This window comes from Chitinophaga sp. Ak27 (genome assembly GCF_012726295.1).
Lineage (GTDB): Bacteria > Bacteroidota > Bacteroidia > Chitinophagales > Chitinophagaceae > Chitinophaga.
The window spans coordinates 692,057-749,727 of sequence record NZ_JABAOB010000003.1; the positions used below are offsets into that span (position 1 = coordinate 692,057).

At 48.3% G+C, this 57,671-nt stretch carries 42 protein-coding genes (2 of these 42 running past the window's edge); 20 read left to right on the forward strand and 22 right to left on the reverse strand.

All coding sequences use genetic code 11. The annotated features are described in order from the left end of the window. The 3 genes from HGH90_RS14180 to HGH90_RS14190 all read left to right on the forward strand — a co-directional run. Window positions 1-1,304 carry the 3' portion of a RagB/SusD family nutrient uptake outer membrane protein gene (locus HGH90_RS14180; RefSeq protein ID WP_168762057.1) on the forward strand. 292 nt of this gene lie to the left of the window's left edge, so only the last 1,304 of its 1,596 coding nucleotides appear in the window; its start codon lies beyond the left edge, outside the window; it ends in the stop codon at window positions 1,302-1,304. A gap of 114 nt (window positions 1,305-1,418) precedes the next feature. Continuing rightward, the gene (locus tag HGH90_RS14185) at window positions 1,419-2,855 is read left to right on the forward strand and encodes a hypothetical protein (RefSeq protein ID WP_168762058.1); all 1,437 of its coding nucleotides are present in this window, start codon (window positions 1,419-1,421) and stop codon (window positions 2,853-2,855) included. Window positions 2,856-2,892: 37 nt separating this feature from the next. After that, window positions 2,893-3,672, forward strand: a complete 780-nt coding sequence (locus HGH90_RS14190) for a patatin-like phospholipase family protein (RefSeq protein ID WP_168762059.1) — start codon at window positions 2,893-2,895, stop codon at window positions 3,670-3,672. 80 nt (window positions 3,673-3,752) lie between these two features. Here HGH90_RS14190 and HGH90_RS14195 read toward each other — a convergent pair whose 3' ends face one another. After that, window positions 3,753-4,298 carry a hypothetical protein gene (locus HGH90_RS14195; protein ID WP_169191362.1) on the reverse strand — a complete coding sequence of 182 codons (546 nt, stop codon included), beginning with the start codon at window positions 4,296-4,298 and terminating at the stop codon, window positions 3,753-3,755. Between the two features lie 21 nt (window positions 4,299-4,319). On the opposite strand from HGH90_RS14195, the gene HGH90_RS14200 reads away from it, so the two are divergent. Beyond that, on the forward strand, window positions 4,320-4,472 hold the full coding sequence (locus tag HGH90_RS14200) for a hypothetical protein (protein WP_168762061.1): 153 nt from the start codon (window positions 4,320-4,322) through the stop codon (window positions 4,470-4,472). A gap of 20 nt (window positions 4,473-4,492) precedes the next feature. Here the strand turns inward: HGH90_RS14200 and HGH90_RS14205 are convergent, their stop codons facing one another. The 3 genes from HGH90_RS14205 to gap form a co-directional block, all read right to left on the reverse strand. Further along, window positions 4,493-5,449, reverse strand: coding sequence for a hypothetical protein (locus HGH90_RS14205; protein WP_169191363.1), 957 nt, complete (start codon window positions 5,447-5,449; stop codon window positions 4,493-4,495). A gap of 63 nt (window positions 5,450-5,512) precedes the next feature. Beyond that, on the reverse strand, window positions 5,513-6,523 hold the full coding sequence (locus HGH90_RS14210) for a GlxA family transcriptional regulator (RefSeq protein ID WP_168762063.1): 1,011 nt from the start codon (window positions 6,521-6,523) through the stop codon (window positions 5,513-5,515). A gap of 31 nt (window positions 6,524-6,554) precedes the next feature. Beyond that, a complete protein-coding gene (gene gap, locus HGH90_RS14215) occupies window positions 6,555-7,532 on the reverse strand; it encodes a type I glyceraldehyde-3-phosphate dehydrogenase (RefSeq protein ID WP_169191364.1) in 978 nt (325 codons plus the stop codon). Between the two features lie 161 nt (window positions 7,533-7,693). Here gap and HGH90_RS14220 point away from each other — a divergent pair, with 161 nt between their 5' ends. From HGH90_RS14220 to bglX, 10 genes are all read left to right on the forward strand, one after another. After that, window positions 7,694-8,818, forward strand: a complete 1,125-nt coding sequence (locus HGH90_RS14220) for a glycoside hydrolase family 130 protein (RefSeq protein WP_168762065.1) — start codon at window positions 7,694-7,696, stop codon at window positions 8,816-8,818. A gap of 29 nt (window positions 8,819-8,847) precedes the next feature. Next, window positions 8,848-9,417 carry an RNA polymerase sigma-70 factor gene (locus HGH90_RS14225; RefSeq protein ID WP_145675166.1) on the forward strand — a complete coding sequence of 190 codons (570 nt, stop codon included), beginning with the start codon at window positions 8,848-8,850 and terminating at the stop codon, window positions 9,415-9,417. Window positions 9,418-9,512: 95 nt separating this feature from the next. Further along, window positions 9,513-10,595 carry a FecR family protein gene (locus tag HGH90_RS14230; protein ID WP_169191365.1) on the forward strand — a complete coding sequence of 361 codons (1,083 nt, stop codon included), beginning with the start codon at window positions 9,513-9,515 and terminating at the stop codon, window positions 10,593-10,595. 158 nt (window positions 10,596-10,753) lie between these two features. Continuing rightward, window positions 10,754-14,077, forward strand: coding sequence for a TonB-dependent receptor (locus tag HGH90_RS14235; RefSeq protein ID WP_211092843.1), 3,324 nt, complete (start codon window positions 10,754-10,756; stop codon window positions 14,075-14,077). Window positions 14,078-14,094: 17 nt separating this feature from the next. Beyond that, a complete protein-coding gene (locus HGH90_RS14240) occupies window positions 14,095-15,579 on the forward strand; it encodes a RagB/SusD family nutrient uptake outer membrane protein (RefSeq protein WP_169191366.1) in 1,485 nt (494 codons plus the stop codon). 17 nt (window positions 15,580-15,596) lie between these two features. Then, window positions 15,597-16,424, forward strand: a complete 828-nt coding sequence (locus HGH90_RS14245; protein WP_168762068.1) for a LamG domain-containing protein — start codon at window positions 15,597-15,599, stop codon at window positions 16,422-16,424. A gap of 11 nt (window positions 16,425-16,435) precedes the next feature. Continuing rightward, window positions 16,436-18,103 (forward strand): glucoamylase family protein, encoded by a 1,668-nt coding sequence (locus tag HGH90_RS14250; protein WP_169191367.1) that lies wholly within the window; start codon window positions 16,436-16,438, stop codon window positions 18,101-18,103. Window positions 18,104-18,114: 11 nt separating this feature from the next. Continuing rightward, on the forward strand, window positions 18,115-19,425 hold the full coding sequence (locus HGH90_RS14255) for a glucoamylase family protein (RefSeq protein ID WP_168762070.1): 1,311 nt from the start codon (window positions 18,115-18,117) through the stop codon (window positions 19,423-19,425). A 5-nt stretch (window positions 19,426-19,430) separates the two neighbouring features. Beyond that, on the forward strand, window positions 19,431-21,197 hold the full coding sequence (locus HGH90_RS14260; protein ID WP_169191368.1) for a family 43 glycosylhydrolase: 1,767 nt from the start codon (window positions 19,431-19,433) through the stop codon (window positions 21,195-21,197). Window positions 21,198-21,214: 17 nt separating this feature from the next. Further along, window positions 21,215-23,512, forward strand: a complete 2,298-nt coding sequence (bglX, locus tag HGH90_RS14265; protein WP_168762072.1) for a beta-glucosidase BglX — start codon at window positions 21,215-21,217, stop codon at window positions 23,510-23,512. A gap of 53 nt (window positions 23,513-23,565) precedes the next feature. Here bglX and HGH90_RS14270 read toward each other — a convergent pair whose 3' ends face one another. Next, window positions 23,566-24,030 (reverse strand): nucleoside triphosphate pyrophosphohydrolase family protein, encoded by a 465-nt coding sequence (locus HGH90_RS14270; protein WP_168762073.1) that lies wholly within the window; start codon window positions 24,028-24,030, stop codon window positions 23,566-23,568. A gap of 116 nt (window positions 24,031-24,146) precedes the next feature. Here HGH90_RS14270 and HGH90_RS14275 point away from each other — a divergent pair, with 116 nt between their 5' ends. Genes HGH90_RS14275 through HGH90_RS14285 form a run of 3 tightly spaced genes read left to right on the forward strand, consistent with a single transcriptional unit; the run spans window position 24,147 to window position 26,437 of the window. Then, the gene (locus tag HGH90_RS14275) at window positions 24,147-24,746 is read left to right on the forward strand and encodes a Crp/Fnr family transcriptional regulator (RefSeq protein ID WP_317166146.1); all 600 of its coding nucleotides are present in this window, start codon (window positions 24,147-24,149) and stop codon (window positions 24,744-24,746) included. Window positions 24,747-24,799: 53 nt separating this feature from the next. Then, window positions 24,800-25,543 carry a GNAT family N-acetyltransferase gene (locus HGH90_RS14280; RefSeq protein WP_169191370.1) on the forward strand — a complete coding sequence of 248 codons (744 nt, stop codon included), beginning with the start codon at window positions 24,800-24,802 and terminating at the stop codon, window positions 25,541-25,543. A gap of 6 nt (window positions 25,544-25,549) precedes the next feature. Further along, window positions 25,550-26,437 carry a dienelactone hydrolase family protein gene (locus tag HGH90_RS14285; protein WP_168762076.1) on the forward strand — a complete coding sequence of 296 codons (888 nt, stop codon included), beginning with the start codon at window positions 25,550-25,552 and terminating at the stop codon, window positions 26,435-26,437. 46 nt (window positions 26,438-26,483) lie between these two features. On the opposite strand, the gene HGH90_RS14290 is transcribed toward HGH90_RS14285, so the two are convergent. From HGH90_RS14290 to HGH90_RS14365, 16 genes are all read right to left on the reverse strand, one after another. Beyond that, window positions 26,484-27,896: a hypothetical protein gene (locus tag HGH90_RS14290; protein WP_168762077.1), complete on the reverse strand. Its 1,413-nt coding sequence runs from the start codon at window positions 27,894-27,896 to the stop codon at window positions 26,484-26,486. An 88-nt stretch (window positions 27,897-27,984) separates the two neighbouring features. Next, a complete protein-coding gene (locus HGH90_RS14295) occupies window positions 27,985-29,322 on the reverse strand; it encodes an ATP-binding protein (RefSeq protein WP_168762078.1) in 1,338 nt (445 codons plus the stop codon). Further along, window positions 29,307-33,005, reverse strand: a complete 3,699-nt coding sequence (locus HGH90_RS14300; RefSeq protein ID WP_169191371.1) for a contractile injection system tape measure protein — start codon at window positions 33,003-33,005, stop codon at window positions 29,307-29,309. Before HGH90_RS14300 ends, HGH90_RS14295 begins: the two co-directional genes overlap by 16 nt. Then, window positions 33,005-35,860: a hypothetical protein gene (locus tag HGH90_RS14305; protein WP_169191372.1), complete on the reverse strand. Its 2,856-nt coding sequence runs from the start codon at window positions 35,858-35,860 to the stop codon at window positions 33,005-33,007. The genes HGH90_RS14300 and HGH90_RS14305 overlap by 1 nt, the downstream gene beginning before the upstream one ends. An 11-nt stretch (window positions 35,861-35,871) precedes the next feature. Further along, complete coding sequence (locus tag HGH90_RS14310) at window positions 35,872-36,651, reverse strand: hypothetical protein (RefSeq protein ID WP_168762081.1); 780 nt, start codon at window positions 36,649-36,651, stop codon at window positions 35,872-35,874. 23 nt (window positions 36,652-36,674) lie between these two features. After that, entirely contained in the window at window positions 36,675-40,472 is a 3,798-nt protein-coding gene (locus HGH90_RS14315) for a hypothetical protein (protein WP_169191373.1), read from the reverse strand. After that, a complete protein-coding gene (locus tag HGH90_RS14320; protein ID WP_168762083.1) occupies window positions 40,469-40,879 on the reverse strand; it encodes a GPW/gp25 family protein in 411 nt (136 codons plus the stop codon). Before HGH90_RS14320 ends, HGH90_RS14315 begins: the two co-directional genes overlap by 4 nt. Window positions 40,880-40,897: 18 nt before the next feature. After that, the gene (locus HGH90_RS14325; RefSeq protein WP_145675208.1) at window positions 40,898-41,200 is read right to left on the reverse strand and encodes a PAAR domain-containing protein; all 303 of its coding nucleotides are present in this window, start codon (window positions 41,198-41,200) and stop codon (window positions 40,898-40,900) included. Window positions 41,201-41,218: 18 nt separating this feature from the next. Next, window positions 41,219-43,027 (reverse strand): type VI secretion system tip protein VgrG, encoded by a 1,809-nt coding sequence (vgrG, locus tag HGH90_RS14330; RefSeq protein ID WP_168762084.1) that lies wholly within the window; start codon window positions 43,025-43,027, stop codon window positions 41,219-41,221. Window positions 43,028-43,030: 3 nt separating this feature from the next. Next, complete coding sequence (locus HGH90_RS14335) at window positions 43,031-43,702, reverse strand: CIS tube protein (RefSeq protein ID WP_168762085.1); 672 nt, start codon at window positions 43,700-43,702, stop codon at window positions 43,031-43,033. Then, entirely contained in the window at window positions 43,699-43,866 is a 168-nt protein-coding gene (locus tag HGH90_RS14340) for a DUF5908 family protein (RefSeq protein ID WP_168762086.1), read from the reverse strand. The genes HGH90_RS14335 and HGH90_RS14340 overlap by 4 nt, the downstream gene beginning before the upstream one ends. Before the next feature lie 3 nt (window positions 43,867-43,869). After that, window positions 43,870-44,343, reverse strand: coding sequence for a phage tail protein (locus HGH90_RS14345; protein WP_168762087.1), 474 nt, complete (start codon window positions 44,341-44,343; stop codon window positions 43,870-43,872). Window positions 44,344-44,409: 66 nt separating this feature from the next. Next, window positions 44,410-44,865 (reverse strand): phage tail protein, encoded by a 456-nt coding sequence (locus tag HGH90_RS14350; RefSeq protein WP_079467630.1) that lies wholly within the window; start codon window positions 44,863-44,865, stop codon window positions 44,410-44,412. Window positions 44,866-44,909: 44 nt separating this feature from the next. Further along, window positions 44,910-46,412 carry a phage tail sheath family protein gene (locus HGH90_RS14355; protein WP_168762088.1) on the reverse strand — a complete coding sequence of 501 codons (1,503 nt, stop codon included), beginning with the start codon at window positions 46,410-46,412 and terminating at the stop codon, window positions 44,910-44,912. Window positions 46,413-46,428: 16 nt separating this feature from the next. Further along, window positions 46,429-47,244, reverse strand: coding sequence for a hypothetical protein (locus HGH90_RS14360; RefSeq protein ID WP_168762089.1), 816 nt, complete (start codon window positions 47,242-47,244; stop codon window positions 46,429-46,431). A gap of 30 nt (window positions 47,245-47,274) precedes the next feature. Then, window positions 47,275-47,847: a DUF4255 domain-containing protein gene (locus HGH90_RS14365; RefSeq protein WP_168762090.1), complete on the reverse strand. Its 573-nt coding sequence runs from the start codon at window positions 47,845-47,847 to the stop codon at window positions 47,275-47,277. A gap of 555 nt (window positions 47,848-48,402) precedes the next feature. Between HGH90_RS14365 and HGH90_RS14370 the strand changes: the two genes are divergently transcribed. Genes HGH90_RS14370 through HGH90_RS14380 form a run of 3 tightly spaced genes read left to right on the forward strand, consistent with a single transcriptional unit; the run spans window position 48,403 to window position 54,693 of the window. After that, window positions 48,403-50,187, forward strand: a complete 1,785-nt coding sequence (locus tag HGH90_RS14370) for a glycosyl hydrolase family 18 protein (protein WP_168762091.1) — start codon at window positions 48,403-48,405, stop codon at window positions 50,185-50,187. 15 nt (window positions 50,188-50,202) lie between these two features. Beyond that, on the forward strand, window positions 50,203-52,044 hold the full coding sequence (locus tag HGH90_RS14375) for a DUF4157 domain-containing protein (RefSeq protein ID WP_168762092.1): 1,842 nt from the start codon (window positions 50,203-50,205) through the stop codon (window positions 52,042-52,044). Window positions 52,045-52,071: 27 nt separating this feature from the next. Next, complete coding sequence (locus HGH90_RS14380) at window positions 52,072-54,693, forward strand: hypothetical protein (RefSeq protein WP_168762093.1); 2,622 nt, start codon at window positions 52,072-52,074, stop codon at window positions 54,691-54,693. Between the two features lie 124 nt (window positions 54,694-54,817). Here HGH90_RS14380 and HGH90_RS14385 read toward each other — a convergent pair whose 3' ends face one another. Next, window positions 54,818-57,671: the 3' portion of a discoidin domain-containing protein gene (locus HGH90_RS14385; RefSeq protein WP_168762094.1), read on the reverse strand. Its footprint extends 1,421 nt past the window's final position; only the last 2,854 of its 4,275 coding nucleotides appear in the window; its start codon lies off the right edge, out of view; the stop codon is at window positions 54,818-54,820.

Consider the following 57,671-nt stretch of genomic DNA (forward strand, 5'->3'; position numbering starts at 1 on the left):
GTTATCTGACCGGTGGCTGGAATGACCTGTACACCATGATCAACCGTGCTAACCAGGTAATTCAGAACGTGCCTACTTCTAAAAATACCACAGAAGCCGCCCGTAACCAGGCACTCGGTGAAGCTTACTTTATCCGCGGATTCGCACACTTCTGGGTAGCCTACGTATGGGGGCATAAAGACCAAGGCGTACCTTTTGATGGCCCTGAAAATGCCCAATTCGGGAAACGCATACCTCCACAGTTACCTTCTGTGAAAGATAACTATGCACAGGTGGTAAGCGACATGCAAAAAGCAGCCGACCTGTTACCTTTATTCGAAACCTATGGTGCAGATGACCAGGGTAGAGCACATAAAGCAGCTGCCTGGGGATATATGGTAAAAGCTTATGCTTACTGGGCACAGTTCGATCAAAGCAAATGGGCGCTGATCCCGGCACTTTGCGATAAGATCAAAACAGAAGGACACCGCGCACTTATTACCAACCAGCCTACTGGTTTACAGAACTATAAGGCAGTATTTACGATTGCCAACAACTGGAGCTCTGAGTATATGTGGTCTGTTACGTCTGGCGTACAGGGCGGTTCCGAATTCCCCGGCGTAGTACTGGAAAATACCGGATGGACCTTATTCAATGGTTGGGGATATTTCCAGCCTACCGAAGAACTATATGATGCGTACGAAGCCAACGATCCCCGTCGTGAAGCTACCATCCTGAAGTTCGGCGATAAATTCACTTACTTCGGATTGCCTTTCACTTATTATTCTACCAACAGCTTGTCCGGTTTCCAGATCAACAAGTATATGGAACCCTATTCCTACGGTAAAGATGGCGTGAGCAGCACCAATCCATATATTAATCAAAGCCCGGATTATCCAACTACTATGCTCAATCTCCCGCTGATGCGCTATGCGGAGATACTGCTCTTCAAAGCGGAAGCACTTATTCAGCAGGGTAAAAGCGGTGAAGCGGCAGGTCCGCTGAACGAAATCCGTGCCCGTGTAGGACTGGCGCCTATCGCCAATCCTACTATGGCTGATCTGAAGCACGAGCGCCGGGTAGAACTGGCTTGTGAGTGGACAGACCGCTTCCAGGACCTGAAAAGATGGGGAGATTATAATACGATCAATGCACCGCTGCATGGTCGCATTCACGCTAACAAGAAAGATCCTGCTTCTCCCTATACCATCCAGGAAGTATGGCCAAAACGCAACTTCGATCCTAACAAGCATATGGCATGGCCTATCAACCCGGATGAAGTAACCAATAGTAACGGTACATACAAGCAAACACCAGGCTGGTAAGATACAGTGAACGATATATAAAACGCGGATGCGGCAGGAACCCCTGCCGCATTCCTTTTTTTAGGGCATGGTATTCCCCGGAATTTTAAGTATTTTATGGTAGAATAAATTCCTATGCGAAAGAAATACATATTCCCCATAATCATGATCGGTATGATGAGCGTGGGCGTCAGCTGTTCTCATTCCGTCAGTAAAAAGATACCTGTATTTGCTGATACCACTATCATCGCTAATAAACCCCTGTTTAAAGACTTCATGGGCCTTAACGGGCATGTTACCTTTAAACCCGATTTATACGGAAAGGTATGCCGCCTGGTGCGCATGTATCATAACATCGACTGGGATGCCAAAGCCCCGGGCGATGCACTTAATATACCACATACGCTTAACCATATCAACTGGAAAGACGATGTATACGGCCCCTGGAAGCAGCATGGGTTTGAAACGGATATCTGTTTGCAGTTTCTCAGCCTTGGCGTAGGTAACCCGCAGTACAAAACGATTTGGGCCGGTAAGGAACAGTGGGGTTATGATTATGCCAAAGCCATGGCGGCCTACTTTGGCCCGTCCGGAAAAGAAAAATTATGTACTTCTTTCGAAATCGATAATGAACCAGGCAACCGGTTCGACCGTACCCTTTTTAGTACGCTTTTTAAGAAAATGGCGCAGGGCATCCGGGATGCCGATCCCCAAGCTAAGATAGTAACGCCGGCAGTAGTGGCAGGTAAGGGAGATGATTACTCACAGGGTTTGGATGACCGGTACCAGGATACGTCTGTGCTGCCCCTGTATGACGTTATCAATTTGCATACGTATCCCACGATGGAAAAGTCGGCTACCAATGAAAACAGCTGGAACAGGAGTTACCCGGAAGATAAGTCTTTACAATACCTCAAAGTAATTGACGATGGCATTGCCTGGCGCAATCAGCACGCACCGGAGAAAGAAGTATGGATTACCGAATTTGGCTATGATGCCTGTACACCGGAAGCCATGAAGCTGCGAAAAGACTGGGCATTGAAATTAAACTGGCAGGGCACTACCGATTTGCAGCAGGCCCAATACCTGGTGCGTTCTTTTATGGCATTTGCCGCCCGCGATGTGCAACGGGCATACCTGTACTATTATAACGATGACGATGAAGCCTCTTTTCATGCGGCTTCCGGGCTTACTCGCCACTTCGTTCCCAAAATGTCGTTTTGGGCGGTGAAACAACTATACGCCACGCTGGGAGCCTACCGCTTTCGACGCATTGTAAAACAGGAGGAAGCCCGGTTATACGTTTACGAGTTTGAGCAGGGCGATGATCCCAGCGCACGCATCTGGGTAGCCTGGTCGCCCACCGGCACGCCTACCAATAAAAAAGAGGGTTATCAGCCCAAATCAATCGCTGTAAAGCTGGATAACTTACCCGGATTGCCGGTCAGCGTTACGGGGATGGCCACCGCCGATGGCGTTGCGCCGGCTGTAAGCTTTACGGCTGCCGGCCCTGCGGCCATCACACTTACCATAGGCGAGAGTCCGGTATATATCAGTATGCCAGGAAAATAAAGTCAACAGATGTCCACCGGTTTTTTATATTCGTTACATGAATGAATTGAAGCATCCCTTGCCGGTACGCCGACCCTTTGTGCTATCAGGAGGCGGCGCCCGTGGTTACGCCCACCTGGGCGTTTTGAAAGCCTTTGCAGAACAAAATATTTTTCCCGAAGCCATTGCCGCCACAAGTGCCGGATCTATTGCGGCCGCGTTTATTTGTGATGGTTATACCACCGATGAAGTGAGAGAAATATTCCAACGGCATAAGCTGGGGCTGTCTATGCAATGGCGGAACTGGCGGGCCGGTTTCTTATCTCTCAAAAAAGTAGGAGAGGTACTGGAGAAAACACTGCGGCACAAAACATTTGATGGACTGGATATACCACTATATGTTACCGCCACCAACTTTGTAACCGGCGACCAGACCATCTTCCAGGAAGGCGCCATTATTCCAGCTGTATTGGCTGCATCTTCGGTACCATTACTGTTTCAGCCGGTACAAATTAATAACACGTACTACGTAGATGGCGGTTTGTCTGGTAACCTGCCCATAGAACCACTTTTGGCCGATTTCAGGCAGATTATCGGGGTACATGTTAACCCATTGACACCCTACAATCCAGCTGGCGGATTTTTAGCCAATGTGGAAAGAACCCTGCACCTCGCCATCCGCGAACCGGTGCTGAAAAACAGACAGCTCTGCAGCCAGTTCATAGAACCTGCCGCGCTGGGGCAGTTTGGCATGTTTGAATTTAATAAGCTGGAGAATATATATACTACCGGTTATGAATATACGAAAAAATTATTACTGGAACAGCCGGTACCATAAATAAATTCCAGTAAAACACAAAGCCGTATCCATGCAAAGATGTATACGGCTTTGTAATTTGTTGACAACAATGTTATATATTAGTCCTTGTCATGTCCACGTCCCCGGCCCCGGCCATTTCCACGCTCATCGCCCCGGTCATTTCCCCGGCCGTTTTTCCATCCATTATGATTACCATTGTCGCCTTTCCATTTGTAGTGCATCGGGTGGTCTTTGATTTCGTAATATCTTTCGTCCCGGCTATCCCTGATGATGGTTTGCTTTCCATACCATCCTTTATACCGGCCGTATCGTTCGCGATATATATCAGGATGAAGGTAAGGCCGCGGATCGTTCACTACCACCTTATAACCCCTGTATAAATCGTAGTGGTACCGGCCGGGCAATGCTGCACCGAACACCCATCTGCCACCATCTAAATAAATGAATTGTCGCTGTGGTATATTGTAGTAGGCGTCTATATCCGGGAAGTAATAGTATTGTGCATCGTCGTATCCTACCGGGCCCCATATCGGTTGACTGCCAATATTGATATTGATATTTGCCCTAACCTGGGCGCTTGCCTTATGTGTAGAAAGTACACCGGCAACCATCCACAAACAGGCAATAAATGCTATCTTTTTCATAATACAATGATTTAGATATAGGTGCTAAGCCAAATAAAATGCCAGTTTGCCAACAGCCAGGTACAGTACCATAGCGATCCTTCCCGGATCAGGCTGCACGGCGCTTTCAGGGGATTGTTAATTACTGTTATCGTGGTAGTACGCCGGAAAGATGATTTATATATGAATGAATAGTAATGAGATTTTGCACAAAGTTACTGAAATGACAACAGCCAGTTAACTACTTCAGCAGGATCGGCAATACTCCAGGAATGAGGATGTTTATTATGATTGGGGAGCCGGTAGCCCTTACCCTGTGTGGCAATAAACCGTGCATTGTTGTTGCCCAGTAAATGTAATTCATTGATCATGGCAGCGCCATCTACGGCATTGAGTGTACTGTAATCGAATGCCCGGTTTTGCATCCACCATTCAATATCAGGCTCGCTGTAAATAGTCACGGGGATGTTGCGTAATAATTTTACTGCTGCTTGCGTGGTGTCTGAAAAACTATACGGCGAAACCTCATGAAAGAAGGCCGTACCGGTTTTGGCGGTGGCTTGCATATACTGTTCCAGCCAACCTGCAATCATTTTTTGTTCAGGGTTTACCCGGCCGCCGGGTGCGAGTCGCAGGTTACGCTGCGCGGACTGATACATCCGTTCAAAATCCAGTGGGGCATCAATCGTGAAAACAGCTTTGGGTTGAACAGGAGCATTGTTTTTTACCTGCCATTCTGCAAACTTCATCACGCAAGCGCCTCCTGCGGAGAATCCGCCCAAGTAGAGGCTTTTACCCAATAATTGGTATTGCTGTATACAATAGTCCAGCATCTTTTTGAGCGATCGTTGTGTAGCGTCATCAATGGCCAAACCTGCATTCCCATTTTCCAGCACGGGGATAATGACGAGGATGCCTTTTTGTGCGGCAACCGCAGGAATGCCGGATTGTGCCAGCACATCCTGCGGTTGCTCAAAAGCACCCGGTACCAGGAGCAGGTAGCCGGTTGTTTTTACAGCAGTGGGTGGCAGTACTGCAATAAACTTGTTTTTAGTAGTATCGGATTGGGAGAGATAGATGGTTTGGGTGGTTTGTGCCATTCCATTAGTCAGGCAGCCCAGTAAAGAGAGCAGGGTTGTTATGCAGTACTTCCTCCAAAAGATACGCATCATAAGATCAAGTTTTCTGGTAATTATCTCTCCAACATAAAACATTCGCTAAGAAATACCAAATGTTCAGGATGCCATTTCAGTGGCCAGGGTGGTGCGGAATGCGTGCCGGTAAAAGCTGGGAGATATTTGCAGGTGCCGGATAAACACGCGTCGCATGGAAACTAAGTTACCGAGTCCGCATTTTTCGGCAATTTGTTCTGCGCTGAGATTGGTGTCTTCCAGGTATTGGCGGGCTACTTCTACCCGTAGTTTTTCCACAAATTTTGCCGGGGTAAGCTGGGTTTCTTTTAGAAAAACCCGGGCAAAGTTACGGGGGCTCATATTTACATGATCGGCCATATACTCCACCCGGATTTCGCGATCCAGGTTTTTTAGCAGCCATTCGCGGATACTTCTGATCAGCGGACTTTTGAGCTCAAAAGAAGGCAATAGGTTGCTGAACTGTGATTGATTGCCGGCACGCCGCAGGTGCAGCACCAGCTGGCGGGATACCTGCAAGGCTATTTCCCTGCCAAAATCTTCTTCTACCAATGCCAAGGAGAGATCCATGCCGGAGGTAACACCACCGGAGGTATAGATATTTCCGTCGCGCACAAAAAAGGGCGTACTGTCTACCGTTACCGAAGGATACGCCGCTTGCAGCCGGGTACAATGTTCCCAATGCGTGGTAGCGCGTTTGTTATGTAATAGCCCCGCTTTGGCCAGCACAAAAGCGCCTACGCAAACTGAACCCATTCTTCGGATGCCCGGGTAGTGTGCCGTGAGCCAGGTGAAAAACGAGGCAGGAATTTTATCCAGGCTGCCCAGGGAAACACCGGCAATCAACAGGGTGTCTATAGGAAAATTGATATCCGTTACACATATATCGCAGGCGATACGGATGCCGGATTTAGTGGCAATATGTTTGTTTTTCGTGACCGATGCCAGTATAATTTCATACCCCTTTTCCTCGCTGGCGATCTCTTTGGATGCAATAGAAAATACATCAGCAGGACCTGCAATATCCAATAGTAAGATACCAGGCGTGGCAACGATGACCACCGTTTTTTTAGCAGAAGAGCGGGATCTGGACATAGGTAACAAAAATAACAAAAACAATCACGTTTTACAGCAGGGATACCAGCTCCGAAATACGGTTGGAGATACCTGTTTCATTATCATACCAGGCCACCACTTTAACCGTTTTTCCGAGGCTCTTGGTCAGGGTGCCATCAATGATGGAAGAATGTGTATTGCCAATGATATCGGCAGATACAAATTGTTCTTCTGTATAGGCGAGGATGCCTTTCAGCGAACCGGTGGCATATTGTTTAAACAGTGTATTCAGCTCGTCAACAGATGCTTCCCGGCTCAGATTAACAGTAATATCCACAATAGATCCGTCTATAACAGGCACACGGTAAGAGTATCCATCCATTTTACCTTTCAGGTTGGGCAATACTTCGCCGATGGCTTTGGCGGCGCCGGTAGTAGTGGGAATGATGGAATGTGTGGCAGCCCTGGCCCTGCGCAGATCCCGGTGAGGCGCATCCTGCAGTTGCTGATCGGCCGTAAAAGCATGTACGGTGCTCATAAAGCCGGAAGTAATACCAAATTCTTTATCGAGAATCAGCAGTACCGGCGCAATGCTTCCGGTAGTGCAGGAGGCGGTGGAGTAAATATTATCGTTGCCAATTAATTCGTTGTTAACACCATGCACGATCGTTTTTACACCTCCACTGGCAGGTGCGGTGATCAGTACTTTTTGTGCACCGGCATCAATATGCGCCTGCGCTTTAGCCCTATCGGTAAAACGCCCGGTAGATTCAATCACGACGTCGATACCCAATTTTTTCCAGGGCAGTTGTGCCGGATCTTTTTCATTGAGGAGCGTAATGATTTTACCGTTTACCGTAATCGAACCATTGCCTGCTTCCACGGTGCCAGGGAAATGGCCATGCGCGCTGTCGTATTTAAACAGGTGAGCCAGCGTGGCAGCATCTGTCAGATCGTTGATCGCCACTACTTCTACGGCGGTTTTATGCTGTAAGGCCCGTAAAGTCATCCGGCCAATTCTTCCAAATCCATTGATAGCAACTTTCATGTGTTTCTGTTTTTATTTAGTACAAAAGTAGATAACAACGCTGGTGGCAGCAATGACAAAAAATATACAGTTTCTGCCATTTGAATAATTTCCGCCATATCCCTATTGTGTTTAAAGGAAAAAGATTTCATCTTTAAAGCGTACTAAATGCCTCCACCAATATGAAGCCTATTTTTTTCACGCTGGTAGCCACTTGTTTATTGACCTTTAATGCCGCGTTTGCCCAAACAACGACGGCGCCTGTTAAGACACAGTGGGCGTTCCCACCGTTTGTGAGAGCAGATGCCGTAAACCCCATTATCTCTCCCGATACCAGTACCCGCTTCCTGGACCCCATGAGTAATAAGCCGGTGAGCTGGGAGGGGAATTATACTTTTAATCCCGCTGCAGCGGTGCTAAAGGACAAAGTAGTGGTATTATACCGGGCAGAGGACTTAACCGGCGACCGTATTGGTACCAGGACATCCAGGATAGGTTATGCCGAAAGCGAAGATGGGATCCATTTCCGGCGTGAGCAGCAACCGGTATTATACCCGGGTAACGATGCGCAGCGGTCTTATGAGTGGCCGGGCGGATGTGAAGATCCCCGCGTAGCCGTAACGGAAGATGGCACCTATGTAATGTTGTATACCCAATGGAACCGGCAGGTGCCGCGCCTTGGCGCCGCTACTTCCCGCGATCTGAAAAACTGGCAGAAAACAGGACCTATTTTCGCTAAAGCGCTTGCAGGAAAATTTTTAAACATCCCGAGTAAGTCTGCTTCCATTTTAACAACGTTGAAAAACGGACGGCAGGTCATCAAAAAAATAAACGGCGTATACTGGATGTATTGGGGCGAATACCATGTATATGCGGCCACCTCTGTAAATCTCACTGACTGGACGCCGCTCGTGGACGAAAAAGGGAACCTGCGCGAGCTGGCATCTCCCCGGAAAGGTTATTTTGATAGCGGCCTGACAGAATGCGGGCCACCAGCTATTTATACCGATAAAGGCATAGTGCTGCTGTATAATGGTAAGAATGCAGTCGGTGATAAAGGCGACCGCCGTTATGCTGCCGGCGCCTATTGTGCCGGACAGTTTTTATTTGATAAGCAGGATCCGGCGAGAATGATTACGCGGTTGGATACGCCTTTTTTGTATCCACAACGACCATATGAAAAAAGTGGACAGTATAAAGATGGTACTGTATTTATAGAAGGCATGATATACTTTAAGCACCAATGGTTTTTATATTATGGTTGTGCTGATTCGAGGGTGTCGGTAGCTGTATATGATCCCAAATAGTTTTTTTTCCTTTACTTTGAGCCATTAATATGGCCCACGGTAATGAAATAAAGGAATGGCAACGTCGTATAAGTTTATATGATGATGAGTTGGCCTACAAGGAATTATTTCTTCATTGCTATCCGCCGCTGCTGAAGTTTGCCGTATCTTTCGTGAAAGTAGCAGAGGTAGCTGAAGAAGTAGTATCCGATGTGTTCATTAGTTTGTGGGAGCGCCGGCGCCAGCTGGAAGAAGTAAATAACCTGCAGGTGTACCTGTATGTAAGCGTGAAGAATACTGCCTTAAAGTATCTTTTCAAGCAAAAGAAGCAGGTATCCATTACCATCGATGATTTGTCTGTAGAACTGGCCAGTCCGCATCAGAACCCCGAGCAGCAGCTGCTCACTACAGAGATGATGGAACGTATTACTGCTGCCATTGAAGGGCTGCCGCCCCGGTGTAAGGTTATTTTTAAGCTGATCAGGGAAGATGGATTGAAATATAAAGAGATAGCGGAGATTTTGAATATTTCCGTGAAAACAATAGATAATCAGCTGGCCGTAGCATTAGCCAAGATAGCCAGGGCATTGAATGTACAGCTAAAGAAACCTGTTCGTTAACACCGGTGTCACCCGTACCGGAAATTTTTTTTATTTCCCTTTAGTAGATTTTAAGAAAAACAGGTACCTGTAGAAGAAGTAGCTATCAAAACGTTATGAATCACAAGCGTATCTGGGAACTGATGGGGCGTAAACTGGCCGGGGAAGCATCTGCAGAGGAACTGCAGGAGCTCGACAGCCTGTTGCGTGCCCATCCCGATTTGCATTTTCCGGTGGAAGCCATTGCGGATATCTGGAAAACAGACTCCGGGGCAAATGACCGGGCTGCGGGAGAAGATGCGCACAGGCGGCTGATCAGCCGTATGCAAGAAAAGGGTATTGACATAGGATTATCCTTCGAAGAACAACAAACTGGTATTTTCCAGCTGGAGGCACAGGAAAGGAAGTCGTGGTGGCGATATGCAGCAGCGGCCGTAGTGGCCGGTGGACTGATAACAGCTGCCTGGTGGTGGCGCCCGGTGGGCAAACCAGCCTCGCCACTGGCGCTCAGTGAAGTGGTGACAAAGAATGGTTCGCGTACGGCAGTACATTTGCCTGATGGCTCCCAGGTATGGCTGAATGCCGGCAGTAAACTCACTTATAATAAAGATTTTGGTAACGGCAACCGGGATATCACGCTGACCGGGGAGGCTTTTTTCGAAGTGGCAAAAAATGCAGAGTATCCTTTTGTTATCCATACTACCCGGATGGATGTAAAGGTATTAGGCACCCGTTTTAATGTACGCGCTTACCCGGGCGAAAAAGTGACCGAAGCCGCGCTGATACAGGGAAGTATAGAAGCGTCGCTGCATAACCGGCCCGGTGAGCGGATCATTCTCCGGCCTGCGGAGAAAATAGTCGTTACCGAAGAGAAAATCCAAGAAGAAAACACCAAAAACAATGAACCGGTGATGGAGGTTCGCCACCTCACCTACTACGAGGAAAATACAGATGCCATCGTAGAAACCTCCTGGCTGGAAAATAAGCTCGTTTTCAGAGATGAGTCCTTTATTTCACTGGCCGCCCGTATGGAGCGCTGGTACGGCGTTACTATCCGCTTTAGCGACCCGCAACTCGAACAACTAAGATTTACCGGCGTATTTGCCCAGGAAACGATACAACAAGCCTTAAAAGCTTTACAAATGACCGCTGTATTTAACTACAGCATCCACGGTACTGATATCATTATAAACCAGTAATATTTCCGTTATGAAAAAAAGGAGCAGGTATAACACGTCATGAGCTACTGGTAATAAAAAAGGGAAATGCGTCAACATTTCCCTCTGAAGCATAACAGGAAGCTTCGCCGATCCAAATAGTAGCTGGCTTCCATTTTATTACCTCTGAATCTAAATGTATGAAAAAATCGCTAACAACTGCGAAGCGACCCTCCCATGCCTTCAAAAAAGCACTATTAATTATGAACTGGACCGCCGTACTGCTATTGGCAGGTGTGCTCCAGGTATCTGCCAACGCGAGAGGGCAGGGAACTATTACGCTCCGGCTGAAAGAAGCGGAGATCGCCAAAGTACTTCACAACATTGAGAAACAGGGCGAGTATCGTTTTCTGTACAACAACGCGTTAAAAGATATCCGGAAGAAAGTAGATGTGGATGTGACCAACACCCGCCTGGCCGACCTTATGAGCAATATTCTCGCTAACACCAGCCTGAAGTATAAGGTCATTGAGAATAACCTGGTGGTCATTATGTCGAATTCTCCTGAACTACAGGATATAAAGATCACCGGTAAGGTCACTGATAAGAAAACCAAAACTGCGTTGCCCGGTGTCACCATCAGTATTAAGGGAACTTCCAGGGGTACGGTAACCGGCGCCGATGGTTCCTATAGCCTCACCGTGCCGGAAAATGCCACGCTGATGGTATCTTTCATTGGCTACTCCAACCAGGAAATACCGGTGAACAGTCAATCTGTAGTGAACATAGAAATGGAAGAAGCCATCAGCCAGGTAGAACAGGTGGTAGTAGTAGGTTACGGGGTACAGCGTAAAGTGGATGTTACCGGCGCTATTGGCCAGCTGAAATCAGAAGAAATTAATAAACAACCCATCGCTAACCCCGTGAGTGCGTTACAGGGTAAAGTGCCTGGCGTACAGATCACCAATATCGGGAAACCCGGCGCTGCGCCGGAAATAAAGATCCGCGGCATGGGTACCGTATACGGCAGCAACAGCCCGCTCTATGTAGTAGATGGCGTATGGTACGATGATATCAGCTTCCTGAACCCGGCAGATATCGAAAATATGAGTATCCTGAAAGATGCTTCCAGCGAAGCTATTTACGGGATACGTGCCGCCAATGGCGTAGTACTGATTACTACTAAAAAAGGAAAGTCAGGCAAACCTGCAGTGAACTATAATGGCTACGTAGGCTATCAGAAAGTAACCAACGAAGTAAAGATGGCAAACGCCAATCAATACGCTACCCTGGTGAATGAGTTACAGGACCGGAACAGCAAGCCGCCATTGCTGGACCCTGCACAATTCGGAAAAGGAACCGACTGGTATCACCTGGGATTGCGCAATGCCATGATCACCAACCACCAGGTATCTGTAAGCGGAGGTTCTGAAAAATCAACCTATAATTTCTCCGTAGGATATCTCCGTCAGCAGGGACTGGTGGAAACCAACGACTATACCCGTTTTACGGCCCGCCTGCAAAATGATATCCAGGTATTTGAGCCACTGAAAATCGGTTATAGCGTCACCGCTGCTGCCAGCAAATCTAACGATGTGCCGGACTTTATCTGGCGTCAGCTGTACGCAGCTGCTCCCGTAGTACCGGTACGTTATGCAGACGGAAGTTATGGCGATCCTAACGATTTTAACCTGGGAGAAGGCGCTAACTTCAACCCCCAGGCTACACTCGACTTTTTCAACCAGTTCACTAAAAAGCAAACCGTTACCGGTAACGTATATGCCGACCTGCGGTTTGCCAAACATTTTGTATTCCATTCCAGCCTGGGTGGAGAGTATGGCGAAAACCTGATGCGTAACTATGTACCAGTATTTGCGGCTACTCTTGCACAACGCGCTACCAACAGTAAACTCACCCGTGAAAATACGGATACCCGTAACTGGATTGTGGAGAACACGTTGACCTATGAAAATAAATTTAATGAACATAGCGTACGTGTGATGGTAGGTCAAGGCGCTCAAAGCAACCAAACCTATAAATTGACCGCACTGGCGCCTGATGTGCCCAACAACAGTGAAGGCGACATGTACCTGAAACTTGGTAGCACCAATGGTCGTGAAGTAAGAGATGAAGGTACGTTATACACGGTGGCTTCGTATTTCGGAAGGATCAACTACTCGTTTAAAAACAGGTACCTGTTGAATGCTTCCCTTCGTTCCGATGGATCTTCCAAGTTCTTTGGCGATCATCGATGGGGATATTTCCCTTCTGTGGGAATAGGCTGGATAGTAACAGAAGAAAGCTTCATGAAACACCAACACTTTTTCGATAACCTCAAAATCCGCGGTAGCTGGGGTAAAGTGGGTAATGCTACCATCCCTTCCGATGTATCGGTATTGCGGGTAGCACAGGATCCTTATTTAACAGCGATCTTCGGCGGTATTGTTAACACCGGCGCCAGCGTGAATTCCGTGGTACCGCCCACTACTTACTGGGAAAGAGGTGTTGGTACGGATGTAGGCCTGGAGGCCAGTATGCTGGACAACCGCTTGTATATAGAAGCGGGCTATTATAACCGGAGAACAGAAGCCGCCATTTTCGAGATCCGGATTCCCGGCTCTGTGGGAACCAATTCCGGCGGTATCATCGCCAACCAGGCCGACTTGCTGAACCGTGGCGTAGAAATAGCCGCAAGCTGGAAAAGCAAGATAGGTAAAGACTTTACCTGGTCCGTTGGCGGAAATGTAGGGTATAATCAGAACAAAGTAGAGAATGTAATTTCCGGTAACAATCCTATTTATGGCGGCGGCGGTGGCCTCACCAGTGGCGCGCTTAGCACCCGTACTATGAATGGCCGTCCTATTGGTGAATTTATAGGGTACCTGGTAGATGGTATTTTCCAGACAGATGCGGAAGCGGCAGCCTCCGCACAGCCCAAAGCCCGTGCAGGCGATTTCAAATACCGGGATGTGAGCGGACCGAAAGGTATTCCTGATGGCGTAATTGATGCCAACGACCGGGTACCGCTGGGTAATCCCAATCCCCGTTACACATACGGTATCAATACCTTCTTTTCCTGGAAGCAATTTGATCTGACGCTCGACTTCCAGGGCGTGGCCGGAATGGAAGTATACAATGCCAATCTCGGCGCCCGTTACGGTAATGAAAACTTTACCAAGGATTTCTATGATCACCGCTGGCATGGAGAAGGTACTTCCAATACCTATCCTTCTGCTTTCATCGGTGGCCGCGATAACTATTTACCCAATTCTTTCTTCGTAGAAAATGGCAGCTACTTCAGGATACGGAATATACAACTGGGATATAATTTCCCGGCAGCGATGGCAAACAGGTGGGGAATGAAAAACCTGCGTGTATATGCCAATGCACAAAATGCCTTCAACTTCTTCCGCTATAGGGGCTTTACCCCTGAAATTGGCGGTAAGCCCAAGGAAGCAGGTGTGGATAACAATGTATACCCGCTGTATGCCACCTACAATTTTGGTGTAAATGTTACTTTCTGATCTAAAGCAGCTTTTTTATGAAACGATTAATTCAATTTTATATACAGCGTATGTCTGTTAGCGTTATATTGACTGCACCCTTCCTCCTGGCAGGTTGCAGCAAGTCATTCCTGGATGTACCGCCACAAGGCCAACAGCCTAACGAACAGTTCTGGAAAAATGAAGCCGATGCTACCAAAGCGGTGAATGCCATTTATGCCAACCTCCGGGAATGGAAGCAGGTAGCCTTTGCCGCCATTGCCATTGAGAGCCTGGGCTCCGATGATACAGAGAAGGGAAGTAATACGGCAGATGCCAGCTTCCTGAATAAGTACGACGACTTTTCGGTTACCGCTACCGAAGGACAAATACTGGATTTCTGGAAAGGACAATACCAGGAAATCAACTTCTGTAACCAGGTGCTCGATCATGTGCCAGCCATTACGATGGATGAAGCCTTGAAAGCACGTTACCTGGCGGAGGCAAAATTTGTACGCGCTTACGCCTATTTCCGGCTGGTACGCGCTTACGGCGATGTGCCTCTGCGCCTCAAAGTGCCCACAGAAGCCAGTGAATACAACATGGCCAGAACGCCCAAAGCACAGGTATGGGCCGCTATTGAAAAAGACCTGACAGAAGCTGCCGCTGTATTGCCACCTAACTATCCGGCTGCCGACAAAGGCCGCGCTACCAAAGGCGCTGCCTTAGCGTTGCATGCCAAGGTGGCTATGTACCAACAGAAATGGGCGGATGTGCTCAACTACACCAACCAGGTAATGGCACTGGGATATACGCTCTTTCCTAACTACGAGCAAATGTTCCGTATTCCCAATGAAAATTCCTCAGAGTCTGTATTTGAAATCCAATGCCAGCTTATCCTGGATAGCAAAGATGCTTCTAACTCCCAATACTCCCAGGTACAGGGCGTAAAAGGAGTAGTAGGTGGCGGATGGGGCTTTAACGTACCTACCGCCGACCTGGTAAGCGAGTACGAACCCGGTGATCCCCGTAAAGATGGCACTATCATTTTCAGGGGAGAAACAACTCCCGAAGGAGATGTGATCCCGGTAGGTGGCGACAATCCGATGTTTAACCAGAAATCGTATGTGCCTTTCCGTTTGTTTGTAACCGGCTACAACGAAGGCGCCGACCAGAACGTTAGGGTAATGCGCTATGCAGAAGTATTGCTGATGAATGCAGAAGCAGCCAATGAAACCGGCAACAACGCGCAGGCGCTTCAATCACTGAATGCGGTGAGAGCACGCGCCCGCCAGGGCAACCCGGCTATTCTCCCGGATGTTACGGCTACTGATAAAGAAACCGTACGCAAAGCTATCTGGCATGAAAGAAGGGTGGAACTGGCCATGGAAAATGACCGTTATTTCGACGTGATCCGCCAGGGCAGAGCTGCCGCTGTATTTGGTCCTAAAGGATTTAAAACAGGCAAAAACGAAGTATGGCCGGTACCGCAGGATGAAATAGACATCAGCGCCGGCACCCTCGTACAAAACCCTGGATACTAATTTCAAATACTACGATCATGCAATTCAGATATTCATCATATGCAATACTGGCAGCAGCCGTACTCTTATTGTCGGCCTGCTATAAAAAATTTGATGCCGGCAGTTATGCGCCTGCATTATCTATCGACGGATACTCCAGCACCAGCGAAATTGCCCCCGGCAGCCTGGTGGCCTACTGGGGATTTAATGGCAACCTAGTAGACAGTATCTCTAAAACCGCCTGCGACAACAGCGGTACCGGCTTCGCACAAGGCATCAAAGGCGGCGCCCTCAAAGGGGCCGACAAATCATATGCACTGTTTTCTCCCGGTAGCAGCATTACCGGCCTTAAAGCATTTACCCTCACCATGTGGGTAAATGCCCCGCAGAATACCGATGGGATGGTGGGACTGGTGAGCTTGAGTAATACCAAGTCTTTCTGGGGTAACATAGATATCTTCTTTGAAAATGGCAGCACCGATTCCAAGGCCATTTTGAAAGCGCATGTCACCGGTCAGCATGGCGATGGCTGGCTGGGCAACTATGAGGTGATGAACATCTGGAAAATATGGACCAATATCGCTGTGTCATATAACGGCGTAGACACCTTCCGGGTATATGTAAACGGCCAGAAGATTGATACCAAGGTGAACAGCGGATTTGGCCAGCTGGCATTTGCCAACACCGGTAAAATGGTGTTTGGTACCTCACAGTTCCAAACGGTACCCAGTCTTACTTCAGCCGCTGATGCGCAGTCCTGGGCCAGTTACCTTACCGGTGCTTTAGATGAGGTAAGGATCTATAATAAAGCATTGAGTGATAAGGAAGTGGGCGCCCTGGTAAAACTGGAAGGCCGGGGGAAATAATACCGCTATTTATGACAGGATTGTCTCGTATCATATATAGTGCTTTACTGCTATTGGCAGTGGGTTGTGGTAAAAGCGGGGGCGACAAACCGTCGCCTCCGCCCGTAACCCCCGTCCCATTAAACTTTGCCTCCTTGAGTGTGGACGGCAAGGCCGATGGATTTTCGTATATGGGTACCGGTACGCGCCCTGTTATCCGGATTTCCTTCAGCGATGCGGTGCAGCGTAGTGCGGCCGCTGCGGCTTGTTCCTTCAGCGGAAATGGAGCTAACATACCTTTTAATATTTCGTGGGAGCATGGAGATAGTACGCTGGTGCTACAGCCTGCTGCTGCATTGGCTAATCTTACCGCATATACGATTACGGCCAGCACTTCCCTGCAATCGGTCCGGCAGTCGAAGTTATTATCGGCGGTCACCCTATCAGTTTTTACCGGGATAGATACCACCGATAAATTTCCTCGTATTACCGACGAGGCCCTGCTAACTCTAGTACAGCGGCAAACCTTTAAATATTTCTGGGATTTTGGACACCCGGTGAGTGGAATGGCCCGGGAAAGGAATACCAGTGGAGAGACGGTAACTTCCGGTGGTTCCGGCTTCGGCATCATGGCCATGGTAGTAGCTGTAGAGCGGGGCTTTGTTGCACGTACAGATGCCGTGCATCGCCTGCAACAAATGACCACCTTCCTGCTCACGAAAGCGGCCCGCTTCCACGGCGCTTACCCGCATTGGCTCAATGGCAGCACCGGCGCCGTAGTGCCCTTCAGTACCAAAGATGATGGCGCCGACCTGGTTGAAACAGCTTACCTGGTACAGGGCCTGCTTGCTGCAAGGCAGTATTTTAATAAAGCTGATATAACAGAAACGCAGCTACGAAACGATATCAATACCATTTGTAATGGGGTAGAGTGGAACTGGTTCCGCAAAGGCGGCGAACAAACCTTGTATTGGCACTGGAGCAGCAACTACCAATGGGATATGAACATGCCTGTCAAAGGCTGGAACGAATGCCTGATCACCTATGTGCTGGCCGCATCTTCGCCCGACCCCATTCCCCGGAGTGTATATGACAATGGCTGGGCCGGGAATGGTACGATGCGTAATAATCAATCTTACGAAGGTATTCCTTTGCCATTGGGCCCGGCTTATGGCGGTCCCCTGTTTTTTTCGCACTACTCTTTCCTGGGCATTAATCCGCGCGGACTGAAAGATGCGTATGCCGATTACGAGCAACAGGTAACTAATCATACCCGCATCAACTATGCATATTGTGTGGCTAACCGCGACCGGCACTACGGCTATGGAGCAGATTGCTGGGGGCTTACCGCCAGCGATGTGCCCAACGGGTATAATGCCAGCTCACCTACAAATGACATGGGGATAATTGCACCCACGGCAGCGTTGTCGTCCTTTCCTTATACGCCTGAAGCATCTATGCAGGCGTTGAAATTCTTTTATTATAAGCTGGGAGATAAACTTTGGAAGGCGTATGGATTTACTGATGCTTTCTCGCTGCAACATAATTGGTTTGCGGACTCTTTCCTGGCTATCGACCAGGGACCCATTATTGTGATGATAGAGAATTATCGCACGGGATTATTGTGGAACCTTTTTATGAGCTGCCCGGAAGTAAAAACGGGTATGCAACGCTTGGGTTTCACCAGTCCACATCTTTAAAAAAATAAATAATGAAATATATTATCCTGATGGGCTTTTGCCTGCTCTTGTCGTCTATGCCTGCCAATGCGCAGCAGAAAGTGAAACTTTCCGATGAGCAGCTATTAGACCTGGTGCAGCAACAAACCTTCCGTTACTTCTGGGATTTTGCACACCCGGTGTCAGGCCTAGCACGTGAACGCAGTAATCAGGCTGATTATGGCGATGAGGTAGTTACTACCGGAGGCACCGGATTTGGTGTGATGGCCATTATTGTGGCCACGGAGCATAAATGGATTACCCGGACGGCTGCAGCAGAGCGGTTGCTGAAAATGATCAACTTCTTACGGAAAGCCGACAGCTATCATGGTGTTTTTCCACATTGGATGAACGGCAATACCGGTAAAACAATTCCCTTCAGCCGCAAAGATGATGGGGCTGACTTGGTAGAAACGTCTTTCCTGCTTCAGGGCCTGCTATGTGCCCGGCAGTATTTTGATGCCGGCAACCCTGTGGAAACGGAGCTGCGTGATAAAATCAACGCCACCTGGCAGGAAACAGAATGGAATTGGTTTACACAGGGTGGGCAGAATGTACTGTACTGGCATTGGAGCCCCAATAATGGCTGGAGCATGAACCATGAAATCAAGGGTTGGAACGAATGCCTGATCACTTATGTGCTGGCGGCTTCCGCTCCCCGTTATGCCATTAGCCCAGACGTATATCACCACGGTTGGGTGAATAATATTTACTTCCGGAACGATCGCGAATTTTATGGCATCAAGTTGCCGCTGGGGCTTGATTACGGCGGTCCCCTCTTTTTCTCGCAATATTCTTTCCTCGGGCTCGATCCGCGTGGACTGAAAGACCGCTATGCCAATTACTGGGAACAAAACCTGCGTCATACCCTGATTAACCGGGAGCACTGTATTCGCAATCCTAAGGGATTTAAGGGATACGGCGCCGACTGTTGGGGACTGACCGCCAGCGATACTTATGACGGGTATAATGCGCATTCGCCGGAAAATGACTGGGGTACTATTTCCCCTACCGCTGCTTTGTCGGCATTCCCTTATACGCCGGAATATTCTATGCAGGCGCTGAAACATTTTTATTATACCCTGGGAGATAAGATCTGGAGCCAGTACGGTTTTACAGACGCATTCAATGAAACGAAGCAATGGTATGCTACCTCCCACCTGGCGATTGACCAGGGGCCTATTATTGTAATGATAGAAAACTACCGCAGCGGCCTGCTCTGGAAGTTGTTTATGGGTTGCCCGGAAATTAAACAGGGGCTGAGTAAATTAGGTTTTGAAACGGCGGCGGCCATCAAAAAGTGACGACTATGAAAGGATGTTTGTATATCGTTTTGGTGTGGATGAGCATAGGATTAGGTGTTGCTAACGTAAACGCACAAACGACTTATTGTAACCCGGTAAATATTGATTATGGTTATTGTCCTATTCCCAACTTCACCACCTGGGGAAAGCACCGGGCTACTGCCGATCCGGTGATCGTGAATTATAAAGGCGACTACTATCTTTTTTCCACTAACCAATGGGGATATTGGTGGAGCGCCGATTTGCTGGACTGGCATTTTGTATCCCGGAAATTTTTGAAGTCGTACCACCATGTGTATGACGAGTTGTGTGCGCCGGCAGTATGGGTAATGGGTGATACCTTGCTGGTATTCGGGTCTACCTATACCAGCGATTTCCCTATCTGGATGAGCACCAATCCCAAAGGCAATGAATGGAAGGAAGCTATTGATTCGCTACAGATAGGCGGCTGGGACCCCGACTTTTTTGCCGACGACGACGGGCGGTTGTACATGTACAACGGCAGCAGCAACCGTTATCCATTGTATGGGGTGGAGATGGACCGGACTACCTTCCAACCGAAGGGCACGCGGAAGGAAATGTACCTGCTGGAGCCCGACAAGTATGGCTGGCAGCGGTTTGGTGAGTACCAGGATAATACCTTCCTCGATCCTTTTATTGAAGGAGCGTGGATGACCAAACATCATGATAAATATTACCTGCAATATGGTGCTCCGGGAACGGAATTCAGCGGATATGCCGATGGCGTGGTGGTGAGCGATCACCCATTGGGACCTTTCACTCCGCAAGCCCATAATCCTGTTTCATATAAACCGGGAGGATATGCCCGGGGAGCAGGTCATGGCAGTACTTTCCAGGATAATAAAGGATATTGGTGGCATGTATCTACCATGGTTATTGCGGTAAAAAACAGCTTTGAACGGCGTATAGGCTATTGGCCGGCAGGTTTTGACAAAGATGATGTCATGTATTGTAATACGGTGTTTGGCGATTATCCTCATTATGTTTCCCGCGGTTCACGGGAGGCGGCCGACAGTGCCGACTTTAATAACGCGGGGTTTACCGGCTGGATGCTGTTGAATTACAATAAACCAGTGGCCGTTTCTTCTTTACTGGGCGGCTATTTTCCGAATAATGCTGTAGACGAAAATATTAAAACTTACTGGAGCGCCGCTACCGGCAACAAGGGTGAATGGATACAGACGGACCTGGGTACTATCAGCCGGGTAAATGCGGTACAGGTGAACTACGCCGACCAGGACGCTCCTTTTATGGGTAAGCAAACAGATATCTATCACCAGTACATACTCTGGTATTCTACAGATGGTAACCATTGGAAAGTGTTGGCAGACAAGAGCCGGCAAAAGAAAGATGTGCCGCACGACTATGTTGAATTATCACAGCCGGTGCAGGCCCGTTATATAAAAATGGAAAATATACATATGCCTGGTGGAAAGTTTGCATTAAGTGGACTCCGGGTATTTGGCCATGGCAATGGCGCCCTGCCGGATACGGTAAAGGATTTCGTGGTGCTTCGCACGGAGAAGGATAAACGAAGTGCGTGGATTAAATGGTCGCCGGTAGACAATGCCTATGCCTATAATATTTACACCGGTATTGCCCCGGATAAGCTATATAGCTGCATCATGGTACACAGTAACAATGATTATTATTACAAGGGAATGGATAAAGACCGGCCTTATTATTTCTGTATAGAAGCCATTAATGAGAACGGCGTATCTGCCCGCACGGCGGTAATGAAAGTAGATTGATCACTAACTGATTTTATATGAAAAGAATATTTTTTTCTTTTGCTTTACTGTTATCCTGCGCTTACCTGCGCGTAACAGCACAAAAGAAGGCATTGCCGGAAGAGGCCAGGATGCATGTCTTTATCACGGCGTTGATGGATAAAATGACGCTGACAGAAAAGATAGGCCAGTTAAACTTATTAACCCCCGGCGGCGGCGTAGCTACCGGCGCGGTGGTGAGCACCGATGTGGAAGCGAAGATCAGCAGTGGTAAGGTAGGTGGTTTATTTGGTGTAATTGGTGTGGATAAGATCCGCCAGGCGCAGGAGCTGGCGGTAACCCATAGCCGGCTTAAAATTCCGCTGTTATTCGGATCTGATGTGATCCATGGATATAAAACGGCCTTTCCCATTCCGCTGGGATTGTCTTGCAGCTGGGATATGGGGCTGATAACGCGCAGTGCCAGGCTGGCGGCGCGGGAGTCGGCAGCAGATGGCCTTAGCTGGGTTTTTTCGCCGATGGTCGACATTGCGCGAGACCCACGTTGGGGGCGGGTAGCAGAAGGTTCGGGAGAAGATACCTACCTGGGCGCTAAGATCGCCGCAGCCATGGTAAAGGGATACCAGGGAAATCATTTGGGAGATGGCAATAGCGTAATGGCCTGTGTGAAGCACTTTGCGTTGTATGGCGCCGTAGAAGCGGGGCGCGACTATAACACCACCGATATGAGCCGCATCAAAATGTATGAATATTACCTGCCTCCCTATAAAGCAGCTGTGGATGCTGGCGCCGGCAGTGTAATGACTTCCTTCAATGAAATAGACGGCATTCCGGCCAGCGCCAATAAATGGTTGTTGACAGACCTGCTCAGGAAGCAATGGGGTTTCAAAGGGATGGTGGTAACTGACTACACTTCCATCAATGAAATGATAGATCATGGCCTGGGCGATTTGGCAACGGTATCCGCATTAGCGCTCAAAGCAGGTGTAGACATGGACATGGTAGGAGAAGGTTTTCTTACCACCCTGGAACAATCGCTGAGAACGCACCGGGTAGTTATGGCTGATATCGATGTTGCCTGTCGCCGGATATTAGAAGCTAAGTATAAGCTGGGATTATTTGAGGATCCCTACCGGTATTGTAATAAAGCCGCGGCGGCGGCCGAAATCCGTAGCAGGGAGCAGCTAGAGGCGGCCCGGGAGTTTGGTGCACGTGCCTGTGTGTTGCTGAAAAATGAAAAGCAAGTATTACCACTGAAGAAAACAGGTACCATTGCGTTGATTGGCCCGCTGGCCAATAACAAAAATAATATGCTGGGTACCTGGGCTGTCAATGGCGATCCGCAGTTGTCGGTGCCGGTGCTGGCAGGAATGAAACAGGCTGCAGGCGGCACGGTGAATATATTATACGCCAAGGGCGCTAATATCAGCGATGATACCAGTTTTGCAAAGAAAGTAAACGTATTTGGCGAGAGGATCGATATCGACAGCCGGCCGGCAGCCGACATGTTGTCAGAAGCGGTGAATACGGCGGCCAAAGCAGATGTGGTGGTAGCGGTAGTAGGAGAAGCGTCGGAAATGAGCGGCGAAGCCGCCAGCAGGTCTGATATCGGTATTCCGGACAGTCAGCGTAAGTTAATACAGGCGCTGGCCCAAACAGGCAAGCCATTGGTATTGGTGGTAATGAGTGGTCGCCCGCTCACCCTAAATATGGAAAACGAAGTGGCTACTGCCATGCTGCAGGCATGGTTCCCGGGGCAGGAAGCGGGCAATGCGATCGCAGATGTGCTTTTCGGCGCCTACAATCCGTCGGGTAAACTAACCATGAGTTTTCCCCGCAATGTTGGGCAGATCCCTATTTATTACAATCACAAAAATACGGGTCGCCCTCAACCGGATGGGCCGACGCAGAAGTTTCGCTCCAACTATCTGGATGTAGCAAACGATCCGCTGTTCCCCTTTGGTTATGGCCTGAGCTATACCACCTTTACATATGACCATCTTACGCTCAGCGCTTCCCGCATGAGCGGCCAGCAATCTATCGATGTGGCTTTCACGCTGACCAATACGGGCACCTATGCAGGAGAAGAAGTGGTGCAGTTGTACCTGAGAGACCCGGTAGCTTCGGTAACGCGGCCGGTAAAAGAGTTGAAGGATTTTCAAAAGGTAATGTTGCAACCTGGCGAAAGTAAGCAACTGCATTTTACGATCGACAAAGAGAAGCTATCTTTTTTCAACAGCCAGTTGCAATGGGTAGCGGAGCCCGGGAGCTTTGATGTGATGATTGGAGCGTCGTCTGCGGACATACGGTTAAAGGCGAAGCTGGAATTGCAGTAACTTCATACAGTATAAAGATCCCGGCTATCCTTTCGGATAGCCGGGATCTTTATTTACAGTAACTCCGTCAACTGGGCTGCCGCATAATTCACTGATTTCAATGTTTTATTGTCGGAAGTCCGGTATACCAGGTACAGCTCTTCTACTTTTTTGTAATAACACTCGGTATTTTCTGTGTTGTTGTAATGGGCAATTGTTTTTTCTGCTTCTTCCTGCGACTTACAGGCTTTGCTCATATTAGACCGGTGTACTTCATTGAAAAGCGCATTAAATTTTTCGCCCAGGCCAAATTCCAGGATGGCGCCCGATAATACGTACTGCAGGTCACAGAGCGCATCCGCTACCTCGGTGATATTATTGGCGGCAATAGCAGCTTTCAATTCATTCAGCTCTTCCTGGAGCAGGGATACCCGCAACTCACATCTTTGCTGACTGGGAATAACGGGCGATTTTTCAATGGGGTGTTTGAAAGTGGAGTGAAACTCCGCCACACTATTTAATGCCTTTACATCTTCCATGGTTGAATCAGATTTAATAGCCCCGAAAATACGCATTGTTTTGAAAATGACCGATGCCGCTTTTAAGCACCTTTTTTATTTATTTTCGGATATTTGATACCGATAAAACGATAGCAGTGACAGCAGAAGCCCAATATTTAGCAGCATTTAAAGAAAAGATCCTCAGCTATTATCCCGTTTCAGCCGAAGGCTTTCAGCTGCTGAAAGATATTGTGAGCTTTCACCAGCTGGAGAAAGGAGGGATCCTGTTAAACATTGGGCAGGTATCCAGGCATCTTCATTTTGTTTGTAAAGGCGCCGTAATCGCTTATTTTACCGGCAGCGACGGTAATACCTATAATAAAAATATATTTTTAGAAAGCCAGTTTGCGGGATCCACTGTGTCCGCGCTTTTGAGAATTCCGTCGGAATTTACCCTGCAAGCCATTGAAGAAACTATCCTGATCAGGATGGATTATAGCGCATACAAAGCGTTGATTTACGGGCACGACGAACTGAAAGATTTTTATATCGCCTACCTCGAAAAAAACTGGATCATTGACAAAGAGCGAAGGGAAATTTCCCTGGTGATGGAAAACGCCAGCACCCGGTACCAGCGGCTGCTGGCCGAATACCCGAACATAGAGAAGCGTATTCCACTACAGCACATCGCTTCTCACCTGGGGGTAACTCCCACCCAGCTAAGCCGGATCCGTAAAGAGTTGAAGGAAAAATAACCGAATCAACATATGTAAAGCGTATTGCAGCAATTTGGTGGTAATTTTGCCAGATGAACCAGCATTTTGTTTCCCTCGTAACGGAAAAAAATATACACAACTTAACTTCTTTGTGGACCCTGGCCGGAAATGCGGCAAGGCAGTACTTTCAACAGGCCGGTTTTAATTATTGCCTGGTGCCTGGATCGGAGTGGCCAAACAGGATTTGGCTGAACAACCCTGCAGATACTGACACCATAAGAACAATAGCGGATGTGATTAAAAACGCGCCAGTACCTTTAACAGTCAGCTATTGGGGTCATACACAGCAAAACTTGCATCCTGTTTTTGAACAGCTGGGATTTTCCATAAAATCGGAACAAACCGGGATGTCGTTGAAGCTGGAGAAAGCTTATGAACAATTAAACCGGTTGAACTTGGTACGGGTAACTACTCCTGAGCAGGCGGCTGCATGGGACGCACTGTATCCGCTGAGCTTTGGATACCGCATTGCCGCCGACATATTGAACAAAACCAGGGAAGAGGTACAGTATTATCTGGTTTATCACCAGCAGGAAGCTATGGGCACCGCTATCGTACATGAAACCGGCAACCTGGTGGGCATACATGGAGTGGGCATTGTTCCGGCATACAGGAAGCAGGGATTTGCAGAAGAAGTGATGGCGATGTTACTGAATAGTGCGCTTGCACAACAAAAGGAGATGGCTACCTTGCAGTCGTCTGCCATGGGAAAAAATATTTATCTGAAGCTGGGATTTGCCGAGGATTTTAAAATGACGAATTACCAACTAAAATAGCATGATATGGAACTTAGAAAAGAAGATATCAAACCTGCTGTTTTTGAACTATACAACGATTATGCACACAACCGCCTCAGCAAGGAGGAATTCACCGCACAATTATCTGCCTATGCGGTGAATGGATGGACCGTGGCGTCCCTGCTCGCCTTCCTGATGCCGGATTACCAGGGCGGGATACAGGTGCGGGCCGATGATCCCCGCATCGTTACGAAGTATATCAGTTATTCTTCTCCTAAAGGCGGAGGTACTATAAAAGCCTTGTTGTGTATACCTGCCGGACATCAATTGCCTTTGCCGGGTATTGTGGTGGTGCACGAAAACAGGGGATTGAATCCGCATATTGAAGATGTGGCCAGGCGTACTGCTTTGGCCGGATTTGTAAGCCTGGCGCCGGATGCGCTTAGCCCGCTCGGCGGCTATCCCGGCAACGATGATGCCGGACGGGAACTACACAGCAAAAGAAATCCACCCGAAATGCTGGAAGACTTCATTGCCGGGTTTGAATATCTGCGCCATAGTGAATATTGTAACGGAAAAGTGGGTGTAGTAGGCTTTTGTTTTGGCGGTTGGATTGCCAACATGATGGCAGCCCGGATACCTGGCTTGCTGGCGGCTGTTCCTTTTTACGGAAGACAGGCGCCACTGGAAGAAGTGTCGCATATACAGGCCGCCCTTCAATTGCACTATGCAGCAACAGATGCCCACATTAATAATGGATGGGAAGCATATGAGCAGGCTTTGAAACAGCACCACAAAACATATGTGGCATATCACTATCCCGGAACGCATCATGGTTTTCATAACGATACCACTCCCCGCTATGATAATGCTGCGGCAGAATTAGCCTGGAAGCGTACCATTGATTTCTTTAAAGAGAAATTAGGTAAGTAAGGGTGCCATGTATGCCCGGGATAAGGGTACGGGCATACATGTATGTTCATAGCCTCTTGACAGGAGCCTGGTGCTGGTCCTTCACTGACAGGGTGTTAAGTGCCTGCTCCAACGTATTTTTTGCCAGGTTAATCACTAGTAAATAAGTCTTGTCCTTCAGAAATACTGCATGGCTAAAGTCAGCCTGCTCATTGGGCTGCCAATGCTGCAATTCAGGAAATTTATTTTTTACCAGCTGTAGCTTCTTTTTATGATCCTGTGAAATGATGACGATTTTAGTAATGGGCGCCTGGCTCATTTTATCAATCGTACTTTCTGATATATGGTCTTCGTATTGCGACATAGACCGGTAGCGGAATTTTCCGTCAATTACATTGAAGTCGGTGGCATTATCCGTCAGCACGTAGCGGTCTGTCATCAGGTTGTCCGGCTCCTGTGGCCAGCTGGAGAAGTTTTCGTCGTAAAGGGCAATGTAACGATCTATAAAAGCCTTGTCCATTGGCTTCTTTTGTTCAACATACGCTTTAACATCCGGGTATATTTTTTTAGCAATGAGATTCGTGTATTTGCGCTTATACCACGACGCGGTATCTTCCTTTCCTTTTAATTGTCCGTATACATAGCCATTGCCCAGCGCCGTGGCCAGCCCCTCGTTTAGTAATAGAAATGCGTACCGGCTGTTTTTAGAGGGATGGGTATTAAACCAGCTTTCAATGTCTCTTTTGCGGGCCAGCGATTGTTCGTCGTACAGGATATGAAAAGTTTCATGCAACAGTACGCTCAGCAACTGCTGATAGTCCGTTAAGCTACTCGGGATGGCGCTCACGGCGTGATTATAAAAGGCGGTAGCGGTAAAACCTTTTTTGGCAGCCGGCAGCGGATAGAATGAAAATACCAGCGGAATAGACAGGTCCCAGTCTGAGCCATAGAATTGCAGCCCTATGTTAAAATAGTTGGCCAATTGGCTCGAATCTATCAGCGCAGTAATATCTTTTAATTGTTTTTCGAACAGCATTTTATTGGGCGTATATATCACTTCGCGGTATACCGGTGTAAAGGCTTGCAGGATAGCCGTCAACGCTATCAGGTCGCTGTTGGGAATAATGCCAACTGACAAGTGTTTGAAATTATCAAGATCGTCGGCAGAGATTAAATTCCGCTTTAACAGGGAGGCGGTTGATCCGCCTATTTTCTGTGCATAGGGATATGCTGTGAATTCATAAGCGTAATCTATATTCAGCGTATCAAATGCGGCAATGAGGTCGGTATACTTCTTTTGGTGGAAGGCGGAGTTGGTAAATGCTGTTTTATAAGGATTGTCAGGTGCGTTGTTGGACAGGTTTTCCACAAAGTTTAACACAGCCAATGGCTCTGAATATTTTACTTCAAATGCCACCTGTTGCGCCGATGTCCTGGTAAAAGGAATTAACCATACAAGAAGCAGGCAGATTGTTTTCATCGGTTTTTTTACCAAATATACTATATGGATCAGCAATGGCAATCCTTTTGCTGAGCGATCCATAGCTATAGCATACGAGGTAATCACCTTATACAATCTTCCCGTCTTTCCCGAATTCTTTGCGGATGCCCGCCATCACATCTTTCTGGCGGATAGTGTTGTCGCCGCGTTTCAATGCCATCAGGCAGCTGTAACGTACCACGTTGATAATGGTTCCCCCGGTCATTTCATATTTACGCGCTATGTCTTCGAGGTCCAGTTTGTCTTCCAGTGTAATATGTGCAGGAAATGACTGCTGCCAGATGCGTAGCCGTTGTTCCGGCCCGGGCATAGAAAAATAGACCATGGACTGGAAACGGCGAGCAAAGGCCTCATCGATGTTAGCTTTGAGGTTGGTAGCCAATATTACTACCCCGGGGAAATCTTCTACCCGTTGCAGCAGGTAGGCCACTTCCTGGTTGGCATAGCGGTCGTTTGACGATGATGTGGGCGTGCGTTTTCCGAATAGTGCATCTGCTTCATCAAAAAACAAGATCCATTGCTGATGGATGGCCCTGTCGAATACCTGCGACAAGTTTTTTTCTGTTTCACCAATATATTTAGAAACTACCAGCGATAAATCGATGCGGTATACGTCCATGTTGAACGTTTTACCCAGCAGGCAGGCGGTCAGTGATTTTCCGGTTCCCGGTGGACCATAGAACAGGCTGCGGTACCCCGGTTTTATTTTGTGGCTCATGCCCCAGTCCTTCAGCAGGGTGCCGCCATGTTGAATCCAGGTGCGGATGTCTTCTACTTCCTCCATGGCATGAGGTTCCAATACCAGGTCTTCCCATTCCATACCGGTTTCTATCCGTTTGGCCGGAAACTGTACATTGTAATCCGGGCGATGTGGCTGGCCCTGGATGAATAAATTGAGGTATTCGGGATACAGGGTCAGTGTACCGCTTAGCAGGGGTTCGTCACCGGCGGGTGTTAATTTCAGTACCTGGTGCCTGGCAAAGAAATGATCAGGGCTGAAATAACGGATTAATTGAAACCGTTGCTGCAAGCCATCTGTAGCCAACAGGAAGGCGGCGGTTTCGCCGGTAGGCAGAAAGCCACCGTGTGATTGCCCTTTAATACCGCCGAATTCTGTAAAACCGCGGTCGTATGTGGCGTTCTTTACAAAAAAGATATCCAGCAGTTGTGGTTGTATATGCGGAATGAGTGCCAGCAATAAAATGATACGTTCTGCGGTGGTCATGCCGTAATGGCGTACCACCTGTGCATACATAGATGGATCATCGGTGAGATCGGGTGCGGCGGGTGTTTCTACTGCTGTTTGCTGGAAATATTGCTGCATGCGCGCTGTTGCCATCAACTGGAACCATTCCAGCTCTTGTTCCAGGGTTGTTGCATTGGATGCTATTAACTGTATGCCCATTCTGTATAAATTGTTTTTTCCATCCAGGGCGTTCTGATCATACCAATGCCCCAGGGTAACGTTTGTAATATTAAATCATAGCCTCTTTCTTCCACTCGTAGCCGCCAGTCGTCGTCTTTTTGCCATAGTGCACCTTCACGTTGCAGGAAGGCTGCCTGGAAGCCTTCTATTGAAGAGTTGTTCATTTTTTCCCAACGCTGGATCACCACTGTCAGCAGTTCCTGGCAAAGCTGTTTTTCTTCGTCTGTTAGCAATATTTCGGCTGGTACCGGTTCTTCCAGCGGCAGGGCGCAGAGTAACTTATTCAATGCCAGCTCATGCTCGGCATGTATTTCTTTTCCATTTACCATGTATTGTAACAGGTGTACAGCGCGATGTTGCGCTTCCCGGTTTACAAATCCTTCGTCATTTACAAGGCCCACCCGCTTAAAGCCAAATGGAATGAACGGATGCAGGAGGATTAACCCTGCATTTCCGGTATAGATGGTATCCAGGGGAGGCTTTTTTACCTTAGCCCAACTGTCCGGCTCTTTTTCTGCTACCGCTATTTCAGGTACTGCTGGCTGCTGCTGGCGCAATGGCGCCTGCTCTTTTTCATATAGGCTTTCCCGTAACAACGATTGGTGTTGCCTGTTGCTAATATGGGCCAGCGCCTCTTGCTGTAATACGGGTAGTATACCACGTATATGTGTATATGACGATACAGGGGCCTGCTGTGCTGTTTCAGCCAGTTGTAATATAAGCAAGTTAGCAATGGGAGGAGCCGATATAGTGATGAAGTCCAGGAAGCGGTTAGCATAGCTCCTGGCGTTGTACACATGTATATGCGCGCCCAGCAACATCAGGTGGAAGCGCCGGAATACCTGTTGTAGCGCTGCTTTTTCCAGGCTGCCGGGTAGCAAACCTGCCAGCAGTGATTGTAGCTCATGCAGTGCATCCGGTGTATTACCTGCCCAGCTGGTGGGAGTGTCCTGCATAATATCCAGGAAGGAGTCATCATTGAGATGTTCGGCCATTTGCTCAATGAGGGAGGGGTACTGTAATATTTTGCTGTAGAAAGCTTTTCTTTCCTGGCGGCTGCGTTGCTTGTAGAAGCGGATGGCTTTTCGCAGATCGGTGATGCTATTGGCCATCGTGGCGCCGGCTGTTTCCTGCAACAGCTGCAGGCTGTCCTGTACGGCGTATACGTCCAGGCTTTGACGGATATCGCTGTCGGGTAGGCCTCCATAAAAGGAAAATAGGCTGTAGATCTGTAATCTTGCTGCCAATTGCTGGCGGTAACCGGTAAATAATTGCTGAAGCGTTGCAGGAGCCGCTTTGAACAGCAGTATGATGGCTGCTTTGAGAAGATCATTGGTGGCAGACGGTGAAAGGCTTCCCAGTTTTTCCGGCAGCCGATGCCGGGTAAGGAATTCGGTAACCAGTTGCTGCGCTTCTTCCAGCAGCGTTTGTTGCTGGCGTTCTATGGTAATAGCATGGTAGCGCTGCATACGTTGCAACAAAGACCGGAATGCCACGGATGGCTGGTAAAGCTGGCTGTTGCTGCTCCCGGTAAAGGAAAGATCTGCCTGCATCGTTTTCTCCAGCCAGGGTTGCAGCAAGGCCTGTATCGGTGCTATCTCCGGTTCCAGTTGCAGGTATATTTCTTCCAGCTGACGGAACAGGAGTGGGGACAAGGTGATGCTGTCCTGCAGTATTTTGAGGTATTCCCGGTGATATTCGTATAGCCATTGAAGTAATTGCGCCGCATAGGCAATGTCCGTATTATGCACCACCGGCGGGAATTCACCGGTGGTCAGGAATTGTTGCAGCCATTCGGCTACCATCGCTGGCGGGGCATGTATCTCTGTTGGTAAATGGAATGTTTGCTGTGGTGGTGATATTATATCCCATTGCGCTAAGTCATTTGCCAGCAAAGCATTACCTGGAAGGTGATGAATTACGGGCAATAGCTGCTGTAATAAAAACCGGATCATATGCGGTGATGCCACAGGCGTAGCCGACCATACGGGGGTGAGCAGGTGCTGTAACAGTACCGTTCTGCTGATCCGTTTATAACGTGCTGCCGCCAGAGAATGCCATAGCGCCTGTAATATAAACTGCTCCAATGGAAGGTTAGTAATAGTTACCAGTTGTTGTGCCGCCCGCAACAACGTATATACGTTGTTGTACACTTCTTCGGTGACGGTATCCATGCCGCTGTGTTTCAGCAAGCGGAGAAATACTGTTGGCTTCGCACTGGTAATTAACCGGTACATGGCATCGGGCAAGGTGCCCGCATATTCAAGTATGCCGAGTGTTTGTTCCGGATGCTGGTCGGCCAGCTGTTCGAGTAAACTATTGAGTGAAAAATGTGCATAATCTTTGCCCCACCACGATATACTCCCATAGGTCAGCAAATGCAGGATCACGTCGCGAAGCAGCAGCTGTTTTGCTGTCGTGTCTGCGCCAAATGGAGCGGCTGCGATGGTGGCGTCGGCCCATGTTTTTATCTCCTGGAAATACTTTTCTTTTTGTACTGCCGCTGTATGGGTATGCATCAGCTTTTTCCACCTGTTTACAGCGGGTTGTTGCTGCAATACCTGCTGCAATAGCTGTTTTAATGCCGCCGGTGCCTGGTAGCCGGTATGCGCCAGCATCTGCTCTAATGAGGCTTCTGTGATGCCAGACGCCCACCAGGGTATAGCGCCATACAGCAGGTAATACCGCAGGATACTGATCTGGTCTTCCGTATCGGTCATTATCTTTTTAAAGGCGGGGTCATTTCCGAAGATAGATTTGCGCAAGGGTTTTTTGGTGAGTTCTTCGTAAAGTTGCCTGATATAGGTAGCCAGGCCGGTAGCTGGTAAACCGGTACTATAGCGCGACAGCGCCTCGAAAAATAATTCCAGCACCGTATCGTACGACAGGTTAAAATGCCCTGCCAGTTTCAGTAGGTTGCTGCGTACAAATTCTTTCCTGTTAAAATTGCTGCCCCGCTCCATAATGAGGTACGTGAGCATGAACAGCCACAGTGCCTTTTCCAGCTCGCTGGTTTCGGTGTGGAGCAGCTGTTGCTGCTGTTGCAGGAGTAATATTTCCCGGTTGCCGGCAATAATAAACAGCGCTTCAGCTGGTTCCAGCACTTCTACGATGGCTTGTAGCACTGCTACCGGGAATTGCCATACAATCCGCTCGCGTACGGCACTGCTCCGGCCAATATTGCGAAGAAAATCTGCCAGTTTGCCCGGCGATGTTTTAGACAGCAACAATGCCATGTCGCCGGGTTGTGCGCGCTCGGCGGCAGTTGCCCACCAGGGCATGACACCCTGTAACAGGAAAAACGTCAATAGCTCCAGCAACCGTTCATCGCCCTTGCGGATGGTAATATCGCCGTTAATACTATGTTGGGTACCAGCATGGTTGTGGTGCAACAGGTCTGACAATACCTGCCGTAACGCCGACAGGATACGGGCAGGAAGTTCCGCTTCCAGGTCATTAAAAGGAATGTGCCCGATATCGAGAACCAGTTCATCTATCGACGCCATCATATCGGCAGGGATCAGTTGTTGCAGCAGTTCATCCATGCCGGTGCTGATGCTTTGCCTGAAAAGCATGCTCACCTTATCCTGCAAGGCAAAGGCCCTGGGTCGGGAATCATAGGTGATATCAAAACTGTATCTCCTGATGATGTGTTCTTCCATTATTCGTTTACTACATAGTGAGCAAATGCCGGGTCTTTCAACAACAATTTAATGAGCCCTTCGCTTGCTTCTGGCCTATCACCTTCACCCCGCATGGTTTTCAGCCAGTTGAAGTAAAGCGACTCAAACGTCTGCATATCGGCAATACCCAGCCATTTGTAATGCATCCGGAATTGTACTGCGGTGTGCTCCCGGAACAATTCTTCTGCGAAACTCCTGAACTCTTTGTATTGAAAACGGGCAGGCCAGGAGGGAAGGAGGATGCTGATACCGAATTTGAAAAAGTCTTCCTGCAACATTTGTGACGTGCCGTATTTTACATAGGGCTCCATGCGAATCCGTCGGGGCTGATTGGTTTTCATTTGCCGTAGTAACAACAAGAGGTCCGTCATGGCCCGTTCAGCAGCCGGTCGGTAAGCATCTTGCCTGAAATGTTCCGCTGTTAATATCTCGGGGGAATTGCCCGGATAAAAATAAATACGATGATCCTCCATCAACAGCTGCCAGTGCTTATAGGGATCTGGCTCCTGCATGGAGGCTACCATGGCCAACAGCTTCCTGAGCTGTTCATCCCGCTCTTCCAGCGTAAGCCAACGGGCATGCTGTAGCCTCAAAGTATCGTAGCCGCTGCAGATGCGGTAGCCAAAGCTTTGGTCCCCATAGGCAGGCTTTAGTAACAGGTGTTCCAGCAGATAGCATCCTTCTGAATCGATACTCATTTTTTTCAGGTGCCCCATCATTTCCAGCAGTGAATCCAATGCTTCTTTGTGGGTTTTTTCCCGGCTCACTACCTGCCACAGGGCATGCGGCGACTGGCGGTAAACTACCAGGTAGCTGTTGGTTTCGTCGTCGAGTATTACCCGGTAGTTTTTAATGTCCAGGCCATAGCGGAGCAGCGATACCGACTGTCGGCCATAGTCAAATCTTTTTCCCGTAGTCACCTCGCCTGACTCACTTTCGGCCATATTTACCTTAATAAGTTCATCTTTTACTTTGAATTCTTTTACCAGGTGCACATGGAGCCCGGTATCGGAATGCTTACCTGCCGATACTTTCCAACTGCCGGTATCGAAGGCCGCTGTTAAACGTTTCCTTTTCTCCACCCTGATATGCAATAGTTTGTGCAGGAGGTTTTCATAGCCGGATAGCTCAGATCCTGCATAAATATCTTCCCGGTAGTTGAAAGACCGGTTCCTGTTTGCACTGAGCGTGGGTAGATGACGGAGTATGTCAGCCTTCCATTCCAGCTCATGGCTAATCCTTTGCGAAGGTGCGTCATAAGCATACACCTGTTCATAAAAGTTGACCGGATATTTCAGCAGTACGAGGTTAAACCTGGCCAGCAGGTGATCGAGAATCCTGTTCTTCCGGTCCTGAAATACCTTATCGGGTTCAATAGCTGCCTGTAATTTTTTCATATAGGCGTTGCCGGTATCTTCCAGGAAATGTTCCCAGGAAGCGCCGGGCTGTTCGTCGGTAAATGCCTTCAGCAGCGCAGCCACTTGTGGTACATCGTATAGTGGTTGTGTAGCATAGGTGGCTGCCGGTGTTTGCCGGAGGTAAGGAGAGAAAAGCGGCCCTATATTATTCAGCTGCGCCAGGTAGTTGGTCAGTACTTGTTCAAAGAACAGCAGGTAAGCTTTCAGTTGCCTGGCCTGCGCCTTGCGTAGCGCCGGTGCTTCTTTTTCCAGGCCTTCGCTGCCGATGCCGTAAATGGCGGGGAACTGCTCCTGGATAGAGAAGTATTTTCCTAGATTACGGTAGGTGCCTTTTAACGGTTTAGACGCTTCTGCATTCTTATGTCCTGCAAACTTCCTGCGGGCTACTGTTTTTACCTGTTCATACATATTGAGGAAGCCGGCGTCACGCAGGTTGTATTCAAAGCGGTCGCTGGAAATCTTTATCTCATGTTTGTCGTTCACCATTTCCAGGAAGGGGTAAAAGCCTTCTTTGATCCTTACAGGCTTGGCCTGGAAGGCGCCATCCTCATCTGCCAGGTAAATTGCTTTTACCTTTATTACGCCAGGCACTTCAGATACGCTCTTCATCAGGTCTGCAGGATCTACCGCTGCTTTCCTGTTGTGCAGATCACTATCCACCACGAAGCCTTTTTTTAACAATGGACCTGCATACATATCTGCCGCGGTATAGCCGTTGATATACATTTCAGCGGCAGATACAAATCTCACCGGGGGATGCAGCGTCATCTCAAACGAGTTACACATCAGCGCCAGGATTTGCTGCGGATCCTGCCGGCTGTCGACAAATATTTCAGCTTTGATGTAGATATATTGTGGCTGGAGGATCACCGCCCGCTCAAAGTCTTCCCCGATGTTCCGGTAAGCGTGCAGCAGGTTATCCACCTGCTCCGCTAATTGTTGTACCAGCGCCTCATTGGCTTTCATGTTCTCGGCGATATTATCTTCTACCTGGATAAATGCGCGGTATACACCTTTCGTACAGCCGGAAGGCTGCCATGTTTGCACCGGCTCTATCCAGATATTTTCTATAGCATCTATTTCATCCAGCACCATTTTACGATAGTCATTCACCGTTACCGGTGAAGAGGTGAGCATTTCAGCCTTCCGGAAAAAGGAGTGATCCAGTGGCTCAATATTATTTTTCTTATCTGCCAGTATATCCTCGATGGGAAAGGAGGTACGATAGGCCAGGTCGGTGATGGCATAACACAGCTGTTGCAGGATGGTGACGCCGGGATCATGCAGGTTGTAGTCGGTCCACTCGGTGCCCGACAGCTCCTGCACACGGGCAATGGCTTCCGTCATTAACGCATCAAAATCCATGGCCGTGGCAACGGCTTTATCTTTGTCTATTTGAAGGGGAGTACCGGGCATATCGTATACTATTAGTAGTAATATTCGTTGGGCATAAAGAGGTCATCGCTCCAGAGCCGGGTAATGTGATAGAAGATTTCTACGCCTTCTCCATAGTTGCTGTTGGAGCGGAGCTGAAGGGCATAGTTATGGGTACCGCCTTTCCAGCGGAGTTTAATTTTATTCCAGAAGAAGCCGTAGTGGGCGCAGCGCTGGCTCACGCGGTTATGTGCTCCGCCATATGCTGCTAAAGCGGTAGCATGTAAGATAGCTACCCTGCCAACCCCTTTCCTGCCGGTTCTGGCCATGACTTCAAATGCCTGGCAATTATCCAGCTGCTCCAGTATAGGATGCCATTTGCCATCGGCGGGCACCGTACCGGTTTTGAAGGTGCCCATGCGGCCCTGCATACCGGTGAAGCCGTTGATGTCTACTTTAAAGCGGGGGTCACTTTTTTTACCGATACCCAAGTTTCCATTCATGTGGAAGAAGAAACTTTTTTCCTGTTCAGCCGGATCGTCTTTGCTGGTACCAGGCTTTATGCGCAGGCCGGGAGAGTCCTGTTCGTCTTTTTCCATACAGAAGAAAGGTTCCAGGTCGTCGGTAGCGCGGTAAAAAGATACCAGGCGCTTGGAATCGCCCAGTGTGGCTACGCGTAAGCCATTGTCTTCATCTTTCGAAAAACCATCTTCCTGTTTGTTAATGGTAGAATCGATCAGGTAACCGAAGTGATTTTCTGATGGCATCACGCCGTTCCTGAAATATTGTTTGAGCTCATCGCGCCCGTATACTTTTTTATTTTGTGTATCCATATAAAAGCTATTAATGTGATCATTTATGGTGGTGTGATAGAGATGGTCAGCATTTCTTCGTCGGGCGAATGATCTGGCCGGTCATCCACGGGTGTAAAGTTTACAGGGTGGTTGCCGATAATCAGTTCGTTGCTGATCTTCAGCGCATCGATGCCCAGCACCTGGGGTTCTTTGTATTCCGGTGCATGCAATACGGTAATGAGATGTTCGGTAGATGGAATCAACACTGACTGCGACAGGGAGGGCCTGATTTCCTGCAGATCGTCTATGGCTGTATCTGTAGCCATGGCCACCATGTTGCCGGTGATCTCATCTTTCGAAAAATAAAAATGCACGAGTGAAAAACCAGTAATGTAGGCTACATAAGGGAGCCGATTGATGAAGTTCAATAACTCCGATTTATACAGGGTACTGCCTATCTTCAAATGGGAGGTAGGATCGAACAGCCAGGGACAAAGGTATTTCTGGATATCCAGCTGCAACTGTTGCAGATGGCTGTTCTGGTTATTATCCGAAGGATCCTGGAACTGTATACTGCATACCACCTTCACGCTTTCATATATGGGGTTGCGGATAGAGATATCAACAAATGGGGAGATATGTTCCCGCATAAATGCCTGGATGCGGCAAAGCGTATCCAGGTTAACTTTGGGCTCAGTGCTGATAAATAGTCCGCTGTCCGATTGCCGCGGCACTACAATAATGCAGATATCTTCTGCCCCGGGGCCAGGCGCTGCCGTCACACATTTGACAATCAGGATTTCCGGAAAGGCCTCCAGCAACACCTGGGCAATATCCATGGCTGTAACCGGGCGCTGTTTATGCCTCAACCGCTCACTCACCCGGGTATAGTATTTATCTTCTGACTCTGTTTTGCGTCCGCCGAAGGAGGGAAATAATTGCCAGATGGCCTGGATGGTGCGGACATCTTTCCGGGTTCTTTTTATGGTTAGGGGAGGAATGGACAAAACTCTTTCCAGCGAATAGCCACCTTCATCCAGTATTCTTCCTGCGGTTATGGCATTGGGGAAAATGCCGATGACCCTTGGTGTTACACATTCATGCGCGGGCGTAGAGATCCTGATCCACCAGGTGCCGGGTGTCATCACACTGTTGTGGTTATTGATTCCAACCGGTACCCGGATCTTTACAATGCCGCTCCGTGCCAGGTTGTTAGTGTTATCCGATAACAGGCACCTGCTTTCAAAAGGGTACCATTTGTTATCTGCCAGGTAGCTCCAGTTGATCGGGGTGAGATTGGTAGTAGTATCACTGAAAAACTTATCTTCCAGCTGAAACAGCAATGACAGCTCTTCTCCCGCCTGGAGCTGATCGAAGCCGATGTAAAGATAGCCGGCTTCATTAATGACGGGTAGCAGGGGAAAATAATTAACACCTGGTCCTGGATATATTTCTTCATGACCAAAGATGCCGATATGATGCACTTCCAGGCATTCGCCCCGTGGAGCAGATTTTACTGGCTTCAGTGATTCAGAATGCTCCAACGTATAATCTATCGAAATAGATTTTACCATCGGTACATAAGGCGGCGCGGGCAACGGCTTTTTCCGGTTGGGATGCCGCCCATTATATAAAATGATTTCAGGGAAAATGATGCCATACAGCTGATGCCCGAAAGCCTCTGAAGGGGTGACAAGCTCCAGCCTGATGGCGCCCTGCTTGTACACCATACTGCTATGCTTTGGCTCCTTGTCCATTTTCATGGCATTGGGAAAACTGATCCTGGTAAAGTCGGGGCCTTTGATGAAGGAAGTATCAGCCAGGTACAGATCTCCCTCTTTGTTACGCGTGGTATGGAAAAGCTGAAACTCTTCCTGGTTGCCCCGTTCTGGTAAACATACGCCGTTGTTGATACTGCTGATACCTACTTTATAAGCATTGTTAGTCATGCCCGCCTGGTAGGCCGAAAAATAGTTGTCGAAGCCGTTGATATTTTTAGGAAGATCCAGCCATTCCAGTTTTACGCTGAAATCGGTAGTATACTTATTGAACACATTGGTATTGCAGATATCGAGGAAAGCCCCTACCGCCGGTAAAGAACCAAACATCCGGAAAGAGTGGCTGGCATTCAGCTCTCCCACATTGTTGTCCAGTTTTACAGCACGGTAGCCGGTTACGTTGGCGATAACGGTTACCCTTTCCAGCGCCAGGCTACGGAGAAAGGAGTAGGGGTGGTGAAAACTGTTGTTGTTGAGCAACACTTTTAACAGAGGTAGTTTTGAGGAGATATGAGCGCCATGTACTTCGGGGTTATACACACAGAAGGCTTCTTCATGGGTGCGTAACAGGAAGTTGATCACAATGGCATAATCTGCCTGCTCGGCAGCGCTGCAGCGTACATTGTAGTGTTGTACCCTGGTCCAGCCTTTTGCCGTTGTGTACGACAATAGAAAGGCGCCAGACATCAGCTCACCGGTGATAATAGCATTGCTCCTGCGGGTAACATCGGAAAAATTCTTTAAATACTTCATCAGCTGTGCGAAGGAGGCTGGATTGAAATGAAGCTTCACTTGCACCGAGCGTACGCCTTCTGTAAGGTATAACGCTGGCGACCCTACGAGAAATCCCACTGCGCTGTTCTCCATGGTACGGGTGGATGGGGACAAATCGTGCTGGTCTTCTCCCAGCAAAGGCCAGGTAACCGGTGGAATAGTGAGCTTTGCAAAAGCAGGAGGAGGTATTACCGGGTGAACCGCCTGGTAGATGGCCGCTTCACGGATATCATTGGTTTGCAGGTTATTGGAAGCAACCTGCAGATAGTTACTTACATATAGGGTATGCAGCGCTATGATGTTGGTATTGTGTGCCCGGAACGGCTCCAGCAATTCGTATTGCAGTGGCTCTTTGCGGGCGCTGTGAGGCGCCAATACTACTTCTCCTTTGTCCAGCGCTAGATTGTCTACCTGTGGTGCCGGGTTGATCAGGATATGTACCTTGTCTGGCACTGCGGCTACCTGTGGCATACCCAGTACGGTGTGGTAATAATAGTCCAGGTGGCGCCGGGGAATTTCATTGATCTGATCCTGGAGATGTTTATACAGCTCCGTAAACGTCATCAACAATCCCATATGAGGTGAATGCTGTTGTTGATGCAGCTGGTTCTTCAGGTAGTAGGCAGATGCGCTGGAGATCTGGTAGAATTTAGTGCGCAGGGTATCATAGATTTCATTCAATGAGTAAAACCCGCTGAAGTTTTCATCTCCTTTAACAGTGGGACTGAAGATACCTGGAAAGAGTACCTGGAGTTGCCGCGAAGTGCCTTCCGTACGCAGCGTATGATGCCGGGCATTATCAAGCGGGAATAGTTCTTTTACCTGTAATTCGTATCGGTATAATCTTGCCGTTTCTTCTGCCACAGCATGTATCACCTGCTGTAGATAATACTGGAGTGACTGTTGTTTATCGGCGCCGGTTAGCTTTTGCAACAGGTCCATCAGTACAATTGCAATATCATATAACAGGGAGAAGAATGCAGCTGTATGACGGAAGAGCGTGGCTTCTGTACCCGATTTGCCCATGGCATCCCGGAGGAATAGATATTTTTCTTCGTATTCCGTAAACTGGATATTGGCCGCAAGGATCAGCATGATCACCAGGTCAGAATGGAAGAACTCCTGCCAGTCGCCGTCCCGTTGGTCCTGGAAATTATAGTAATTAAACTCAGTCGATAACGCCGTCAGCTGCGCCAGCAGATCAAAATTACTCCGGTTATCCACTTTCACATATTCAGGGTGTAGCGCATCCAGTTGTCTTTCGAACTGGCTGAGCCCATCCTGCATATTTTCAAAATAATTACTCATCGGGTAGCGATGTTCGTGCCTTCGAGATAGTAGAATGGATATACCATATTATGCCTGGTATTGGTGGCAATAATGGTATAGTTGATTTGTACATATAAGACGCCGCTTTCCATAGTTTGGTCATTGATCACGCATTCCACCAGCTTAATCCGGGGTTCATATTCCAGCAATGCATGGTAAATGACATGATGGAGTTCCGACGACAACCGGGCATCTGCTACTTCAAATACCAACTTGTGGATATTGCAGCCAAAATCGGGCAGCATGGTGCGTTCGCCGGGAAGGGTGCTGAGAATAATGCGGATACTTTCCTCAATATCATTGGCATCTGATACCATGAGCACCGATGCATTGGGCTTATCAAAGGAAGGGGGAAAGCTCCAGCCCGTTCCTAAAAAGGACTTCATATCTTTTGCCATGGTTTGTTATCCTCCTATTAGTACTGTGGGACATCCCATTACAACAACGCCACCGTGGGCAGTAGTATCACCCATACGCACGGCAGGGCGACCGCCAATCAGCACGGTGGCAGAACCCATTACCGCCGCATCCGGCGGCCCTACACAGGTACAGAGGTCGCCCATGACGGAAGCAGGCATGCCGCCTATTAACACCGTAGGCATGCCAGGGCCGACAATAGGCCCACCTACATGGGGGATTGGCGGAAGCCCCGGAGTTATCAGCGGGCAGGTATGCATATCAGTGAGCCTTGCGGCGGGTTGTCCCATGATCGTTTGTTTTATGGTTTAGTTAATCATCACTATTCCCCCCTGGATCATCGTGGATGCAGAAGAGGAAAGGCTGGCCGATGCATTGCCTGTGGCGCTGAACGATGTATCGGCAGTAAGGGAAATAGACAGACCGCTGGTTTCCATGCTGGTAGTGGCAGCGATACTTACCGCCATGGCATTGAGGTTAAGCTGCCCCGTTGCCTGCAGGGTCATGTCGCTTGCACTGTTAATCGTAACGCCGGCAGGCGCCATGGTGATGCTATTGCTGCTTTGATCCTTTACCACGATTTCCTGCGTAGTGTCGTTCATTGTAATACTGTTCCCACCGGGGGTAAGCACCGTAATAATTTTGTTTTCGTCGTCGAAGCTGATTTGCAGCTGGCTTTTAGTATACAGTGCTTTGATATAGTTATTATTATCAGCTGGTACTACAGGCGGCACTTTTGCCTTACTGTACAAGGATCCCAGGATGATGGGATAACGCGGATCATTTTCGAGGAAGGCCACCACTACTTCATCGCCTACTTCCGGAAAAAATACGGCGCCAGCGCTGCTGGTGGCGTAGAAGGTTGAAAGCCGTGCCCAGGTGCCTTGCTGCCCGGTGGCGGTAGACGCCAGCATTACCTGCACGCGGTACTCTGTGCCGGGATCTTCTGAAATAGCCACCACCGTTGCAAGCTGGAGTCCCTGTATGGCCGGCAGCTGTCCATTAGCCGGCGAATAGGAGAAGTTTTCCCTTTCATAAATAGGCTTGCCATTCAAACCAAATCTTACGTCGGTGGTCCATACGCCTTCTTTGAGTGTATGTGTTACGCCCCACACATAGGCGTTGCCGTTAAACCTGGATCCCACGCCTGCCAGGCTGATGAGGGTATTGGGCCATACGGTGGCGTTGCCCATAAAGGATACGTTGCCGCTGATAGATTCCAGGCGCATGCGTAGCAGGGTACTGTTGGCCCAGGATTGCAGGCTTTCCTGCGCCATCGGTGAGTTGGAGATCAGTTGCAGCGGTGTCTGGTGCAGGGCTGCCGATAGTGTGTCTGCAGTGAGATTGCCCTGCACATTCAGTCCCGGCTCTGTGGCGGTGGCGCTGATCAGGGCCTGTGATTGCGGATCCCACGCAGCCGCGGTAATAGAAGGTACCTGTTTTTCGGCGCTTACCGACGCATTGAATGTGATCAACGATTCGCCGAAAGCTACCGACACTACCGGCTCGCCGCTTACTACCGGTGGCGCCGCCACTATTTTTTCGCCTATCAATGATACTACATAGCCATTGAATTCGGCACGGGACAAAAAGAAATCCCAGTCGCTGCAAAACTTCTGAAACACCAGTTCATTGACAGCGCTGGTGCTTTGTACGTCAGCACTCAGCCCATTATTGCTCACTACCGTAGACATAATATCACTATCGACCTGGTTCATAAACACCGCCTCTTTTTTGCCGATGGTCATCTGTACGGCGCTGTGCTTGCAGGTAACTACCAGGTGAAAGCCCTGGTCGGAAGCCTGTATGGTTTGTTTTACTACTATGCCGGTGAATATCAGTGTTTCGCCGGTATTGCCATAGCCTGCGGTAATGGTGACCGCCACGCCGGGTAGAAAACTTTCACTGTCGCTCGCCGGGAAATCTCCGATTACGCCGGTAGACGCTTTAGACGTAGTGCCGTCAGACAAGGTAATTTCCGCATAGGAAATCCTGTTCAGCTCATGGTGGATAGTGATAGCTACTACCGGGTAGGTATATTGTATTTCCGTACCGTTTGCCGACACGGAAAACTGCAGGGTAGGATCTGCTATATTGATAGGTACAACTGTTGCCATGATTTATTTCTTTAGCGGCGGGAAATAGAGTCCATCTCCCGGTTTAATATCATGTATGCTGTTCAGGCCATTTACCCTGGCCACTTCCATGTAATAACCGGGTTCGCCGTAAATGCGGTAAGTCATCAATGGCAGGGTATCGCCGGCCAGTACGGTACGCACGTGCGTAAGGTCGGGAGAGGATACGCCGGATTCCTTTATTTTCGTGGCAAACGCCACTGATTCTATTACTGTTAGTTTGATTAGTGCACGCAAGGCTGCACCGCTGGTATTGAACAGCGTATATTTAACGCTGATATTTTTGCATACGCCGGTAAAGCTGGTATTGCCCCATGAAATCCGGAGGTAATTTGGCCGGTGATCCGCCCCCTGGTAGTTGTAGGCAATGTTCATCACTTTGGCGATGTAGGCATCTACGGTAAGCCCGCCGGGAATGGGGATTACGCCTGTGCCATCCACCATCAGCTCCAGGTCGAAATTGCCGGACTCCATGCTGCTGAAGATCTGGGTAGGCGCCACAGCGCCCTGTTCATTCGTATTTTTATAGTTGATGGTATAGTTAAGGGTATAGTTATCGGGATTGATTACTGCATCAACACTGTCGATCAGGGCGGTGGCTTCAGGGTCTGAGTAGCCGGCTAACAGTAATTTGGTAGGTGCGCCTGGTGAGCTCATCTTGTCGGTAAATTTTCTATAGTGGTCATTAATTTATCCATGCATTCACGAACAATTTTATCCTTCAGCGCCTGGATATCTTTGACGCCTGTTTGGGCGGCTGCCTGCGGCGAATGCTCTTCTATGGTGACTTTAATCACCAGTTCCCTTATTTCAAGTGGCATGACTTACGAAATTTGTTGAGAATAATCATAGCACAGCTCGAGTGTTTCCAGGGCAATCACATTTTCCTGTGCTTTGAAATCAGATACTTTGAGGGCAACGGGATAAGCGTTTACAAATTGCCAGGAAGCTACCAACCCGCGATTGGCGGTCATCAGGCTTACTACTACTGCTACGGGTTTGAAGGTAAACAGGTTGATGCCTTGTTGCGCCCACTTTATCAGCGAAGAACCGGTCACCATCCCTCTTTTCAATATCAGGTTGCCATATTTTGGCGGTTGGGGAAGGCGGTGTGTAAACCTGTTTTCTCCGCCTTCTTTTACTTCCAGTGGCGTAATAGTGGCAGATATTCCGCTTACTTCCTGGAAGTTGCCTTCATTGGCGCCGCTAATCCCGGGCACCATTACCCGGAAGTAGAATCCTACCGGCGGGTAATAGGGCGTTTGGGCCTGCGATGGTGGTGGTGGCGGAATGGCCATGATAATATTTTTACGGCGGTAAGCAAAAGGAATTACGGATTACGACCTGTAATCCGTAATTCTTTTTTATTTGGTTAAATGCAATCCTTCGTGGGCTACTTCCATAGTTTCCACTGCCACTTCATTGGCATCAGATTTCATATCGGTAACGGTCATCTTGCAGGGGAATGCGTTGGTAAGGGTCCAGTTCATCGCCGTTTGCCCGGTTTCATCGAGCAGGCTGATTACGATGGTAGAACGCTTGATGGTATTCATTTTGATCAGGTCATAATTATCCCACAGCGTAGTATCTCCTTTGAAGATGCCTTTCTTCAGCGTGATATTATTGAACTTCGCTATTCCGGGCATTTTTACTACGGAGTATACAGGGTTGCTGCCGCCACGGTATTCTATGACCTGTGTTTCTGAAGTAAGTCCTGTTACTTCCTGGAATATGATCTCTTTACCATCCCACATTACCTTGAAAGAAAACTTTACCATTGGCCAGGTGGCCTGTGATTGGGTGGAGCCGTCATCTGCCATAATTGTAAGTTTTTAAAAGTTATTGAATGAAAATTAGTGGTGCATTAAGATTGCTGCATCTGTTGCTGGAATGTAATGACGATAAATTCAGCCGGACGGGTAAGCGCGACTTTCACGGTGATCAGCATTTTACCTTCCAGGATGTCCTGTGGCGTCATCGTAGTACCAATACCTACCTGCACATCATAGGCTACGTCTGGTGTGGCGCCGGCGAGTGCTCCCTGTTTCCAGAGATTTTGTAGGAAGTTGTTGATCATACTTTTTACGGTAATCCAGGTAGTGGCATCGTTGGGTTCAAATACATAAGCGCGTGTAGCCAGTTTAATAGATTGCTCAATCATGATGAGCGTGCGTCTTACGTTGATGTATTGCCAGTCCAAACTGTTACCATCCAGTGTTCTGGCGCCCCATACCAATGTACCAATGCCGGCAAATGGGCGGATTACGTTGATGGACTTGCCAGCAATGATATCGATGTTCAGGTTTTGTTGTTCTTCACTGGAGATATTGACCGTGGGGGCAGTTACCATGCTAACCGATACGTTGGCAGGGGCTTTCCAAACACCGCGTGAGTTATCTACAAGGGTGTAAATGCCTGCAATAGCGCCACTGGGGGGCAGCTCATTTAGTTGCGCACGCACTTCTTCCAGGATGCTCACATAGGTGGGGCTGGCAGCTTTGAGCGACTGGTGATAATTCTTCTTGGTGTTCTTATCCGGTGTGGCATGTGTTTTAAACTTGGCTGTGATTTGTGCCGCTGCAGGTTCAGGTAACAGCTTCTCCAGGTCTACGGTAGCGTCAAGATTTTCGAAATCTATTTCATCGGGTTGTACGATGGTGGTCTTCAGCCAGGGATGATAAGCCGCGCCGTAGTTGAGGGCGTTTACGCCCACCTGTTCCCGGAATGTGTTTACCACATCTTCCAGTACATCCGATGGTTGTTGCTTTGCCAGGTCGAAGATGCCGAAGCGGCTTTGCATGTCGGAACAATGCTGTAGTACCTGTGTATATACGGTTGTATAGGCTGCCGCACCTAATGCAATAATGTCGGGCATTACAATAAGGGTGGGTTCCGATTCCTTTTCGAGCAGTTTGAATACATTCGGCTTGGTGTCGGAGCCAATGAAGTCATCTGCCGCAATGGTAAAGCCATCGTGTTGTGTGTCGTAGGTACCTACCGATAAGATGTAGCAAAGGCTTCCACCATTGCCGAAAAACAGGCGGATACTGTTGTAGAAGTAGGCAGTATTATTGTCCTTGATCTTTACCACCGTAGGTTTTCCGTTGATGTTAAACGTTTCCTGCTTCACCTTGGGGTCGGCATCCGCCAGTGTGAATTTAGGTTTGAACTCAGCGCCGAAAAACGACAGGTATTCTGCGAAGGAGGTGATCCGGGTGGGCTTGTGTACAAGGGATTTGCCATTCCTTTCTGCTTTTTGGGTGTAGCCTATGAATACAGGCACGGCAGTTTCCACAGCAGTAATGGAACTGGGGAATGCATTTTTTTCCTCAATATAGACCCCCGGGGTCATGAAGGTTGAAGCCATATCAGGTGTTTTTTAGTTAGTATAAAAATATTTCTGAGTATACTTTATCGCCTGTCTGCCACGATCGTCCTGCTGCGGATATCCGGTTGATTTCCGGTACAGGGAGAGGGGAGATGATGATGTTATGCCTGTCGGTTTGATCTTCGGATTTGTTGGCTAATCTGAATTGGTTAGTAATCCTATCTGATAAATAAATGGGTTGATTGGATACCAGCACGGGTACCTGCTCCTTTTCAGGAAGTGTGGATAATACCGGCTTGCTGAAACAGGAGGCGCCGTTATTGTCGATGATTACGGGATTAGCCAGTGCTGCCAGGTGGTCGCTCATCAGGAAATAGCACCAGTACGTACTTTTAGCGGGGAACCGGATATCATAAGACGCCTGTAAAGATTCGTTGAGCTGTAATACCAGTTGCCCGAAAGGCTTTGTAAAAAAGGCGGATCCGTTTTGCAGGTCTTTTACGCCTGCATAGGAATCTTTATGTAAGACGGCAGGCGCATTGCCTGGATCGTTGCCGAAAACGAAGTATTGTTTGGTGATGTCGCCAGCATTGATGGCCGTATAGTTATAAAATAAAGGATCTTTTAATACCAGGTCGAAGATAAGCGTGATGTTATCTTGTAGGAGATCGGTTCTGTTTCGTTTTCCGGCAGTCAGGGTATTATATAGCAGCGTGCATCCTGCTGGCTGTTGCTTCAATACAAGATCTGCATCCAGCAATTGTTTGCTGGTGGAAGGAGATATACGGATGCTAATGCCTTCATAGGATAACGCCCGGAAAAAATCATGACAGTAACGGATAGCAGTCAATGTTTCATATCGCTGTTTCATTTTAAATTTTCAACTGGCCAAGGATAATATTTATCGTGCCGGTAGGGTATCTCCGGCTGTTCCTGCAACTGCAGGCCTGTATTCTTTAATGATCGAATCGTCGAAAGTAAGCATACGGACTTTGTACAATACTGATGGCATGTACTTAGTGCCCAGCGTGGCCCACATGTTATTTTGCCGCTCTGGCCCCAGGCTCTCCAATTCGAAAGACAACTTGCTGATACCATTGTCCAATGCAGGTGTATTCTGTGCTGTAAACGTATTTTTCGACTGAAAGAAAGCAATTGTATAGGAAAGAAACCTTAATGCCTGCGCATAGTTGTTACTACTGAAGTAGGCAGAGAATAATACATACAAATTGATACAAACCCCTGGTGATGCGGTATTGTACGTACCTGCACCGGTGTGGGAAACGGATGTTCTTGCTGTTTCTTTTTCAACATTCACCAATGTTACCAGCATTTTATTTTCGCCAGATGCAGCAATAGATCCATCCTGGTTTACAATGCCAGAGAGTATCATTTTATCTTCGTTGATATGTAATTTTCGCTTCAGATTATTGTTAATGTCTTCTGTGACACAGCTAAGGGCCTCATAGATCATTTCCTTTAGTATTTAACGCTTACCGTGTGATATATATCTGTTGTGAAAAAAATCGGACTAAAAGACGCTCGTTATTTTGAGAATGAATTGAGTTTTCATATTGTTATCACAATATAAAGTCAAAAAAGCGATTTAAATATTTTTATTTGAAAAAATATTTTTCTACCTTTTATTACCTTAAGTTTCCTCATGAATCCCTCTCAGAAAATGGCCACGCGGATAGTTGTTTTCCTTATCCTATTTCATTGCAATCACTTTGTGTTTAGCAATGGTAGTGCTATGTGTGCTGCTGCGGTCGTTAATTTCCAGGAGCCTAAGTTGAAAATGCCAAAGCCTCCAAAGCCGCCACAGGAGCCAAAATTACCGAAACCTCCAAAAGTACCCGCAGATACCGCTGCCAACTTAAAACTGATTCAGCGGGTGTTGAAATTTTTCCGTTTCCGACATAATGCTCTCGCGCGCGAGCGCGCACGCGTTTTATATATCATCAATCAAACCTTGTCGGATTCGTTGGTGGTTAGTAAGGATGACATACGGAAATTGAATGCTGCATTAATGAAGAAAGAGAATCAGCAATTTGATTCTCTGATGGCATTGCTTAACCAGATTGCACTAAGTCATGCAGCCGATACTGCTGCCGCGTCAAAAAAAACAACCACGGAAAAAGTGCCTGTCCAGGAACCGGATAAATCTGTTCAGGGTACCGATCTCGATGCATTGGTGGATAAGATGATGCCCATCCTTCAGAAAAAAAGTGAGGAGCAGCAAGCGGAAGAGGCCAAAGCGGCGCATCTCAAAGCAGTTCGCTCGTTGTATGGCCGACCGCCGGGGCAAATGGATACTTTAAAGCTTAATGACAGCATTGGCGCCAGGTACCAGCTGCGGCTCTCGCATAAAATTGATATAATGGGCATTCAGCCTTACTGGATGGAGAAAGGCTACACCAGCTATAATTATAACGCGTTGGGTACTTTCAGCTTCCTGGGCTACGTTTTCAATGGCCAGAGTGGCGTAATACAGCCCGCCTTCCAGGAAAGTGATATACAATCAATAGCTACCGCAAAATCTGCCGGATGTAGTCTCCAGTTACTTTTCCTGGAGAAGAAAAGCGATAATATACTCGCGTTGCTGAAGAGTAGAAGCGCGCAGACGGTTTTTGCGGATAGTCTTGCCCGTTTGCTCGCGCGTCAACAGGCAGACGGTGTTACTATTTATTTCCAGGGTTTGCCGGATCATCAGCGTACTGTCTTTAGCAGCTTCATTACTTTCCTTTCTGAAACGCTGAAAAATGCGAATAAGAACTTTAAAGTAGACGTGGTGGTACCTGTGTACGATCAGTTTTATAACTACGATCTGCGCGCCCTGCGCACGTCGGTCGATTACTTCATCATCGATTTTACACAAGCCGGTGGAGAAACCGCTATGGCGCTTGCACCGCTGGGTGGCAGTGTTGCAAGGTCTATAGAAGGGGCGGTTTCCAGGTATTTACAGGGGGATATTCCGCCCGCGCAACTTTCCTTGTTGCTTCCTTACTACGGCGCGGTATGGAAGAAGGGAAAGAAAGGCAGCCCGGATACATTCAGTCATTACGTGAGTTACAGCGATCTCCGTAAACAGTATCCGTCTGATACTGTTCCCATCTTCGATGAAACGAGTGCCTCTTTTTTTATCGAAGTAAGAGATCAGTATGGCGATGTAAAGGAGGAGATCTGGTTTGATGATGGCATCAGTATGGGCATGAAATACGATTATGTTTTGAAGAATGGTATTGGCGGCGTAGCGCTCTGGACGCTGGGCGCCGACAATGGCCGTTCAGAACTGTGGGATGCCCTGGTAGATAAATTTGTAGTAACAGATACGCTCTTCCTGGATACTATTCCGCTACGCCCACTCCCTCCGCTGCATCTTACATGGTGGCAGCGGATTAAGCGGGAGCTGGCGATCTATGTTGTTTTATTCAAAGATCCCTGCAGCGTGGATATATCGCAATATGAAGGAGATACTTATTTTATTTATTTCGCTATTGGTTTTGGTTTGCTCCTGATCATTGCCAGTGCAGCCTATTTTTATTTTATAAAGACGCAGGGAGATGAATGGAAATGGAGAAAGAAATTACTGATCGTCTTGATCGTGCTGGTACTACTAACCGTGGTCAGCACCTTCATGGCTTTTTTCCTGAATAAAGAGATGTCTTTTGTAGGCATTAGCAGTATACCCGGGCAATGTCATAGTGTACCGCTTACGAGTGTATTGATTATACTGGGTATTGGGTTGGTGCTGGGTCTGGCCATTATGCATTTCCTGTTGCAACCTCTTTTTAAGAACGATGATATTCCTTAATTAATACTGCTTCTTATGGCTGAAAATTTGGGGAAGATACAGCATCAGGCGCCCGCCGGTAAGGCGGTCGCCAACAACATTGCATCAGGCGGTGTGAGCATCCCGGCCGCTAATGGGTTGCCGGCACAGTTAAAAGCGGGTGTAGAATCATTATCCGGTATATCGCTGGATGATGTATCGGTGCATTATAATTCCGATAAGCCTGCGCAAATGAAGGCATTTGCTTATACACAGGGCACCGATATCCATGTGGCACCTGGTCAGGAAAAGCACTTGCCGCACGAGGCCTGGCATGTGGTGCAACAAAAGCAAGGCAGAGTACAGGCCACCCGCCAAATGAAAAGCATCGCTATCAACGATGATGCAATGCTGGAGCACGAAGCGGATGTAATGGGGGCCAGGGCGTTGCAAACAATCCCGGGTGCGGCTCCACTGCAGCGTATGTCCATTTCCGGTAGTGTTGCTCAATTTGCCAGGAGAACGGGGCTGTTTGGCATAGAAGCAGAAGTGGTGGATGGTTTTTTTGTAATTGGGGCAATGAAGGGGACTGAGGGTCAAAACCTGATTGAGAGCGAGGATATCACGCTGGAGGAATTTAGTTTGGGTGAGATAGATGGGAAAATAGATGTGACGCTCGACAATGAAGTCAAAGCTGATAATGATAAATATGCTTACCGGAAATACGTGATTGAGTTTGTGCAGAAGGCAGTAGATCCCCTGGCCGGCGACCCGGGCGAGTTTTTCAAAGTATCCGACGCCTGGAAGAAAGCAGGTGATTTCTGGCGGGCAGCTGTAGGTAACAACAGGGACCTGTTACATGGCCTGGTATCACCCGATTGGTATACCCTGAACCCAACCTGGAAAGGCGGTCAGTTTGACGCCGGTGATCAGGCGCCGCATCCAGGTGTAAGAAGCACCGGAGAGGGCAATGACAAGGAATTTGAGTTTGACTGGCGCCATCATTCGTTTAATAGTTATATCTCGGTGAATAAGGAAGATCCGGCGGTATCTGCCCAGGCAACTGCCGGAAGCTCACTGGGGTCGCTCATAGAAGCATTTCATGTTACTCACCAGATCCTCGGAAAAGGCGAGGCTCCGAATGAGGACTTCTGGACGGGCGATATACTTGCTCCGCAACGCAGGAACGAAGTGTTGAGACCAGCCACGACAGCCTTGACGGGCTTACTGTTTATTTTGAAGGAATATGTGACGGCAACGGGAAGTGCTACAAAACGTTATGCGAAAGAATACCTTCCTTTTATGAGCAGAACCTCTCTCGATATGGCATTCCGTCAGCTCAGCGCCAATGCAAAAGAGGCTTTCATCGTAATGGTAGAAGAGTATTTGTCCGCCAAACCAGGAAACCAGCTTACCACGAGCTTTGGTAAAGCTCCTACCGACAGGGTATTTACTCCGGATACCAGCAAAGAGGAACAGGCACACAGCATCACTATTGAGCAAATGCTGCTCAGTATTATCAACAAAAAGAAAGGCGATCTGGGCGCATTGGTAGAAGGAGATAACGCCGCAGGAGGGGACGTATTTTCCCACAATAACCTGGCAGGTATCAGCGAAATTAATCCCCAGGCGCCAGAAGCCATTGAGAAGTTTAAGCTGAATGCGGCCAACGAAATGATGCGCGGGGAAGCGGGAGTCATTTTTGAAAGCAGGTCGGCAAAAAGATTATTGCTGTCGGAAATGCCAAAGATATATATCGACCTGCTTACATCCCTGCAGCGGATGGATATCGTTTTTGACGATGTAAAAAAGCAGATAGCAGCAGAGCAGGCGCCCCGGCAACAACCGCGGCAACAGCAGACTGCTAACAGGGATGATAAACCATGCCTGTTGATGTAAAATCGTTTTGTATTTAATAGTTAGCTGATGAAAGAAACCGTTACGCCTGATCATCTGGCCAATTCCCGTGCTGTGGCCAACCAACCCGCTACTAAGGGGGTGGCCATACCGGATGTTACCTCGCGGCCGCAAGCGCAAGAAGAAGCTTCGCCAGTAGCCGAAGAAGCGCTTGTTGCAACACCGGTAGAAGTGCCGGTAATACTGGACATGAATGACGATGAGGTGGATGAAGCACATACCTTGTTCATTGACCTCGATGATGGCATTTTGTGGCTGCATTCAGATAAGCAGACGCTGGAACTATTTTTACAGCGAAAGCGTAAAAAGTCTGTAGTACAAAGTTCAGCTATCCTCCTAAATTTGCTGAAGGACATCGAAGATGCGGCAAAGCTGGTGCATATTGGGAGATACGGCACTGTACAGTCCACCAACCGGGTTAATTCCAAAGGAATATTAAAAACATCCCAGCGGGTAGCCCCTACGGTGATGCAACGGCAAACAGCAGTGACACAACTACAGTTGATCGGCGGGTTACTGCAAAAGCTAAACATTGCGTCTGCCGTGGTGATGAAAAAACAACGCCCGCCTTCCCACAAAGTACAGGTAGATACCAAAAGTATAGACGGCGATCCTTTTTGTGCTAAGGTAATCATGGCACCGCTTAGCCTTCTGCCAAGAGATGACGGAGTAGTGGGATCCCCTCCGGGCGCTGCTTCCAATTTATTTACAAAGCTCACAAAGCGCATAAATTATAAGCGGGGACATATGTTGAATGAACACCTGCATGGGCCAGGTACAGGCAATAACCTGGTACCTATCTCCACTGCATTCAACAGTGTGATGAAAACAGGTGTGGAGAAGACGGCTAAAGAAGCAGTGAATGCCAATAATAAAGTAATCAGGTTTGAGGCTGAACCACTGGACTGGGGTCTTTATCCTGGATTTTATAACCATACGTTCCCCGATGAGCAAAAGCTGCCCAACAAGTTCCGTTTCCTGGTAAGGCAAATGACGCGCATTCCAGGGACGGATGGCAGCGATATCACTCACTGGCAGGATGGTCCTGTTCTTTACAGCAAAACAGAAACACATACCGTTCCCTCCGCCGCTGATGTGGTACAAGGAACAGTAGCGCCGGTTGTACAAACATTTAAGCCCGGGTACTATCGCTCTCATGATGGTAAGTTAGAACAGGCGGCCAACTTAAATTATCACCTTGTCGGTACGTATACCGTTAATAACCCCTCGTTCTTGTATTTTTTTGAAGCTTTCGGACTGGACCCGGCAACGCTGACCAGTGAAAATCTGCCCCTCAACGTAACTACCGAATTCCAGTTGCCGTCGGGCCTTTCATTGATACCAATTCCGAAAGGAACGATAGAAATTATCATTAATGGGAAGGTACATAAAGTAGACACACCCGAAGGGGAATCTTTTGTGATAGCAGATGCCAGCACGCGGGGTAATAACCTGGCTATTTATGCAAAATTGGTGAACAATGCAAAGCTGGCGCAGCAGCAGGAAGAGCAGCTTGCACTGAAGAAGAAGCAACAGGAGCAACAGCAGCGGATCAAAAGTAGCGCCGAAGAGGCCAAAAGCTGGAAAGTAAGCCAGAATACCCACCGTATTTTAAAGCTTGAAATGGCGTTCAACGAGAAAGCAGAGCAATACCAGCATTTGTTTACAAGTGATATATTCCTGGAACGCTTCAAGGTTCTAAAGGGCGATATTCTTTCAAATGCAAAAGCACTCTGGGAAAGGGATGAGCAATTGTATACAGGGAGCCTTGAGTTTCAACTGAGCGTTGTTGTAAATGAATTACAACGAAAGAAAGAACAATTGGTACTTGAACAGTCCAAGGAAGCAATCAAGGCGAGAGCAGCCCGGGACAGAGAAGAACTTGTCAGTGGTCTTTTGGAAGACTTAACTCAAAATATAAACGAAGAACGAAGCGCTTTGACAGACCGTTGGCAAGTAGAGGAATTCGACAGGGAGGCTGATAGAATCTTCAATTTCTACAAACAATACTGGGAAAATCCGAGGAACAGGTTTAATAAAAGTCAACGCCCGGAGTTGCTGGGCTCTGCACTGAGGAAAATACAAGAGTTGCGGGACCGTGCAAAAAAAGTACTCCCTTCAACAACCCCACAGGTAAAAATACCAGCGCAGCAAACGGAACTCGTTAAACGCAAATTTGAGCCGTTACCAGAAAAGAAAACAGACCAGCAGGAAAATAAGACCGAAGAGGACTCCGGCGAAGGAAAAGAAAGTGAGCGGAAGAAACTAAAAAGCGGTCCTGGCGCCTTTACACCTAATACAAATACTTCCGGCGTTTTCAACCCTGGTCAATTCCATCCGCCCGCTTTCCAGTCAGAGGCGCCACGGCCAATCAGCATCAGAGAAGCAACTGAAACAGCCAATACGGTATCAGGTTTGATCGTCAATTTGCAACAACAATTTGATGGAGACCCTCATACCCAGGGACAGCTGGCGCTGTTGCACGTGTCCATACAACGATTTGTGAGTCGGCCTGGAAATACCGAGTGGGGAGTAGTATTCGCGCTGTTAAATGAACTCAAGGTGTTAGCTCAACTCAGCGAGCTGCTGAAGAAGCCGATTTGGTTATGGAACAGTATAAGGCTGCGCTAAATCGGGAAGCATCCACATCCCATGATACTGATGATTACTACAATAGTCTGCTAACCTGTAAAAATAAATGAGGCTGTATCAACATGATACAGCCCCACTACTCATCATTATAAAAGGTGAAATACTATTCCGCTACAATGATCTTTCCACTCATGATCTGCTTGTGCGTACTCGTTTTATTACTGTAAATACTATAGATATATATACCTGCTGGCAGGTCGCCGGTTTGAATAGTACCGCTGTTGTTAAACAGTTCCCGCTTCAGCATTTTTCCATTCACATCGTACAACTGCATCATGATAGCGCCTGTGCTGCTGTTCCGGACATTGATGGTTTCTCCTCTGCGCACTAAAGTAGGATATACTTTGACGTTGCCGACAGCCAAGGTACTCTGTTTGCTCAGCATTGGACTGGTATCCGGGCAACCGGTAAAGGAGAGTTCCGCTACTGAAGTCCAGGGATTGCCGTTTACTTCCGAGGTGGCAGTGAGCTTCACGTATTTCGCTTTTACCGTAGGACTGAAAACAACATCCTGTGCCGCCGTGCTGTTCACAAAGTTGCCCGTGGCTACCTGAGTCCAGTTAATGCTGTCCGCACTCACTTCCACTTTATAGGCATTAATACGGCCATTTACCGCTGCCTGACGTGGTACGTAGGTAAGCTTGCTCAGGTTGTAGGAGCCGCCCAGGTAGATGGATATATAATGCGGCATGGGCGCCGTGCTGTTATACCATTGCGTATGCCAGAAGGTATTTATATCGCCATCAATGGCATTGGTGGCGGGTGCATTTTCCCCAACGGTTTCCTGGCTGTCGAACGTCGATATTCTTAATTGTGTGCGCGGTATCGGCGTATTGCAAGCGGAGGTTGCAGGCGGCGTACCCGGAATACCTACGCCAAAGCCACCGAGGCCCGTGTTAAATGTAGCGGAAACATAATAGATGGTAGCGCCTTTTTTACCGCTGGAATCACGGCCTGTTTCAACGGAACCGGCGCCATCCGGGTAAGGATTGGAAGGCGTTACGTTGCTGATGTTGCTGGGCACTTTCACCATCTTTATGGTGTCCCATGATTGTGCGGTAGCAGCTGCCCAACCTTGTTTTTCTGTTTGGTTGTAATAAAGTGTTACGCTCACTTTACCGGATGGATTGTTATTGGCAGGCGTTATTTTCACGGTTTTGGAAGCCAGGTAATGTGCGGCTGTGCTGTCCCAGAATGGAACGGCGCTGCTGCCGGCCCTGTCTATTTTCACCGTCGTACATCCGTAATCGAAGCTGCTAAGGTTCTGTATTTTGGCAATAATTGCTCCGCTGGTATCTGAGAAGTACACGGTGGCATTAGGTCCAAGATACTGGGTGGTGCTGCGGTTTAGCACGCTGGCTACCGGCGTAACGGAAGGTTTGGTATTGATGATCAGGTTAGGCCTGGTAGATCCGTAACCCGGTGTATTAAAGCTGCAGCCGGCGCCACTGGTCTGGCGTTGGAAGGCAGTAGGATTAGCCCCGCTAACAGATATGGAGGCTACGAGATTATCGCCCTGGTCATTGCCATCGGTATTATTGTAGCAGGATTGGATGAGCAGGTTGGAATAACCATCCCAATAGAATGGTTGTGAGAAAGGTACCTGCACCCAGCCGGTGTCTGTTACGCTGATGGTGCCGGAGTATACACTGGTGAGCGGACTGTTGTCGAATACGGTATTGGTGAAGGCTGTCTGTGGCGTTAGCCCTATTGCGACGTTGAAGTTCTGGAACGTGCTGGTAGTGGTGACGGTCCGGGAGCTAACATGGTAGGATATCGCATTGATATATCCTTTTTGTATGCCTGCAGCCCGTAGTTCACTGGCGGGATAGATGGTTTGTGCCTTCTTATCCGATTGGGTGCCATTGAATGGACTGGAAGCGCTTCCTCCGGTGGTACCATTGCCATAGGTCAGGTTCACGAGGGCGGTATCTCCCACGGGCGATGCATCCGGATAGGTGATATCCACACGGGCAGTTTGTGCAGATGGATTGGCCATCGCATTGGTAGTGCCATTAACACTGAAGGTAAGCAGGGCATATTTACTGGAGGGATCTGTTTTACTGCCATATACCCTTATCGTGACCGTTCGCGGCGCTGTTTGTCCCGAAGCGAAAATTACTGTATCGCTGGGCGTAGTGAAGTTGCCGTTGGTGGTTACGTCAAAATCAATTCCCCTTTTGGCAGAGGAGGTGGAGCCTACTACCAGCTGTACATTCGCATTGCCGGTGGGCGCAGGGCTGATGGTGAGGTTCACAGGGTAATCTGTATATGGCCTACACCCCGATATGCTGGTACCTGCAGCTGTGGTGCCAATAGACGTAGATGCGAAGGAAATTAATGGCGTGATGGCATTGTTTAGTTTGGTGCCAAAAACACCCCTTCCATAAAAGCTCACTCTTAATTCGCTACTATCGGCGTTCCCGTTATTATAAACGAAAAGATCTGTAATATCTGCTGCCGTAGGAAGTCCTATGGAGTAGAGTCCCCAGTCGCTCATGGTTTTGTTGCGATAATATACGCCGCGTGCAGTAGCCAGGTACACGGTTTCGTTTGTGGCGTAGCGGTCTTCCAGCAGGCGGATTACATTTACGGATGGGAGGGTGCCACTGATATCGGTATAGGTATTGCCCTTATCGCCGGAGCGGTATACACGGCTGCCGCAGGCCAGGTATACTACGTTGGTATCGCTGGAGATGGTGGTAACGCTGGCGGATACGTTGGTAGCAGCCGGTGCGGCCACGCTGGTAAAGGTAGGCGTAGCAGCGGTAGCGTTGCGGGAGCTGTATACCTTTTGATTGGTAGTTACATAGAATACTACATTGGCGTTGACATTACTGATCTGCAACGCATTAATTTTCTCCGCTGCATTGGCTACATTAGTCCATGTTGGAGTGGCGGCGGTAATATTGGCGCTGCGCCATAAACCGGTATCTGCGGCAAAAGCGATATTTACA

Coding starts and splice junctions, on each gene's coding strand:
- HGH90_RS14185 (WP_168762058.1), top strand. CDS start 1,419: ATGCGAAAGAAATACATATTCCCCATAATCATGATCGGTATGATGAGC.
- HGH90_RS14190 (WP_168762059.1), top strand. CDS start 2,893: ATGAATGAATTGAAGCATCCCTTGCCGGTACGCCGACCCTTTGTGCTA.
- HGH90_RS14195 (WP_169191362.1), bottom strand. CDS start 4,298: ATGAAAAAGATAGCATTTATTGCCTGTTTGTGGATGGTTGCCGGTGTA.
- HGH90_RS14205 (WP_169191363.1), bottom strand. CDS start 5,449: ATGATGCGTATCTTTTGGAGGAAGTACTGCATAACAACCCTGCTCTCT.
- HGH90_RS14210 (WP_168762063.1), bottom strand. CDS start 6,523: ATGTCCAGATCCCGCTCTTCTGCTAAAAAAACGGTGGTCATCGTTGCC.
- gap (WP_169191364.1), bottom strand. CDS start 7,532: ATGAAAGTTGCTATCAATGGATTTGGAAGAATTGGCCGGATGACTTTA.
- HGH90_RS14220 (WP_168762065.1), top strand. CDS start 7,694: ATGAAGCCTATTTTTTTCACGCTGGTAGCCACTTGTTTATTGACCTTT.
- HGH90_RS14225 (WP_145675166.1), top strand. CDS start 8,848: ATGGCCCACGGTAATGAAATAAAGGAATGGCAACGTCGTATAAGTTTA.
- HGH90_RS14230 (WP_169191365.1), top strand. CDS start 9,513: ATGAATCACAAGCGTATCTGGGAACTGATGGGGCGTAAACTGGCCGGG.
- HGH90_RS14235 (WP_211092843.1), top strand. CDS start 10,754: ATGAAAAAATCGCTAACAACTGCGAAGCGACCCTCCCATGCCTTCAAA.
- HGH90_RS14240 (WP_169191366.1), top strand. CDS start 14,095: ATGAAACGATTAATTCAATTTTATATACAGCGTATGTCTGTTAGCGTT.
- HGH90_RS14245 (WP_168762068.1), top strand. CDS start 15,597: ATGCAATTCAGATATTCATCATATGCAATACTGGCAGCAGCCGTACTC.
- HGH90_RS14250 (WP_169191367.1), top strand. CDS start 16,436: ATGACAGGATTGTCTCGTATCATATATAGTGCTTTACTGCTATTGGCA.
- HGH90_RS14255 (WP_168762070.1), top strand. CDS start 18,115: ATGAAATATATTATCCTGATGGGCTTTTGCCTGCTCTTGTCGTCTATG.
- HGH90_RS14260 (WP_169191368.1), top strand. CDS start 19,431: ATGAAAGGATGTTTGTATATCGTTTTGGTGTGGATGAGCATAGGATTA.
- bglX (WP_168762072.1), top strand. CDS start 21,215: ATGAAAAGAATATTTTTTTCTTTTGCTTTACTGTTATCCTGCGCTTAC.
- HGH90_RS14270 (WP_168762073.1), bottom strand. CDS start 24,030: ATGGAAGATGTAAAGGCATTAAATAGTGTGGCGGAGTTTCACTCCACT.
- HGH90_RS14280 (WP_169191370.1), top strand. CDS start 24,800: ATGAACCAGCATTTTGTTTCCCTCGTAACGGAAAAAAATATACACAAC.
- HGH90_RS14285 (WP_168762076.1), top strand. CDS start 25,550: ATGGAACTTAGAAAAGAAGATATCAAACCTGCTGTTTTTGAACTATAC.
- HGH90_RS14290 (WP_168762077.1), bottom strand. CDS start 27,896: ATGAAAACAATCTGCCTGCTTCTTGTATGGTTAATTCCTTTTACCAGG.
- HGH90_RS14295 (WP_168762078.1), bottom strand. CDS start 29,322: ATGGGCATACAGTTAATAGCATCCAATGCAACAACCCTGGAACAAGAG.
- HGH90_RS14300 (WP_169191371.1), bottom strand. CDS start 33,005: ATGGAAGAACACATCATCAGGAGATACAGTTTTGATATCACCTATGAT.
- HGH90_RS14305 (WP_169191372.1), bottom strand. CDS start 35,860: ATGCCCGGTACTCCCCTTCAAATAGACAAAGATAAAGCCGTTGCCACG.
- HGH90_RS14310 (WP_168762081.1), bottom strand. CDS start 36,651: ATGGATACACAAAATAAAAAAGTATACGGGCGCGATGAGCTCAAACAA.
- HGH90_RS14315 (WP_169191373.1), bottom strand. CDS start 40,472: ATGAGTAATTATTTTGAAAATATGCAGGATGGGCTCAGCCAGTTCGAA.
- HGH90_RS14320 (WP_168762083.1), bottom strand. CDS start 40,879: ATGAAGTCCTTTTTAGGAACGGGCTGGAGCTTTCCCCCTTCCTTTGAT.
- HGH90_RS14325 (WP_145675208.1), bottom strand. CDS start 41,200: ATGGGACAACCCGCCGCAAGGCTCACTGATATGCATACCTGCCCGCTG.
- vgrG (WP_168762084.1), bottom strand. CDS start 43,027: ATGGCAACAGTTGTACCTATCAATATAGCAGATCCTACCCTGCAGTTT.
- HGH90_RS14335 (WP_168762085.1), bottom strand. CDS start 43,702: ATGAGCTCACCAGGCGCACCTACCAAATTACTGTTAGCCGGCTACTCA.
- HGH90_RS14340 (WP_168762086.1), bottom strand. CDS start 43,866: ATGCCACTTGAAATAAGGGAACTGGTGATTAAAGTCACCATAGAAGAG.
- HGH90_RS14345 (WP_168762087.1), bottom strand. CDS start 44,343: ATGGCCATTCCGCCACCACCACCATCGCAGGCCCAAACGCCCTATTAC.
- HGH90_RS14350 (WP_079467630.1), bottom strand. CDS start 44,865: ATGGCAGATGACGGCTCCACCCAATCACAGGCCACCTGGCCAATGGTA.
- HGH90_RS14355 (WP_168762088.1), bottom strand. CDS start 46,412: ATGGCTTCAACCTTCATGACCCCGGGGGTCTATATTGAGGAAAAAAAT.
- HGH90_RS14360 (WP_168762089.1), bottom strand. CDS start 47,244: ATGAAACAGCGATATGAAACATTGACTGCTATCCGTTACTGTCATGAT.
- HGH90_RS14365 (WP_168762090.1), bottom strand. CDS start 47,847: ATGATCTATGAGGCCCTTAGCTGTGTCACAGAAGACATTAACAATAAT.
- HGH90_RS14370 (WP_168762091.1), top strand. CDS start 48,403: ATGAAGAAAGAGAATCAGCAATTTGATTCTCTGATGGCATTGCTTAAC.
- HGH90_RS14375 (WP_168762092.1), top strand. CDS start 50,203: ATGGCTGAAAATTTGGGGAAGATACAGCATCAGGCGCCCGCCGGTAAG.
- HGH90_RS14380 (WP_168762093.1), top strand. CDS start 52,072: ATGAAAGAAACCGTTACGCCTGATCATCTGGCCAATTCCCGTGCTGTG.